This is a genomic window from Nocardia sp. NPDC003999 (genome assembly GCF_053604885.1).
Map to the genome: position 1 here is coordinate 685,948 of NZ_JBSGIB010000002.1, position 56,083 is coordinate 742,030.

At 68.8% G+C, this 56,083-nt stretch carries 58 protein-coding genes and 1 pseudogene (2 of these 59 running past the window's edge); 23 read left to right on the forward strand and 36 right to left on the reverse strand.

All coding sequences use genetic code 11. From position 1 onward, the window contains the following. The 5 genes and pseudogenes from ACWESM_RS07020 to ACWESM_RS07040 form a co-directional block, all read left to right on the forward strand. A protein-coding gene (locus ACWESM_RS07020) for a metal ABC transporter solute-binding protein, Zn/Mn family (RefSeq protein ID WP_355076745.1) crosses the window boundary here: on the forward strand, positions 1-37 show its 3' portion. Its footprint begins 845 nt before the window's first position; only the last 37 of its 882 coding nucleotides appear in the window; its start codon lies beyond the left edge, outside the window; it ends in the stop codon at positions 35-37. A gap of 4 nt (positions 38-41) precedes the next feature. After that, a pseudogene (locus ACWESM_RS07025) lies at positions 42-899 on the forward strand (metal ABC transporter ATP-binding protein); the annotation flags it as partial. Positions 900-1,594: 695 nt separating this feature from the next. After that, a complete protein-coding gene (locus tag ACWESM_RS07030) occupies positions 1,595-2,464 on the forward strand; it encodes a metal ABC transporter permease (protein WP_355076743.1) in 870 nt (289 codons plus the stop codon). Positions 2,465-2,717: 253 nt separating this feature from the next. Further along, positions 2,718-3,890: an acyl-CoA dehydrogenase family protein gene (locus ACWESM_RS07035; RefSeq protein ID WP_452491100.1), complete on the forward strand. Its 1,173-nt coding sequence runs from the start codon at positions 2,718-2,720 to the stop codon at positions 3,888-3,890. Positions 3,891-3,945: 55 nt separating this feature from the next. Further along, positions 3,946-4,752 (forward strand): enoyl-CoA hydratase/isomerase family protein, encoded by an 807-nt coding sequence (locus ACWESM_RS07040; protein WP_355076739.1) that lies wholly within the window; start codon positions 3,946-3,948, stop codon positions 4,750-4,752. A gap of 88 nt (positions 4,753-4,840) precedes the next feature. Here ACWESM_RS07040 and ACWESM_RS07045 read toward each other — a convergent pair whose 3' ends face one another. The 6 genes from ACWESM_RS07045 to carD all read right to left on the reverse strand — a co-directional run bounded on the left by ACWESM_RS07045 (position 4,841) and on the right by carD (position 9,513). After that, complete coding sequence (locus tag ACWESM_RS07045; protein ID WP_356963572.1) at positions 4,841-5,119, reverse strand: DUF4190 domain-containing protein; 279 nt, start codon at positions 5,117-5,119, stop codon at positions 4,841-4,843. A 259-nt stretch (positions 5,120-5,378) separates the two neighbouring features. Then, the gene (gene rlmB, locus ACWESM_RS07050) at positions 5,379-6,356 is read right to left on the reverse strand and encodes a 23S rRNA (guanosine(2251)-2'-O)-methyltransferase RlmB (protein ID WP_452491101.1); all 978 of its coding nucleotides are present in this window, start codon (positions 6,354-6,356) and stop codon (positions 5,379-5,381) included. Continuing rightward, positions 6,356-7,762, reverse strand: a complete 1,407-nt coding sequence (gene cysS / locus ACWESM_RS07055; protein ID WP_356963570.1) for a cysteine--tRNA ligase — start codon at positions 7,760-7,762, stop codon at positions 6,356-6,358. The genes rlmB and cysS overlap by 1 nt, the downstream gene beginning before the upstream one ends. A gap of 64 nt (positions 7,763-7,826) precedes the next feature. After that, on the reverse strand, positions 7,827-8,294 hold the full coding sequence (gene ispF, locus ACWESM_RS07060) for a 2-C-methyl-D-erythritol 2,4-cyclodiphosphate synthase (protein WP_062968866.1): 468 nt from the start codon (positions 8,292-8,294) through the stop codon (positions 7,827-7,829). 2 nt (positions 8,295-8,296) lie between these two features. Then, positions 8,297-9,022, reverse strand: coding sequence for a 2-C-methyl-D-erythritol 4-phosphate cytidylyltransferase (gene ispD, locus ACWESM_RS07065; protein ID WP_355076732.1), 726 nt, complete (start codon positions 9,020-9,022; stop codon positions 8,297-8,299). A 2-nt stretch (positions 9,023-9,024) separates the two neighbouring features. Continuing rightward, positions 9,025-9,513 carry an RNA polymerase-binding transcription factor CarD gene (gene carD, locus ACWESM_RS07070; protein WP_011206964.1) on the reverse strand — a complete coding sequence of 163 codons (489 nt, stop codon included), beginning with the start codon at positions 9,511-9,513 and terminating at the stop codon, positions 9,025-9,027. Positions 9,514-9,912: 399 nt separating this feature from the next. On the opposite strand from carD, the gene ACWESM_RS07075 reads away from it, so the two are divergent. Together ACWESM_RS07075 and radA are read left to right on the forward strand one after the other, a co-directional pair. Further along, positions 9,913-10,653: a hypothetical protein gene (locus ACWESM_RS07075; RefSeq protein ID WP_355076730.1), complete on the forward strand. Its 741-nt coding sequence runs from the start codon at positions 9,913-9,915 to the stop codon at positions 10,651-10,653. 95 nt (positions 10,654-10,748) lie between these two features. Further along, a complete protein-coding gene (gene radA, locus ACWESM_RS07080; RefSeq protein WP_452491102.1) occupies positions 10,749-12,146 on the forward strand; it encodes a DNA repair protein RadA in 1,398 nt (465 codons plus the stop codon). Between the two features lie 9 nt (positions 12,147-12,155). On the opposite strand, the gene ACWESM_RS07085 is transcribed toward radA, so the two are convergent. Continuing rightward, complete coding sequence (locus tag ACWESM_RS07085; RefSeq protein ID WP_356963566.1) at positions 12,156-12,803, reverse strand: hypothetical protein; 648 nt, start codon at positions 12,801-12,803, stop codon at positions 12,156-12,158. A gap of 124 nt (positions 12,804-12,927) precedes the next feature. Further along, positions 12,928-13,551: a carbonic anhydrase gene (locus ACWESM_RS07090; RefSeq protein WP_355076724.1), complete on the reverse strand. Its 624-nt coding sequence runs from the start codon at positions 13,549-13,551 to the stop codon at positions 12,928-12,930. A gap of 88 nt (positions 13,552-13,639) precedes the next feature. Here ACWESM_RS07090 and ACWESM_RS07095 point away from each other — a divergent pair, with 88 nt between their 5' ends. Beyond that, on the forward strand, positions 13,640-14,584 hold the full coding sequence (locus ACWESM_RS07095; protein ID WP_452491103.1) for an A/G-specific adenine glycosylase: 945 nt from the start codon (positions 13,640-13,642) through the stop codon (positions 14,582-14,584). Here ACWESM_RS07095 and ACWESM_RS07100 read toward each other — a convergent pair. Beyond that, on the reverse strand, positions 14,581-15,327 hold the full coding sequence (locus ACWESM_RS07100; RefSeq protein ID WP_355076721.1) for an alpha/beta fold hydrolase: 747 nt from the start codon (positions 15,325-15,327) through the stop codon (positions 14,581-14,583). The genes ACWESM_RS07095 and ACWESM_RS07100 overlap by 4 nt on opposite strands. A 58-nt stretch (positions 15,328-15,385) precedes the next feature. On the opposite strand from ACWESM_RS07100, the gene mhuD reads away from it, so the two are divergent. The 4 genes from mhuD to ACWESM_RS07120 all read left to right on the forward strand — a co-directional run bounded on the left by mhuD (position 15,386) and on the right by ACWESM_RS07120 (position 17,472). After that, positions 15,386-15,700, forward strand: coding sequence for a mycobilin-forming heme oxygenase MhuD (gene mhuD, locus ACWESM_RS07105; protein ID WP_355076719.1), 315 nt, complete (start codon positions 15,386-15,388; stop codon positions 15,698-15,700). Between the two features lie 262 nt (positions 15,701-15,962). After that, the gene (locus tag ACWESM_RS07110; RefSeq protein ID WP_039794710.1) at positions 15,963-16,157 is read left to right on the forward strand and encodes a CbtB domain-containing protein; all 195 of its coding nucleotides are present in this window, start codon (positions 15,963-15,965) and stop codon (positions 16,155-16,157) included. Next, on the forward strand, positions 16,148-16,954 hold the full coding sequence (locus ACWESM_RS07115) for a CbtA family protein (RefSeq protein WP_364436088.1): 807 nt from the start codon (positions 16,148-16,150) through the stop codon (positions 16,952-16,954). The genes ACWESM_RS07110 and ACWESM_RS07115 overlap by 10 nt, the downstream gene beginning before the upstream one ends. Positions 16,955-16,989: 35 nt before the next feature. Continuing rightward, complete coding sequence (locus ACWESM_RS07120) at positions 16,990-17,472, forward strand: hypothetical protein (RefSeq protein WP_379250269.1); 483 nt, start codon at positions 16,990-16,992, stop codon at positions 17,470-17,472. Between the two features lie 62 nt (positions 17,473-17,534). On the opposite strand, the gene ACWESM_RS07125 is transcribed toward ACWESM_RS07120, so the two are convergent. The 3 genes from ACWESM_RS07125 to ACWESM_RS07135 all read right to left on the reverse strand — a co-directional run bounded on the left by ACWESM_RS07125 (position 17,535) and on the right by ACWESM_RS07135 (position 19,103). Next, positions 17,535-17,975 carry an OsmC family peroxiredoxin gene (locus ACWESM_RS07125; protein WP_355076714.1) on the reverse strand — a complete coding sequence of 147 codons (441 nt, stop codon included), beginning with the start codon at positions 17,973-17,975 and terminating at the stop codon, positions 17,535-17,537. A 158-nt stretch (positions 17,976-18,133) separates the two neighbouring features. Beyond that, on the reverse strand, positions 18,134-18,454 hold the full coding sequence (locus ACWESM_RS07130) for a DMT family transporter (protein WP_355081674.1): 321 nt from the start codon (positions 18,452-18,454) through the stop codon (positions 18,134-18,136). A gap of 1 nt (position 18,455) precedes the next feature. Further along, complete coding sequence (locus ACWESM_RS07135) at positions 18,456-19,103, reverse strand: FMN-dependent NADH-azoreductase (protein WP_355081672.1); 648 nt, start codon at positions 19,101-19,103, stop codon at positions 18,456-18,458. Between the two features lie 109 nt (positions 19,104-19,212). On the opposite strand from ACWESM_RS07135, the gene ACWESM_RS07140 reads away from it, so the two are divergent. Next, complete coding sequence (locus ACWESM_RS07140; RefSeq protein ID WP_364436077.1) at positions 19,213-19,824, forward strand: TetR/AcrR family transcriptional regulator; 612 nt, start codon at positions 19,213-19,215, stop codon at positions 19,822-19,824. 57 nt (positions 19,825-19,881) lie between these two features. On the opposite strand, the gene ACWESM_RS07145 is transcribed toward ACWESM_RS07140, so the two are convergent. Next, on the reverse strand, positions 19,882-20,745 hold the full coding sequence (locus tag ACWESM_RS07145; protein ID WP_355079122.1) for an ABC transporter permease: 864 nt from the start codon (positions 20,743-20,745) through the stop codon (positions 19,882-19,884). Continuing rightward, positions 20,742-21,644, reverse strand: a complete 903-nt coding sequence (locus ACWESM_RS07150) for an ABC transporter ATP-binding protein (protein ID WP_364436073.1) — start codon at positions 21,642-21,644, stop codon at positions 20,742-20,744. Before ACWESM_RS07150 ends, ACWESM_RS07145 begins: the two co-directional genes overlap by 4 nt. A gap of 229 nt (positions 21,645-21,873) precedes the next feature. Between ACWESM_RS07150 and ACWESM_RS07155 the strand changes: the two genes are divergently transcribed. The 4 genes from ACWESM_RS07155 to ACWESM_RS07170 all read left to right on the forward strand — a co-directional run bounded on the left by ACWESM_RS07155 (position 21,874) and on the right by ACWESM_RS07170 (position 25,769). Continuing rightward, entirely contained in the window at positions 21,874-23,448 is a 1,575-nt protein-coding gene (locus tag ACWESM_RS07155) for a histidine kinase (RefSeq protein WP_364436070.1), read from the forward strand. Between the two features lie 32 nt (positions 23,449-23,480). Further along, positions 23,481-24,185, forward strand: coding sequence for a response regulator transcription factor (locus ACWESM_RS07160; protein ID WP_355079128.1), 705 nt, complete (start codon positions 23,481-23,483; stop codon positions 24,183-24,185). Between the two features lie 502 nt (positions 24,186-24,687). Continuing rightward, positions 24,688-24,930, forward strand: coding sequence for a hypothetical protein (locus ACWESM_RS07165; RefSeq protein WP_452491104.1), 243 nt, complete (start codon positions 24,688-24,690; stop codon positions 24,928-24,930). Between the two features lie 32 nt (positions 24,931-24,962). After that, on the forward strand, positions 24,963-25,769 hold the full coding sequence (locus ACWESM_RS07170) for an LLM class flavin-dependent oxidoreductase (protein WP_364436063.1): 807 nt from the start codon (positions 24,963-24,965) through the stop codon (positions 25,767-25,769). Positions 25,770-25,842: 73 nt separating this feature from the next. Here the strand turns inward: ACWESM_RS07170 and ACWESM_RS07175 are convergent, their stop codons facing one another. The 19 genes from ACWESM_RS07175 to ftsH all read right to left on the reverse strand — a co-directional run bounded on the left by ACWESM_RS07175 (position 25,843) and on the right by ftsH (position 44,628). Beyond that, on the reverse strand, positions 25,843-28,398 hold the full coding sequence (locus ACWESM_RS07175; protein ID WP_355079133.1) for an ATP-dependent Clp protease ATP-binding subunit: 2,556 nt from the start codon (positions 28,396-28,398) through the stop codon (positions 25,843-25,845). A gap of 290 nt (positions 28,399-28,688) precedes the next feature. Further along, positions 28,689-29,630 carry an esterase/lipase family protein gene (locus ACWESM_RS07180; protein ID WP_397275264.1) on the reverse strand — a complete coding sequence of 314 codons (942 nt, stop codon included), beginning with the start codon at positions 29,628-29,630 and terminating at the stop codon, positions 28,689-28,691. A gap of 87 nt (positions 29,631-29,717) precedes the next feature. Continuing rightward, positions 29,718-30,308, reverse strand: coding sequence for an anthrone oxygenase family protein (locus ACWESM_RS07185; RefSeq protein WP_364436058.1), 591 nt, complete (start codon positions 30,306-30,308; stop codon positions 29,718-29,720). A 131-nt stretch (positions 30,309-30,439) separates the two neighbouring features. Then, the gene (locus ACWESM_RS07190) at positions 30,440-31,039 is read right to left on the reverse strand and encodes an FHA domain-containing protein (protein ID WP_355079137.1); all 600 of its coding nucleotides are present in this window, start codon (positions 31,037-31,039) and stop codon (positions 30,440-30,442) included. Positions 31,040-31,268: 229 nt separating this feature from the next. Then, the gene (locus tag ACWESM_RS07195) at positions 31,269-31,628 is read right to left on the reverse strand and encodes a histone-like nucleoid-structuring protein Lsr2 (protein WP_039794672.1); all 360 of its coding nucleotides are present in this window, start codon (positions 31,626-31,628) and stop codon (positions 31,269-31,271) included. 115 nt (positions 31,629-31,743) lie between these two features. Next, positions 31,744-33,243, reverse strand: a complete 1,500-nt coding sequence (gene lysS / locus ACWESM_RS07200) for a lysine--tRNA ligase (RefSeq protein ID WP_355079258.1) — start codon at positions 33,241-33,243, stop codon at positions 31,744-31,746. A 262-nt stretch (positions 33,244-33,505) separates the two neighbouring features. Then, complete coding sequence (locus ACWESM_RS07205; RefSeq protein ID WP_355079260.1) at positions 33,506-33,928, reverse strand: rhodanese-like domain-containing protein; 423 nt, start codon at positions 33,926-33,928, stop codon at positions 33,506-33,508. Between the two features lie 8 nt (positions 33,929-33,936). Then, entirely contained in the window at positions 33,937-34,545 is a 609-nt protein-coding gene (locus ACWESM_RS07210) for a cysteine dioxygenase (protein ID WP_356963552.1), read from the reverse strand. A gap of 181 nt (positions 34,546-34,726) precedes the next feature. Beyond that, positions 34,727-35,524 carry a type III pantothenate kinase gene (locus tag ACWESM_RS07215; RefSeq protein WP_379250245.1) on the reverse strand — a complete coding sequence of 266 codons (798 nt, stop codon included), beginning with the start codon at positions 35,522-35,524 and terminating at the stop codon, positions 34,727-34,729. A gap of 16 nt (positions 35,525-35,540) precedes the next feature. Then, on the reverse strand, positions 35,541-35,960 hold the full coding sequence (gene panD / locus ACWESM_RS07220; RefSeq protein ID WP_355079144.1) for an aspartate 1-decarboxylase: 420 nt from the start codon (positions 35,958-35,960) through the stop codon (positions 35,541-35,543). A gap of 13 nt (positions 35,961-35,973) precedes the next feature. Continuing rightward, positions 35,974-36,951, reverse strand: coding sequence for a pantoate--beta-alanine ligase (gene panC, locus ACWESM_RS07225; RefSeq protein WP_356963551.1), 978 nt, complete (start codon positions 36,949-36,951; stop codon positions 35,974-35,976). Next, the gene (locus tag ACWESM_RS07230) at positions 36,951-37,895 is read right to left on the reverse strand and encodes a Rossmann-like and DUF2520 domain-containing protein (RefSeq protein ID WP_452491105.1); all 945 of its coding nucleotides are present in this window, start codon (positions 37,893-37,895) and stop codon (positions 36,951-36,953) included. Before ACWESM_RS07230 ends, panC begins: the two co-directional genes overlap by 1 nt. Before the next feature lie 140 nt (positions 37,896-38,035). Next, positions 38,036-38,983 carry a DUF6779 domain-containing protein gene (locus tag ACWESM_RS07235; RefSeq protein WP_364436043.1) on the reverse strand — a complete coding sequence of 316 codons (948 nt, stop codon included), beginning with the start codon at positions 38,981-38,983 and terminating at the stop codon, positions 38,036-38,038. Between the two features lie 70 nt (positions 38,984-39,053). Then, positions 39,054-39,524, reverse strand: a complete 471-nt coding sequence (locus ACWESM_RS07240; RefSeq protein WP_355079262.1) for a DUF3180 domain-containing protein — start codon at positions 39,522-39,524, stop codon at positions 39,054-39,056. Between the two features lie 2 nt (positions 39,525-39,526). Continuing rightward, complete coding sequence (gene folK, locus ACWESM_RS07245) at positions 39,527-40,063, reverse strand: 2-amino-4-hydroxy-6-hydroxymethyldihydropteridine diphosphokinase (RefSeq protein ID WP_364436040.1); 537 nt, start codon at positions 40,061-40,063, stop codon at positions 39,527-39,529. A 58-nt stretch (positions 40,064-40,121) separates the two neighbouring features. Next, complete coding sequence (gene folB / locus ACWESM_RS07250; RefSeq protein ID WP_452491106.1) at positions 40,122-40,562, reverse strand: dihydroneopterin aldolase; 441 nt, start codon at positions 40,560-40,562, stop codon at positions 40,122-40,124. Beyond that, a complete protein-coding gene (folP, locus tag ACWESM_RS07255) occupies positions 40,559-41,413 on the reverse strand; it encodes a dihydropteroate synthase (RefSeq protein WP_397275339.1) in 855 nt (284 codons plus the stop codon). Before folP ends, folB begins: the two co-directional genes overlap by 4 nt. 71 nt (positions 41,414-41,484) lie before the next feature. Continuing rightward, a complete protein-coding gene (gene folE, locus ACWESM_RS07260) occupies positions 41,485-42,126 on the reverse strand; it encodes a GTP cyclohydrolase I FolE (protein WP_379250824.1) in 642 nt (213 codons plus the stop codon). Between the two features lie 117 nt (positions 42,127-42,243). Then, positions 42,244-44,628, reverse strand: a complete 2,385-nt coding sequence (ftsH, locus tag ACWESM_RS07265) for an ATP-dependent zinc metalloprotease FtsH (RefSeq protein WP_355079156.1) — start codon at positions 44,626-44,628, stop codon at positions 42,244-42,246. Between the two features lie 360 nt (positions 44,629-44,988). Here ftsH and ACWESM_RS07270 point away from each other — a divergent pair, with 360 nt between their 5' ends. Continuing rightward, complete coding sequence (locus ACWESM_RS07270) at positions 44,989-45,933, forward strand: hypothetical protein (RefSeq protein WP_452491107.1); 945 nt, start codon at positions 44,989-44,991, stop codon at positions 45,931-45,933. On the opposite strand, the gene ACWESM_RS07275 is transcribed toward ACWESM_RS07270, so the two are convergent. Next, the gene (locus ACWESM_RS07275; RefSeq protein ID WP_355079160.1) at positions 45,913-46,746 is read right to left on the reverse strand and encodes a DUF1266 domain-containing protein; all 834 of its coding nucleotides are present in this window, start codon (positions 46,744-46,746) and stop codon (positions 45,913-45,915) included. The genes ACWESM_RS07270 and ACWESM_RS07275 overlap by 21 nt on opposite strands. Positions 46,747-46,911: 165 nt before the next feature. Between ACWESM_RS07275 and ACWESM_RS07280 the strand changes: the two genes are divergently transcribed. After that, entirely contained in the window at positions 46,912-47,178 is a 267-nt protein-coding gene (locus ACWESM_RS07280; RefSeq protein ID WP_067794607.1) for a DUF2277 domain-containing protein, read from the forward strand. Positions 47,179-47,191: 13 nt separating this feature from the next. On the opposite strand, the gene ACWESM_RS07285 is transcribed toward ACWESM_RS07280, so the two are convergent. After that, the gene (locus ACWESM_RS07285; RefSeq protein WP_355079163.1) at positions 47,192-48,505 is read right to left on the reverse strand and encodes a PucR family transcriptional regulator; all 1,314 of its coding nucleotides are present in this window, start codon (positions 48,503-48,505) and stop codon (positions 47,192-47,194) included. A 185-nt stretch (positions 48,506-48,690) separates the two neighbouring features. On the opposite strand from ACWESM_RS07285, the gene ACWESM_RS07290 reads away from it, so the two are divergent. The 3 genes from ACWESM_RS07290 (at position 48,691) to ACWESM_RS07300 (ending at position 52,443) form a co-directional block, all read left to right on the forward strand. Continuing rightward, positions 48,691-50,295: an aldehyde dehydrogenase family protein gene (locus ACWESM_RS07290; protein ID WP_452491108.1), complete on the forward strand. Its 1,605-nt coding sequence runs from the start codon at positions 48,691-48,693 to the stop codon at positions 50,293-50,295. Continuing rightward, complete coding sequence (locus ACWESM_RS07295) at positions 50,292-51,128, forward strand: SDR family oxidoreductase (RefSeq protein ID WP_364436023.1); 837 nt, start codon at positions 50,292-50,294, stop codon at positions 51,126-51,128. The genes ACWESM_RS07290 and ACWESM_RS07295 overlap by 4 nt, the downstream gene beginning before the upstream one ends. Positions 51,129-51,555: 427 nt before the next feature. Further along, positions 51,556-52,443 carry a LysR family transcriptional regulator gene (locus ACWESM_RS07300; protein ID WP_355079169.1) on the forward strand — a complete coding sequence of 296 codons (888 nt, stop codon included), beginning with the start codon at positions 51,556-51,558 and terminating at the stop codon, positions 52,441-52,443. Here the strand turns inward: ACWESM_RS07300 and ACWESM_RS07305 are convergent. Further along, positions 52,433-53,926 carry an amidase gene (locus ACWESM_RS07305; protein WP_452491109.1) on the reverse strand — a complete coding sequence of 498 codons (1,494 nt, stop codon included), beginning with the start codon at positions 53,924-53,926 and terminating at the stop codon, positions 52,433-52,435. The genes ACWESM_RS07300 and ACWESM_RS07305 overlap by 11 nt on opposite strands. Before the next feature lie 178 nt (positions 53,927-54,104). Here ACWESM_RS07305 and ACWESM_RS07310 point away from each other — a divergent pair, with 178 nt between their 5' ends. After that, positions 54,105-56,083, forward strand: the 5' portion of a protein-coding gene (locus ACWESM_RS07310) for a serine/threonine-protein kinase (protein WP_397275280.1). 571 nt of this gene lie beyond the right edge of the window; only the first 1,979 of its 2,550 coding nucleotides appear in the window; the start codon lies at positions 54,105-54,107; the stop codon falls past the right edge of the window.

Here is a 56,083-nt window from a genome sequence, read left to right on the forward strand (position 1 = left end):
GAAGAACGCGCAGGCGCTCGCCGCCGCGCTGGGCTGAGCAGATGAACAAGGGAGCCGCGCTGACCGCACACGCCGACGAGGTGGAACGGCGCTCGACCATCGGCGAATCGGCCGCGGTGCGACTGGAGGCCGCCCGCTTGTCGTTCGGAGACCGAACCCTTTGGGAGGGGCTGGATCTCACTGTCGCGCCGGGTGAATTCGTCGCGGTCCTCGGGCCGAACGGTTCGGGCAAGACCTCGCTGCTGAAGGTGCTGTTGGGTCAGGTCGGCCTGAGTTCGGGCGCGGCTCGGATCGCGGGCTCTCCCGCGCGCACCGGCAATCACGACATCGGCTACATACCGCAACAGAAGACGATCGACGCCGGGGTGCAGTTGCGCGGCGTCGATCTCGTCGGCCTCGGCGTCGACGGGCATCGCTGGGGGCTCGGGCTGCGCTCCCGCGCCGAACGCAGGCGGAAGGTGGCCGCGGCCATCGCCGACGTGGGCGCCGAGCGATTCGCCCACGCGCCACTGGAATCCATGTCCGGCGGCGAACAGCAGCGACTGCGGGTGGCGCAGGCGCTGGTCGGCGATCCGAAGGTGCTGCTGTGCGACGAACCGTTGCTCAGCCTCGACCTGGCGAATCAGCGACTGGTCGCCGAGCTCATCGATCGCCGCAGGCGCACTCACGACACCGCGGTGCTCTTCGTGACGCACGAGATCAACCCGATCCTGCCCCTGGTGGACCGGGTGCTGTACCTGGTCGACGGCAGGTTCCGGATCGGGACGCCGGAAGAGGTGATGACCTCGGCGGTGCTGTCGGAGTTGTACCGCACCCAGGTGGACGTACTACGGGTACGCGGGCGTCTGGTGGTCGTCGGCACCGGCGACACCATGGACGCGCTCGGCACCGCGGGCGGCCACTGCCACGGCCCGGCCGGCGACGAGTTCGCCCACGGCGATTCCGCCGGAAGCCCCGCACCGGACGATGACGCCACCTCGACCACGGGATCCGTCGAAGAGCCGGTCCCCTCAGCACCGACCTCAGCGCATGCCGCCGTCGCCGCTACCTCGACCGACACGGAAACCGGCACACGAACCAGCCGCTCGGCAATCAACGGCAGCGCCCCGGCCGAACGAACACCGGCAGTCCCGACGACCGCCGCCCCGACTTCAGGCCGATCGCCGACCACCGACGAGGCACGCGTCGCCGCTACCTCGACCGACACGGGAACCGGCACACGAGCCGGCCACGCGGCGACCCGCGGCACCGCTCCGGCCGAACGAACACCGGCAGTCCCGACGACCGCCGTGCGCCCGAACTCGGGCCCACCCTCGACCATCGATGTGACGAGTGGTGGCTCGACGCCGATCGACCCGAAGACCAACGAACCGGCGGTGAGCAGTGCGCCGATGACCGAACCGACATCGAGCAACCTGGCATCCGCGGTCGACACATCGCCCAGCCCGGCGAACGGCAACGCGGCAACGGGCGACGTGGCGTCCGGACACCCGATCCACGGCAACGGTTCGACGGCGGCCCACGCTTCGGCGGAGCGTATCCAAGGCGACGGCGACCGTCCGACGGCGGATCCCGAGCAGAGCGGAGTGCGTTCGTGACCGACAAGCTCTCCAGCGTCCTCGGCAAGATGCTCGACTTCGGCACCACGGCGAACCTGCTGTCCTACGGTTTCGTCCAGCAGGCGCTGCTCGCGGCGGCCCTGCTGGGGCTGCTGTCCGGCGTGATCGGTCCGCTGATCATCAGCAGGCAGATGTCGTTCGCAGTGCACGGCACCAGCGAGCTTTCGTTGACCGGAGCCGCCGCCGCGCTGCTGGCCGGTGTCGGCGTCGGTCTGGGGGCCATCGCGGGGTCGGTGGTCGCGGCGGTGTTGTTCGGCCTGCTCGGCGCGCGGGCGCGGGAACGCGATTCGGTGATCGCCGTGGTGCTCTCGTTCGGGCTCGGACTCTCGGTGCTGTTCCTGTGGTTGGGCCCCGATCGCGCGGGATCGAAATTCTCCCTGCTGACCGGCCAAGTGGTCAGCGTCGGCAACAACGGGCTCGGCCTGCTCGCCGTCTGCACCGCCGGAGTGATCGCGGTGCTGGCCTTCGTCTACCGGCCGCTACTGTTCGCCAGTTCCGACCCGGAAGTGGCCGTGGCGCGCGGTGTCCCGGTGCGGGCGCTGTCCATCGTGTTCGCGGTCCTGCTGGGCATCACGGCGGCGTTCGGGGTGCAGATCGTCGGCGCGCTGCTGGTCCTCGCCCTGCTGATCACCCCGGCCGCCGCGGCCGCCCAGCTCACCGCGGACCCGGTTCGAGCGACCGTGCTCGCCGTGGTGTTCGCTGAGATCGCCGCCGTTGGCGGCATCCTGCTGTCGCTCGCGCCTGGCGTCCCCGTCTCGACCTTCGTCACCACGATCTCGTTCCTGATCTACCTGGCCTGCCGCCTGCTCGGCACCCGTGACCGCAGACTCGCGCACGCCCGCTGAAGGCGTCGTGCGCCGGTCTACTGACGCCGCACCGGCATGTCGAGAAGTTCTCGCGATCGACGTCCGGGTGATGGCGGTGACCTCATGGCGAGCGCAACGCCGAGCGGTGCCGCGACCGCCAGTCCAGCGGCTATCAGTGCTGATCAGCGCCTAGCTCGGAAACCGGACCAACTTGATGGCAGCCGCCTTCAGTCGTTGGCGAATGCTTTCGTATGCTCGACTCATCGCGCCCCCGAACGAATGGTGACCAACGATGATCGACTTCGCGATTCCCGCCGACCTCGCCGCCGAACGCGACCGAGTGCGCCGCTTCGTCATCGACAAGATCGTCCCCTACGAGCGCGACCCGCGCCTGACCGCGCACGGGCCGACCGACGAGCTGCGGCAGGAACTCGTCGAACTCGCCCGCGCCGAGAAGCTGCTCACCGTGCAGGCGCCCGATTCGCTCGGCGGACGCGGACTGACCCACATCGAGCAGGCGGTGATCTACGAGGCGGCGGGCTGGTCCACGCTCGGCCCGGTCGCGATGAACTGCGCGGCGCCCGACGAGGGCAACATGTTCCTGCTGTCCAAGGTGGCCGATCCCGGCCAGGTCCAGCGTTACCTGGCCCCCGTGGTCGCGGGACACCAGCGTTCGGTCTTCGCCATGACCGAGCCCGACGGGGCCGGCTCCGACCCGGCCCAGCTGGCCACCAGCGCCGCCTTCGACGGCGAGAACTTCACCATCAACGGCCGCAAATGGCTGATCACCGGGGCGAACGGCGCGAAGACCTGGATCATCATGGCCCGCCTCGCCGCCAACCCGCATCTGCCCGAGGGCCCAACGCTGTTCCTGGCCGACGGCGCGGAACCCGGCATCGTCATCGAACGCACGATGAACACGATGGACCGCAACTACGTCGCCGGGCACGGTGTGGTCCGCTTCGACAACCTGACTCTGCCCAGGGAAGCGCTGCTCGGCGAGGCGGGCCAGGCGCTGCGCTACGCCCAGCTCCGGCTCGCCCCGGCCCGCCTGACCCATTGCATGCGGTGGCTCGGCGCGGCCGAACGCGCCCAGAGCATCGCCGTAGAGCACGCGCGCACCCGCACCGCGTTCGGCAAGCCGATCGGCGAACACGAGGGCGTGTCGTTCATGCTCGCCGACAACGAGATCGCCCTGCACCAGTGCAGGCTGACCATCTGGCACGCGTGCTGGCTGATGGACAACGGCGAGAAGGCACGGCACGAGAGTTCGATCGCCAAATCGTTCGTGTCCGAGGAGTTGTTCAAGGTCGCCGACCGCTGCGTGCAGGTGCTCGGCGGCATCGGCATCAGCGACGAGACAGTCGTCGAGATGATCTTCCGGGACATGCGCGCCTTCCGCCTCTACGACGGGCCCACCGAGGTGCACAAGTACGCCATCGGGCGCAAGGTGCTGCGCGGATAGCCGAGGACTTTCGGCCCCGGGTCAGCTGCGCGCGCGTCGGCTAACATCCTGTGGCATGAGTTCGGAACTGCACGTCGACGTCTCCCGGGGCGTCGCCGTGCTCACGCTCAACCGGCCCGCCCAGCAGAATGCCTTCACCCCCACGATGGCCGCCGAGTTGGGCGCCGCGTTGCAGCGCTGCGATTCGGAAGACGCCATCCGTGCCGTGATCATCACCGGCACCCCGCCCGCGTTCTGCGCGGGCGCGGACCTGTCCAATCGGGTGGGCGAGGTCAGCGCCACCATCGATCCGCCGCCGTGGCGGGTGCGCAAACCGGTGATCGCGGCCGTCAACGGCCACGCGGTCGGCATCGGCTTGGCCCTGGCCTTGCAGTGCGATCTGCGGTACATGGCACGCGACGCGGTGTACGGGCTGAATCAGGTCCGCCGCGGCGTGCTGGCCGACGGCTACGCCCACTGGACGCTACCCAGGCTGGTCGGCATGGCCAACGCCGCCGACATCATGCTGACGGGGCGCACCTTCGACGGCGACGAGGCGAAGGCGATGGGCGTGGCCAACAGCTCGCTGCCCGCGGGCGAGGTGCTACCGACGGCGCTGGCCGTCGCGCACGACATCGCGAACGGCTCGGCGCCACTACCGGTGGCACTGTCCAAGCGGCTGCTCTGGGAGGGGCTCGGGATGAACCCGGCCATGGTCGGTCAACTGGAAACCGATCTCAACCAGCACGCGACCAAGAGCATCGACGGCGGCGAGGCCATGGCCGCGTTCCGGGATCGCAGGCAGCCCAGCTGGTCGGGCAGCGTCAGCACGGAATGGCCCGCCTGGGACACCGCCGGGCGCGAACGGCCCAGTCTGGACTAGGCGGCTCGCCCGGCTGAGTGCGATGCCGCGGAATGTCACCGCCGGCGGTAGCGCCCCTCCGCCCCACGCGGGACTCGGTCAGCGCCGCTCAAGCATTACCGCCGAGCACGATGAACAGGAACAGCAGCGCGAAGACGATCATCAGGACGGTGCCGATGACGCCGAGGACGTAGCCGACCAGCACCTGAGCGCGACCACCGTACGCGCCGCCGGATTCCTCGATCTGGTCGAGCGCGCGCCGTCCCAGCGCCCACGCCACCGGCCCCAGCACTCCGCAGCAGAGGACGCTCGCCGCGCCGAGAAACAACACCGCCGTCGCATTCGGATGCTCGACCGGCGCGCCAATGGGCTGATTGGGTATCACCACCAGCCGAATTCTACTGGGCTCCTCGGCGTCTCCGGGTTTTTAGGCCGTATGGATCGGGAGCCGCGAGATTCGGGGGCAGGTCCTGCGTTCAGTGGTACTCGGGTTCTGGGCGTGCCCGGTGAGCTACCCATGTTCTGGCTAGATCAGTTGTTGCGCTGCGTTTTTCGTCGCGAACTACGAGCCGTCCGCAGCTCGGAGCGTGCCAGTGCGACGTGGGACACCCGGAGCCGGGCAACGGGAGTCCAGCACGGGAACGTGCTCAGGCGCGGCGTTGGCGGGCGACTTCGGACAGCACCACACCGGCGGCGACCGACGCGTTCAACGATTCCACCGGGCCCGCCATCGGAATCGACAAGATCGAGTCACAGGACTCCCGCACCAGGCGGGACAGTCCTTTGCCCTCCGAGCCGACCACGATCACGGTCGGCTCGCGACCGTCGAAATCGTCCAGCGTGGTATCGCCACCGGCGTCCAAGCCGACGACCTGAACGCCCTGAGCCGCCCAATCCTTCAGCGTGCGAGTGAGATTGGTCGCGCGGGCGACCGGAAGCCGAGCGGCGGCGCCCGCGCTGGTGCGCCAGGCCACCGCGGTGACGCTCGCGCTGCGTCGCTGCGGGATCAGGACGCCGTGGCCACCGAAAGCCGCCACGGAACGCACCACCGCGCCCAGATTGCGCGGATCGGAGATGTTGTCCAGCGCCACCAGCAACGCGGGCTCGGCGGCGTTGCGCACCCGGTCGAGCAGATCGTCCGGGTGGGCGTAGCGATACGGCGGCACTTGGAGCGCGACACCCTGGTGCAAACCGTTGGCGCTCAACCGATCCAAGTCGGTGCGCGGCACCTCCAGGATGGAGATACCGGTGTCGGCGGCCAGCCGCACGCTCTCGGTCAGCCGGTCGTCGTTCTCGGTGCCGACCGCGACGTACAGTGCCGTCGCGGGCACGCCGGCACGCAAGCACTCGACCACCGGGTTGCGCCCGAGCACCAACTCCGGCCCGTCCTCGGTCTTGCGTCCGGCGGGCCGTGCCGCCGCGCCACGAGCGGACGGACGGCCCTGCGCGGCTTTGGTTTTCGCGGCCGCGCGCTTGGCGGCAGGATGCTTGGTGCGCATCTCGGCGGGCGGGGTGGCGCCACGCCCCTCCAGTCCGCGCCTGCGCTTGCCGCCGGAGCCGACCACGGCGCCCTTCTTGCTGCCGCTCTTGCGGACCGCGCCGCGGCGCTGCGAATTGCCTGCCATCACTTGGCCTTTCCGGGTTGCGGCGCACCGAGCGCCCATTCGGGACCGCCGGCCGTGTCGGTGACCTCGATCCCCGCGGACTGCAGACGATCGCGCACGGCGTCGGCGGCCGCCCAGTCCTTCGCGGCCCGCGCCTCCTGACGGCGGTCGAGTTCCGCACGCACCAGCACGTCCAGCGCGCCCAGCGCGGCCGAGGAATCGCTCGGTGTGTACCAGTGCGGATCGAGCGGGTCGACACCGAGAATGGCGAGCATGGCACGCACCTGGCTCGCCAGGTCGCGCGCGGAGTCGATCGCGCCGACCTCCAGCGCCTTGTTGCCCTCGTGCACCGCGCGATGGATCTCCGCCAGCGCCTTCGGCACCGCGAGATCGTCGTCGAGCGCGGCGGCGAACGCGTCGGTCCACTTGCCCACCGGGATCTCACCGGCCCGGTCCACCACCCGGTTCACGAACGCCTCGATGCGCTGATAGGACTGCGCCGCGTCGTGCAGCGCCTTGTCCGAGTACTCCAGCATCGAGCGGTAGTGCGCGCTGCCCAGGTAGAACCGCAGTTCGACGGCCCGCACCTGCTTCAGCACGTTCGGCACGGAGAGCACGTTGCCCAGCGACTTGGACATCTTCTCCCCGCCCATGGTCACCCAGCCGTTGTGCAGCCAGTACCTGGCGAAGCCGTCACCGGCGCCCTTCGACTGGGCGATCTCGTTCTCGTGGTGCGGGAACACCAGATCCATTCCGCCGCAATGGATGTCGAATTCCGCACCGAGATAGAACTCGGCCATCGCGGAGCACTCCAGGTGCCAGCCGGGGCGGCCGGGGCCCCACGGGGACGGCCAGGTCGGCTCGCCCGGCTTGGCCGCCTTCCACAAGGTGAAGTCACGCGGATCGCGTTTGCCTTCGCCCGCGCTCTCGCCTTGATGCACGTCGTCGAGCTTGTGGCCGGACAGCTTGCCGTAATCGGGGTAACTGACCACGTCGAAGTAGACGTTGCCCTCCGAAGCGTAGGCGTGACCGCGATCGATCAGCCGCTGCATCATCTCGACCATCTGCGTGATGTGGCCGGTGGCCCTGGGCTCCGCGGACGGCGGCAGCACACCGAGCCGTTCGTAGGCGCGATCGAAGGCGCGCTCGTGCGTGGCAGCCCACTCCCACCACGGCCTGCCCGCCTCGGCGGCCTTGGTGAGGATCTTGTCCTCGATATCGGTGACGTTGCGGATGAAGAAGACGTCGATGTCATGCGCGAGCAGCCAGCGTCGCAGCACGTCGAACGCGACTCCGCTACGCACATGGCCGATGTGCGGCTCGCCCTGCACGGTAGCGCCACAGAGGTACACCGAAGCACGGCCGGGGACCAAGGGCGCGAAATCGCGCACGGTCCGCGTGTCGGTGTCAAAGAGGCGCAGCGTCACGGCAGTCGATCCTAGCTGGTGTATAAGGTCGTTCACGGACCGGCTCGGGTCCGTCGGAGCTGGATCAACGACAGGCTTGCAGCAAGGCCGTCGCCACGGCGGCGACGCCCTCGCCGCGACCGGTCAGGCCGAGCCCGTCGGTGGTGGTGCCGGACACCGAGACCGGGGCGTCGAGCAGCTCGCCGAGTACCTGTTGCGCCTCGGCGCGCCGAGGCCCGATCTTGGGGCGATTGCCGATCACCTGCACCGCGGCGTTGACCACCTCGAAGCCCGCCTCGTCCAGCAGGCGGCGCACTTCCTTCAGCATGGCCGCGCCGGAGACGCCCGCCCATTCGGGGCGTCCGGTGCCGAATACCGCGCCGACATCGCCGAGGCCCGCCGCGGACAGCAGCGCGTCGCAGAGGGCGTGCGCGGCGACGTCGCCGTCCGAGTGGCCCGCGCAGCCGTCGTCGCCGTCGAACAGGAGACCGGCCATCCAGCAGGGCCTGCCCGCTTCGATCGGATGGACGTCGCTGCCGATGCCGACGCGCATGGTCACGGCGTCACCGCCCGTCCGATGCCCGCGCCGTCGAGCACCGCGTCGGCGAGCCGGAGGTCGAGTGGAGTGGTGATCTTGAAGGCGAGCGGATCGCCGGGAATGGTGTGGACCGCGACGCCCAGCCGCTCGACCAGGCCCGCGTCATCGGTCGCCTGGATGCCCTCGGGCGCGTAGGCGGAGCGCAGCAAGTCGGCCGCGAAACCCTGCGGCGTCTGGATCGCGCGCAACCGGGCGCGGTCGGGCGTGCCGGTCACCGCGCCGACCGCGTCGACGGACTTGATGGTGTCGGCCACCGGGAGCCCGGGGACCACGGCGGGACGGCCAGCCCGCAGTTCCGCCGCGACCCGGGCGATGAGCTCGGGCGGCGTGAGCGCCCGGGCGGCGTCGTGCACCAGAAAGTAGGCGGCGTCGGGCGCCGCGGCGATACCCGCCCGCACCGAGTCGATGCGTTCGGCGCCGCCGACGACCACCTGGACCGAATTCGTGGGCGGCAGCAGGGCAACGGCGCTGTCGACGAGTTCGGCGGGAACCATCACGATGATCCGCTCGACCGCGCCGGAGGCGATCAAGCCTTCGACGGCGAGCCGGACCATGGGTGTGCCGCCGACCGGGACGAACGCCTTGGGTGCGGATTCACCCAGACGCACGCCACGACCGGCGGCAGGCACCAGAGCAACGACGGGTCCGTCGGTGGAACGGACACCGTTGTCAGGTGTGTTCACGGTCAGGAAGCCGCTGCGAGGACCTCATCGAGCAGGGTCTCAGCCTTGCCGTCATCGGTGCCTTCGGCCAGCGCGAGCTCACCGACAAGAATCTGCCGAGCCTTGGCGAGCATGCGCTTCTCACCCGCGGACAGGCCGCGGTCCTGCTCCCGGCGCCACAGATCGCGGACGACCTCGGCCACCTTGTTCACATCGCCGGAAGCGAGCTTCTCGAGGTTGGCCTTGTAGCGGCGGGACCAGTTGGTCGGCTCCTCCGTATGCGGCGCGCGAAGCACCTGGAAGACCCGATCGAGACCCTCCTGACCCACGACGTCACGCACGCCGACGTATTCGGCGTTCTCCGCGGGAACCCGAACAGTGAGATCGCCTTGGGCGACCTTCAGGACCAGATACTCTTTTTGCTCACCCTTTATGGTGCGAGTCTCGATTGCTTCGATCAGCGCCGCTCCGTGGTGGGGGTAAACGACGGTGTCTCCGACCTTAAAAATCATGTGTCCCGTGCCCCTTTCGATGTTCACAGTTTAACATGCGACTCGATAACGGCGCGATCAACTGTGCAGGTCAGGGCCACAACGAGGCAACCGTGGGGCTTGACAGATGCCAGGCTGTGTGCATTACGTTGTGCCAGAACGGGTTATCTCCCGGCTGGAGTCGGCGCCGCTCGCCGCCCACGCGTCGGCACCTTCGTGGCAACCTCCGAAGTTCGATCGAACCGTTATCGACACGCCGGGTGTCGGCGCGGACGCCCCCGTGGCCCCGTCGCATGCGCCCGGGCCGAACCCCGAGTTCGACCCGGCCCCCGCGCCCGGGCTCTCGAGGGAACTACTACGCTGCCTAGTTACTACGCTCCCGCGCGGAGCCAGAGCCCGGTCGACATGGAGGGACAACCCGTGACTGCCCTGAAAGCTGTGACCGCCCCGAAGGGGGCGCGACGTCGCATGGTGACGGTTGCCGCACTCGCCGCCGGAGCGGCGATCGCGCTGTCCGGCTGCGGCGCGGGCCAGATCGCGCAGACCGCCGAACAGGTCGCCGCCGTGAACGGCAACCACGCCGACGTGGGCCGCATCGCGCTGCGCAACGTGCACATCGTGTACCCGTCCGAGGGCACCGCGTACAACAACGCCAAGGGCGGCAAGGCGCTCATCGCGCTGTCCATCATCAACAACGGCGAGTCCGTCCCCGACGAGCTGACCAGCATCACGACCGACCTCGGCACCGTCAAGATCACCCCCGCCTCCGGCAAGTCGGTCGTCGAACTCGCCCCGCAGCAGACCGTCGTCGCGGCGAGCCAGCCGGTCAAGCGCGAGGCCGCGTCGACCACCACCAGCGCCGCGCCGACCACGAGCGCCGGTGCGCCCACCTCAGCGCCGCGCTCCGCCGCGCCGACCACCACCGCCGAGTCGCACGGCTCCCCGGCCGCCGCCGAGGACCCGGAGGCCAACCCGATCCTGATCGAGATCACCGGCCTGACCAAGGACATCGCCCCCGGCCTGACCTACAACGTCTCGTTCAACTTCAAGCAGAACGGCACCGTCCAGGTCCAGGTCCCGGTCGACGCGGGCCAGCACACCGAGCGCCACGAGTCCGACAAGTCGGGCCCGGCCGAAGCCGAGCACACCGGCGGTCACTGAGGCTGTGTCTGATTCGCAGCGCCTGCGGCGCTGCGTGTTCGCGGCGCAGGCGCTGGAAATCAAACACTGTCGGCCCTGGTGCGTATGGTGCCGGTGTGGCAAAGACCAAGCCGACCTTCCGCTGCTCCGCCTGTTCGCATGAAGTCGCCAAATGGGTGGGCAAGTGCCCCGAATGCGGGGCTTGGGGCACCGTCGACGAAGTAGTCGCCGCGGCAGGTGCGGTCGGGTCTCCTGGGCGCAAGGCGATGTTGCCGAGCACCGCGGCCGCGCCGATTTCGCAGATCGATTCCAAGGTCACCAGAGCGCGGCCGACGGGCGTCACCGAGTTGGACCGCGTGCTCGGCGGCGGGGTGGTGCCGGGATCGGTGGTGTTGCTGTCCGGCGAGCCGGGGGTGGGCAAGTCGACGCTGCTGCTCGAGGTGGCGCATCGCTGGGCGGCTCAGCGCGACGAGAAGTCGCTGTACGTCACCGCCGAGGAGTCGGCGGGGCAGGTCCGGCTGCGGGCCGATCGCACCGGCGCGGTGCACGACCGGGTCTATCTGGCGGCGGAATCGGACCTGTCGATCGTGCTGGGACACGTCGAGCAGGTGCGGCCGACGCTTCTGGTGGTCGACTCGGTGCAGACCATGCTCGCCCCGGAGGTGGACGGCGTGATCGGCGGCGTCACCCAGGTGCGCGAGGTGACCGCCGCGCTGACCTCGCTGGCCAAGGCGAGCGGGATCGCGGTGCTGCTGGTCGGGCACGTCACCAAGGACGGCAACGTCGCGGGCCCGCGCACGCTCGAGCACCTGGTCGACGTCGTGCTCCAGTTCGAAGGCGACAAGAACTCCACGCTGCGCATGGTGCGCGGCATCAAGAACCGCTTCGGCAGCGCCGACGAGGTGGGCTGCTTCGAGTTGCACGAGGACGGCATCGCCTGTGTCGACGACCCGTCCGGCCTGTTCCTGCACCATCGAACGGATTCCGTGCCGGGCACGGCGGTGACCGTCTCGATGGACGGCAAGCGTCCGCTGGTCGGCGAGGTGCAGGGCCTGACCGTGAAGACCGAGATTCCGCAGCCGCGCCGCGCGGTGAGCGGTCTGGACTACAACCGGGTCGCCATGGTGCTGGCCGTCCTGCAGAGCCGCGGCCGGGTGTTCCTCGGCAAGAGCGACGTCTACGCCGCGACGGTCGGCGGCATGCGCCTGGTCGAGCCGTCCGCCGACCTGGCCATCGCGCTCGCCATCGCCAGCGCCGAGTCCGACGTCCCGATCCCCCCGGGCTGGGTGATCCTCGGTGAGGTCGGACTGGCCGGTGAGGTCCGCAAGGTAACCGGCCTCAACCGCAGACTGGCCGAAGCCGAACGCCTCGGCTTCACCACCGCCCTGGTACCCCCCGGCCTCGCCCCGGTGAAAAGCACCATGAAGATTCACGAGGTCACCGACCTCCGCTCCGCCATCCGCATAGCGGGCCTGCGCAAACTACGCGCCGCCCCTGAGGAGGCCGCCAGCTGACCTACCCTCTCAAGCGATGTTGAACGGCTCGGCCATGCTGCGTACCGAACCCAATTGCGCGACAACGCTGTACGCACCCGGTGGGACTTGGACGCGTTCGCCCGCGCAGTTGGGCTGGGATGTGGTGCCCGACCAGGTCACCGTGAACGCGGCCTGCTCGCCGCGGCTCATCGTGCGGACGTCGGGCTGGCCGTCCGGGTAGCAGTCGGTGCTCGACCACAGGCGCCGCTGGCCGTCGAGCGTGTGCACCGACACCTGTTGCAGACCGGAACCCATATCGCGGGTGCAGGCCATCGCCGAGATGTTGGTGATGACGATCCCGAACACCGGCTGCTCGCCCGTCTTGTAGGTGGGCTGCTCGACGGTCACCTTGATCGCCAGCGATTGGTCCGGGCACGGGCCTGCCGCGACGCTGGTTGCCGCCGCGGAGGACTTCGGCGCGCCGGACTCGCCCGACGGCTTGGCCGCCGCGTCGGCGGACTTGGTCACGACCGAGCTGGTCCCGGCGGCCGCGGTGTCACCGGGCGAGTCGCCGCCACGCGCGACCGCGAGCACGACCCAGATCACCAGCGCCAGGGCCACCACCAGGATCCCGATGGCGAACACGCGTCGACGCCAGTAGATCTCCGGTGGCAGCGGTCCATTCGGTTCCAGCACGCCTCAACGGTAAGGGCACCATCGGGCGCATCGTCTCAGGGGCACGGCGTGTCGGCCGCCCGCACCCGAGGGCGACGAGTACATTCCGCCGGCACGCTGGGGCGATGGCGGGCGCGCGGCAGCCTCAGACCACCTCGCCGATGTTGCCGACAACCCGGTGCAACTGCACTTTGCCCTCGGCCAGTTTGTAGGTCACGCAGGCGATGGCGCACTCACCGGTCGCGACCCGCTGCGAGATGATCATCGACCGCTGCATGAGCAGGCGGCTGGTCTCCACCACGTGCCTGGCCTCCATCTCGTCGACGGTGGACAGGCCTTCGCGCCGTCCGACCAGGATGGACGGCGCGACCCGCTCGACCACGCTGCGGATGAATCCGCCGGGCACCTCGCCGCCGTCGAGCGCGTCGATAGTGGCCTTCACGGCTCCGCAGCTGTCGTGCCCGAGCACTACGATGAGCGGCACGTTGAGCACCTGCACCCCGTACTCGATCGAGCCGAGCACCGAGCTGTCGACCACATGGCCCGCGGTACGCACCACGAACATGTCGCCGAGGCCCTGGTCGAAGATCAATTCGGCGGCGACCCTGGAGTCACCGCAACCGAACAGGATCGCGTGCGGGTGCTGGCCGCTGACGAGTTTGGCCCGGTCTGCGGCGCCCTGGCTAGGATGCAGCAGCGCACCGCTGACGAAGCGCTCGTTGCCTTCGCGCAGGGACTTCCAGGCACTGATCGGGTTGGAATCCGGCATACCGACCATTGTGCAGGACAGTTACGGTTACCAGCGAGTTCGGCCGGTTACAGGCGGGCAAATACCGTCTGGCGGCAGTAGTACGGGGATGGTGAGGACAGTGCGGAACGGCGCACCGAACGGCATCGACGCCGACACGTTGCTGGACTGGTACCAGGAGACCGCCCGGGATCTGCCGTGGCGCCGCCCCGGCGTCACGGCGTGGCAGATCCTGATGAGCGAGATCATGCTTCAGCAAACGCCCGTGGTCCGGGTCGAGCCGATCTGGCGGGAATGGGTGGCGCGCTGGCCGGTCCCTTCGGCGATGGCCGCCTCGTCGCAGGCGGAAGTGCTGCGTGCCTGGGGCAAGCTCGGGTACCCGCGCCGTGCGCTGCGGCTGCACGAGTGCGCGAGGGTGCTGGCGAGCGAGCACGGCGACGAGGTGCCCGCCGACGTGGAGGTACTGCTCGGGCTACCCGGCATCGGCGCGTACACCGCGCGCGCCGTCGCCTGTTTCGCCTACGGACAACGCGTTCCGGTGGTGGACACGAACGTCCGCCGGGTGGTTGCCAGGGCGGTGCACGGGCGCGCGGAAGCGGGCAACCCGTCGTCGCGCGATCTCCCCGAGACCGAGGCGCTGCTGCCGCTGCGGATCGATCGGGCCGCGGTGTTCTCCGCCGCCCTCATGGAACTGGGTGCGACCGTGTGCACCGCCCGCACCCCCGATTGCTCGCGCTGCCCGCTGCCGAGCTGCGCGTGGGTCACCGCCGGGCGACCGGTGAGCGAAGTGGTCCGCCGCACGCAGAAGTACGAGGGCACCGATCGCCAAGCGCGCGGTCGGCTGTTGGACGTGCTGCGCGCCGCGAGCGGCCCGGTGGAGCGGGTGCGCCTGGATCTGGCCTGGACTCGCGACCCGGGCCAGCGCGACCGCGCGTTGGACTCGCTGCTGGTGGACGGACTGATCGAACAAACACCCGGCGGGTTGTTCGCATTGGCGGGCGAGGGCGGGACTCTGGGGCCGACAGCTGAACGCCGAGATGGACTCCTGCCCTAGCTGCCAAGGACCCGCCGCAGGAAGCGCTCGACCTCCGCTCGGTAGCGCTCCGGTTGGTCGTCGTGCACGAGGTGTCCCGCACCGGGCACCAAGACATAGTCGGCGCCCGGATGGTCGGCGGCCATCTGCCGCATCTGCCCCGGCGGTGTGATGCTGTGCTCGCCTTCCAGCAGCAGGGCGGGCACTCGCACCGCATGCCAGTGCTGCCAGAAATCCCGCGTCCCCCACTCCTCGGAGATATCGCGGAAAGTGGTGACCGACCCGTGCAGCCGGTATCCCTCCGGCCCGCGTTCGAAAGAGTTCAGGAAATATCGCCCGGCGACCGGCCCGAAGAAGGACAGTACGGCTTCGTCGTCAGGGAATGGCTGCGGCCAGGCCTCGATCATCGCCGCCCAGTGCGTCGCGGTGCGGCCGGTGAAATCCGGCGCGATGTCCTCGATCACCAGCGCCCGCACCCGGTCGGGGTGAGTCGCCGCGAACACCCAGCCGTGCAGCGCACCCATCGAATGCCCGATCACCACCATCGGTTCCGCGATCGCGGCGGTGCCCGTGGCGAGGTCCGCGATGAAGGCCTCGGTCGTCAATTTCTCGGGTGCGGGCCTGCCGTGCCCGGCGGCGTCGAAGGTGTAGACGTGGCCGTGCTCGCGCAGCCAGTCCAGCTGATCGCGCCAGGTGCGCGCGCTGCCCATCAGGCCGTGCAACAGCAGGATCGGCGCGCCTGCTCCGCCTTCGTCGTGCAACATCGGTTCGACAATACGAGGCACCGAGCATCTGCTCGGCATCAGCCGCTAGCTTGGACACATGGCTGTTGTGAAGATCAACGCGATCGAGGTTCCCGAGGGCGCGGGCCCCGAGCTGGAGAAGCGGTTCGCCCACCGTGCGCACGCGGTCGAGAACTCCCCCGGCTTCCTCGGCTTCCAGCTGCTGCGCCCGGTGGCCGGAGAGAAGCGGTATTTCGTGGTCACCCAATGGGATTCGGAAGAGTCCTTCGCGGCCTGGCGGGACGGACCTGCGCGCGAGGCGCACGCGGGCGAGCGGCAGAAGCCGGTCTCGACCGGTGCGTCGCTGCTCGAGTTCGAGGTCGTGCTCGACGTGGACGCGAAGCCCGCCGACTGAGTCCGAGGCCCACCGCCGGGCAGGCCCGCCTGCCCGGCGACTCGCCCGACGCCGTGGTACGCCCGTGCCGGACCCGGTTGACGCCGGGGGTGTGCGGGTGTCACAGTTCGAAGGACAAACGCGAGGGTGACGCGGTAATTCCGGTGCGATTCCGGAGCGGTCGCGCCACTGTGTTCCACGCACCGAGTCCGGTGCCGGAAAGCCAGACACCGGCACCGTCGCGCCACCACCCTACGGGACGCGTATCCCAAGGAGGACTCGAATGGCCATCGCGCATTCACCCAGCCGGGCAACCGATTCCCTGGCCACCGTGCTCGTCACGGTCGGTGTCGTTCTTCTCGCACTGCTCACGCTGTACCTGGTCGGTTTCGACCAGGGCGTCATCTCGCGCAGCGGGATGTATCTGCATGAGCTGATGCACGACGGACGCCACCTGCTGGGGCTTCCGTGCCACTGATCGGTTCACTCCGAACACTGCTGTTGCGCGGCCTGCTGGCCGGTCTGATCGCCGGGCTGCTGGCCGCCACAGTCGGTTATTTCGTCGGCGAACCCAAGGTGGAAGCGGCCATCGCCATCGAGGAAGCGCACAGCGAACACGCCGGAGCCGCTGACGGGCACTCTCACGGCGAGCACGCCGAATCTCCTGGCGGGCATTCCCACGGTGACGAGGAAGAACCGCTGGTGAGCCGCGGCGGCCAGAAGTTCGGACAGTTTCTCGCCCTGGGGTTGGCCGGTCTCGCTCTCGGCGCCATCTACGCCTCGGTCGCGCATTTCGCGCGGCGCCACACCACGCTGTCCGGGCCGCGGCTCGCGCTGACGCTCGGTGTGGCCGGTTGGGCCGCGATCGTCGCGGTGCCTTTCTTCAAGTACCCGGCCAACCCACCGGCGGTGGGCGACCCGGACACCATCAACGAACGCACCCTGCTGTGGGTGGCGGCCGTCGTGCTCGGCATCGTGGCGGTCGGTGCGGCGGTGGCGGCGTTCACCGCGCTGCGCGCGCAATTGCCCACTTTCCGGCTGATCGGTGGCGTCGCCGCGTTCGTACTGGTCACCACCCTCGGCTACGTCCTGCTGCCCGGCGTGAACGAGGTGAGCGCGGATTTCCCGGCCACCCTGCTGTGGCAGTTCCGGGTGGCGTCGCTGGCCGAGACCGCGACCCTGTGGGCCTGCCTTGCTCTCGGTTTCGCGGCGCTCACCGAGTTCGCGACGCGTACCGATACCCGGGTACCGGTAGCCGCCGCTACCGGGGATTGATTCGCGTCCGGAAACCTTCAGGCAGTGTCGGTCCCATGACCGGCACTGCCTTTTCCGTCTGGCCCGCTTCGCCGCGTGTCCACCCGGGTGGACCGCCGCGCGCCGTCCGCGTCGCGTTCGTCGCGCTGGTCGTCGCGTTGGTCGCGGGTGGCGCCGAGGCGATCACGCGAGCCGTCCGCGCCTTCTCGACTGCCGACCCGGCGAGCCTCGCGACGGGGCTGGGGTTCCGCGCGGCGCTCTACCTTCTGGTGCTGGCCGTCGCGGTGCGCATGACCTACGGCGACCGCTGGGCACGCCTGCTGATCACCGTCGGCATCGGCGTGTTCGGCCTGCTGTCCCTGATCATCGAGCCGCTGGCCGCGGCCATGTCCGCGAACCAATTGCGCGATCTGGTCCGGGACGCCGCACCCGCGTCCTTGCTGCTCGCGACGTTCCGCACCGTGCACGTCACAGCCGTGCTGATCGCCATCCCGGCTCTCTACACCCGCCACGCCCGGCGCTACTTCCGCAAACGCTGACTGCCCCCAACGGTTTCGTGCCCCGCACCTTGTCACGGTGCGGGGCACGAAGCCTGCGCGGACTACGCGAGTGCGGCGTCGAGGGTGATGTGGTCGACGCCGGCGAGGGCCTTGCTGACGGGGCAGCCCGCCTTGGCGGCTTCGGCGGCGGCCTGGAAGGCGTCGGCGTCGATGCCGGAGACGCGACCGCGAACGGTCAGCTTGATCCCGGTGATCCGAAAGCCGCCCGCCGGATCGGGGCCGAGGGTCACGTCGGCGGTGACGTCCAGGCTGTCCGGGGTGCCGCCCGCGTTGCCGATCTGCGCCGACAGCGCCATCGCGTAGCACGAGGAGTGCGCGGCCGCGATCAGTTCCTCCGGGCTGGTGGTGCCGTCGGCCTCCTCGGCGGAGCGCTTGGGGAACGACACGTCGTACTTACCGACCCCCGAACTGGCCAGTTCGACCTGCCCCGAACCCTCCTGCAGGGTGCCGGTCCAGGCGGTACGCGCGGTACGTGTGGGCATCACGGTCCTTTCGCCGATGATCGTTTCACGATTCAGCACGAACCTACCCCGGCCGATTCGTCCCGGCCCACCTGTTCGCCGATCGGGTTCGCCCGACGCCCCGGGCACGCGCGCCCCGCGGTAAAGCAGCGGCGCGCCAAACGAATCCGCGCGGAGTTCTACTCCGGGTTCGTGATCCTCGCCAGCACGATGCCGCCGAGGATCAACGCCAGGGCCAGCAAGCGCCCCGCACCGAGGGGGTCCTTGTGGACGACGATGCCGAGGGTGATCGCGCCGAGCGCGCCGATGCCGGTGAACACGGCGTAGGCGGTGCCCACCGGCAACGTCTGCATGGCGCGCGACAGCAGATACACGGCGGTGACGCCGAGAACGAAGCAGATCAGGGTCGGGACGAGCCTGGTGAAGTTCTCGGTCGGTTTGATGCTCTGCGACCAGACGATCTCCACCACTCCGGCGGCGGCGAGGACTACCCAGTTCACGTCAGTGCTCCCCGGCCAGAGCGCGCGCGGCGGCCAGAGCGCGGACGTAGGACGTGTCGTGCTCGGCACGCAGGTGTGCCAGCGCTGGGTCCTGGCGGGAATTGGCTAGTTCCGCGTGCACGAAAACGGTGTCGGAAACCGCGAAATGGCCCGCGAAGAAGTCGCGCAGGAAGCGCTCTTGATAGTCGTAGGCCGCTTTCGGAGCGCCGGGCGAGTACGCGCCGCCGCGTGCGCTGGTCACGACGAACTTTCGGTGGCCGAGCGACATTCGCGGAAATGTCACCTGGTCCAGCCAGGCCTTGAGCGAAGCCGGAATCGAGTAGTTGTACATCGGGGTGCCGATCAGGATCACATCCGCCGCAAGCAACTCGGCCAGCAGGGGCTCGACGATCTCCCACGCGGCGGCATGTTCGGGAGTGCGCACCAATTCACCGATTCGTTCTACGTCCGTGTTCGGCAGGGTGAGCACAGCGTCGCACAGCTGAGTCCACCCCTCCCCGATGAACGGCACCGGGTCGGCCGCGAGGTCACGGTAGTGGTAGCCGCCGTCCGGGTGCCGTGCGCGCCACGCGTCCGCGAAGGCGGCGCTCAATTCCCGGCTGATCGACCGTCGCCGGGCGCTGGCATCCAGATGCAACAAGGTTCTCATGACCGACCTCCGATTAAGTGGACATAGCGTCCGATTCCTTCCGAGATCGACGATACGGTGAATGTGGACATATTGTCCACTTATCGCCGAATCGGCTACAGTCACGGGCATGGAACCCCGATCCGACCTGCTCGCCGGTCACGGGCCGGGCCGGTCGGCGACCCCGCCGGAACGCGCGGACGCCGCACGCAACCGGGCCAAAGTGCTCGCCGCCGCCGCGGAGTTGTTCGCCGCCCGAGATCCCCGCACGGTGACGATGGACGACATCGCGAAGGCCGCCCGCGTCGGCCGAGGCACCCTCTACCGGCGTTATCCGGACACCAACTCGGTGGCGGTGGCCCTACTGGACGAACACGAACGAGCGTTGCAAGAGAAACTGCTTTCCGGTCCTCCGCCGCTCGGCCCCGGAGCTCCCCCCGCACAGCGGCTGGCCGCGTTCTACGCCGCGATGGTCGAATTGCTCGACACACACGCGCATCTGGTGCTGGGCGCCGAGATCGGCGGCGCACGCTTCACGACCGGTGCTTACGGCTTCTGGTACGCGCATGTACGAGGACTGCTGGTCGCGGCGGGCATGCACGAACCGGACGCATTGGTCGACCCGCTGCTCGCGCCGCTGGCAGCGGAGGTCTACCGGCAACAACGTGAGCGCGGCTTGACCCCCGGACAGATCGCCCACGCGCTGCGAATGATCGCCGAAACCGTTCTCGGTGCCGGGTGATCTAACCGAAAACGAAACCGGCGGTGGACAACCACCGGTTTCGATACCCCTCGTCGCTCACACCAGATCGCGTCTGCGCATCAGCCAAACCGTGCCGACCGCGAACAGCACCGAATAGACGGCCAGCACGACCAGCGATTCCGTCGGCGAAAGAATCTGCAGCACACCGGGCGTGGCGGGACCGTCCACGGTGCGCATCGCTCCGGCCAGCGACCCGGCCGCCGTGCCGGGCAGATGATCGGTGACCACCTCGATCGGCGCGAAGATCCCGGCCACGCCGCGCAACAGGTTCTCCACCACCAGCACCCAGACCAGGCCGAGGCCCACCGCGAGCGCGGGCCCACGGGCGATCGCGCCGATCAGCGCCCCCGCCAACGTCCACATACCGAGGATGGCCACGCCGGTGGAAATTCCGAGGAGCGACCGATCCAGTGCGGGCATGGTGAGCGCCTGCGACTGGGACGCCGCGATCAGCGCGGCGACCGCGATGTCGACGACGAATGCCGCACACACCAGCGCCACCACCACGGTCGCGAGACTCACCACCACCGCGGCGACCGCTTGCACGCGCGAAGGCCCTTGGGTGTAAACGGTTTTCCAGGTCCCCCAGCCGTATCCGCTACCCACGGTCAGCGCGCCGAGGACGAGCATCAGCGCGCCGCCGAACATGGCCATGCCTTGGGTGAATACTTCGGGAACCGCCGCGGGCAGCATCTGTCGCAGCAATGCTTCGCGCGGCAGCCCGTTGGACATCCGGCTCGATCCCCCGGAGGTGTAGGCAAGATAGTTGAACAGATACGCGAACGTGAGGTTCAGCAGAATCCAGGTTCCGAGAACGATCCAGAATGCCGGCCACTTTCGCAGCCGCAGCATCTCGGCATTCGTGCTCGCGATCAGGTCCCGGATCGCCATGCCGTTCATCGCGCCGCCTCCCATCGCGTCATCTCGAAGAACACTTCTTCCAGGGACTTCTCCTCGACCCGCAACTCCAGTAGGTCCGCGCCCGCCGCCACGACCGCACGCGCCACGGCGGGCGCGGTGACGGTGTCCGACTCGATCCGGATGCCGCTCGCGGTCAACAGCGCCGAACGTCCACCCACCAGCCCGCGCACCGCGGGCAGGGCCACCTCCACCGGCTCGGCCCGCACCACCAGCGACGAGTTGCCGCGCAACTGCGCGACCGTCGCTTCGGTGCGCAGCGTGCCCTGCGAGATCACGCCGACCCGGTCGCAGATCGCCTGGACTTCGCTGAGCATGTGACTCGACAGCAGCACCGTGCGCCCCTCTGCGGCCAAAGCGGTGATCAGCTCCCGCATTTCGGCCATACCGGCGGGGTCGAGGCCGTTGGTCGGCTCGTCCAGGATGAGCAGGTCGGGGTTGCCCAGCAATGCCGCGCCCACGCCGAGGCGCTGTTTCATGCCCAGTGAGTAGGTCCGGTACTTGTCCTCGGCGCGGCCCGCCAGCCCGACTCGCTCGAGCGCGTCCTCCACCTCCGGGCGCCCGAGCCCGCGATATTCGGCGAGCACGCGCAGGTTGTCCCGGCCGGAAAGGTAGGGATAGAACCCGGGACCCTCGATGAGCACGCCGATCCGGCGCACCACCGCTGGATCGCCGGGCCGATGCCCCGCGACGGTGGCCGTACCCTCGCTCGGACGGATCAGCCCGGCCAGCATCCGCAGGGTGGTGGTCTTGCCCGCACCGTTCGGGCCGAGGAAGCCATAGATCTCGCCGTACGCGACGCTCATGCTCACGTCATCGACAGCGGTGTGCTCCCCGTAGCGTTTGGTCAGCCCTCGGGTGACCACGATCGAATCTGCCATGCACCGAGAATCCGCCGCCGACCCCCTGCGGACATCCGTCGCCGGGCGACGATCCGCATACGTAGCTGGAACGACGGATCGATCCGTGGCCAGTGTCGGATCAGCTGGTGCGGAACCGCTTACATGGTCTGCGAACACCCGAATCGGTGCAATTTCCGCGAAATACGTTTCCAGGCGGACGTCGAATCACGACCGAGCCGCATAGGCTACGTGGGTGCGGGTGGCAGGGATGACAGATCGGAGTTCGGTCGGCTGGGATTGGGGCGTCGCGCTCGTCGTCGCCGCGGTTCAGTTGGTCGGAGGCACTTTCGCGAACATGCGGCAGACCGGAGTGCACTCCCTCGACGCGCTCGGTTACCTGCTGTTGCTCGCCGGCCCGGTGGCGCTGATCCGGCGCCGCGCGCAGCCGCTGCCCGTGCTGATCGTCGTGCTCGCCGTGTGCCTGGCGTACTTCCTGCGAGGCTACGGATACGGCCCGATCTTCGTCTCATTGGTCGTCGCCTTCTTGACCGCCGCGAGCAGCGGATCACGATGGTGGACTTATCCGCTCGTCCCGCTCGGGTACCTGGCGCTGGTCTGGCCGCTGCCCGCACTGCTCGACCGCCCCGCGAACCTGTGGCAGGTGTTCGCGCTGATGGCGTGGCTGGCCGTGCTGCTGCTGGTGGCCGAGGGCATCCGGCAGCGCAAGGCCGTGCTAGTCGCGCGCGGGCAGCGCGCCGAGGCCGCGCGCCGGGACGAGGAAGCGCAGCGTGAGCGGCGGGCCAGCGAAGAGCGGCTCGCCATCGCCCGCGAGCTGCACGACGTGCTGGCGCACAGTCTGTCGATGATCAACGTGCAGTCCTCGGTGGCGCTGGAACTGCTCGACAAGCGCCCGGAGCAAGCGGAGACGGCGCTCACGGCGATCAAGAACGCCAGTCGCGACGCCCTCGCCGAGGTGCACGCGCTCCTGCACACGATTCGGTCCGGAAGCGCACCCGCGACGCCCAGCGAGCAATCGCCCACAGAAGAGGCGAACGCCGAGGAGACCGGCCGCACAACCGAGGCCGAGCCGCCACCCGCCCCGCGTACCCCCGCGCCGAGCATCGGCGATTTGGACGACCTGTTGCAGCGCCCGCGCAGCACCGGATTGACCGTCACCACGCGAGTGCTCGGCACCCCACAGCAATTGCCCAGCGTCATCGACGTGGCAGCGGCGCGAATCATCCAGGAGTCGCTGACCAACGTGCTCCGGCACGCACCCGGCGCCGACGCAACGGTGACCGTGCGCTACACCCCGGACTCGGTCGACATCACCGTCGACAACAGCCGCCCGACCAGTGCCCCGTCGCGCTCCGGCAACGGCGGCGGCAACGGCATCATCGGCATGCGCGAGCGCACGCACGCCCTCGGCGGCGCCCTCACCGCGGGCCCGCGCCCCAGCGGCGGGTTCCGGGTCGCCGCCCGGCTGCCCACGCGAACACCCGGACCCGACGCGGCCACGGCGTCACCGGGAGTGCGAGGCGCCGGGGCGGCGGCAACGAGCCGGAACAACGCGGCAGCGCAAGCACCGGATCAGGACACCGCGACGACGAGTACGCCGAGACGCGGCGTCGCGGCCGCGACGAAAACCGAACAAAGCGGCACGACATCAGACGCACCCGAATCGAGCGCCGCGGGATCGAAGCCTGCCGGGAGATCGCGCTCGACGACCACGGCCACATCGAGCACGACCGGCCCGAGCGAGAGCGAGTCGCGTGCCACACCGGACCGACCCGCTGATACGGCCGAACGACCGAGCACCTCGGCCGGTCGCGCGCAGCGCTGACGGGATCGCCGGCCGACGGCAGAGGAGATCCGATGCACGACCACCACGATTCGGTCCCGGCCCACGCTCCATCCGGCGGCATCCGGGTGCTGGTGGCCGACGACCAGGCGTTGGTGCGTGGCGGGTTCGTGGCGTTGCTGGATGCCCAGGACGGCATCGAGGTGGTCGGCGAGGCGGACAACGGGGAGCAGGCCGTGCGCATGACCCGCGATCTGCGTCCCGACGTGGTGCTGATGGACATCCGCATGCCCGTCCTGGACGGCTTGGCCGCCACCCGCGTGATCGCCGAGGACCCCCTGCTGGCCGCGGTGCGCGTGGTCGTGCTGACCACCTTCGAACTCGACGAGTACGTCTTCGAGGCGATGCGCTCCGGCGCGACCGGGTTCCTGGTGAAGCACACCGAACCGGCCGATCTGGTTCGTGCCGTCCGGGTGGTCGCTGCCGGCGACGCGCTGCTGTCCCCCGGCGTAACCCGCACGCTGATCGCGGAATTCTCCACACGCGCGAAAACGCCGCCGACGGCCACGCTCGCCGAACTCACCGACCGCGAACGCGAGGTGATGACGCTGGTCGCCGAGGGTCTCACCAACGCCGAGATCGGCGAACGGCTCTACATGAGCCCGGCGACCGCCCGTACCCATGTCAGCCGCATTCTCACCAAACTGCACGCCAGAGACCGCACTCAACTGGTGGTCATGGCCTACGAATCCGGACTCGTCCGCCCAGGCTGGCAGTGAGCCGCCGATCGTTGCCCAGGAGCCGGACTGCTTCGCCGCACTGCCATGGGAACCGGAATCAAACGACCCAGGCACCCATCCTCCGAATAAAGACGCAGGACGGCAACCAGTCAGTGGGCAAACCCGCGCCGAATTCCGCGATTCGCGGTCGGACCATCCGGCAGAGTGAGCGTCCCGCCCCTTCTTGCGCGTTCTTCGGCGCGCGACTACGGCCAGGACCAGGCACAGCCGTAGCCCAGCCCGAGATTCTTCCTCCTCGCGCGGCGCGCCGGCGCAGTGCGACACGGTCCGACTTCTCCCGGCATCAGCCAATAGCAATTTCTCAGCGAACATTAATTGTCCGGCCTGCTGCCGATTAGCAAATAACTGGTAAATCACCGCGGGCAGAGCCTTCGGGCTCTGGGCGTACGTATCCAGGCGTATTCCGAGTGCCGACGCGCGACCGATGCCCCCGGCATGCCCTTCGGCGCAGTCTTTCGTCATGAATATTTTCACTCGACCCGTGGCCGTGAGTTTTCTGGCCGACCACTACGACGGCGGATGGCACCCCTGGCCGTTCTTCTGGATTTTCCCGCTGTTGTTCTGGCTGACCGTCGTCACAGTGCTGGTCTTCGCCCGGAGGCGGTTCATCGGACGTGTGAGCGGTATCGGCGCGCTGCGCACCGCGTTCGCCCGGGGGGAGATCACCGAGGAGCAGTACCGCAGCAGGCTCGCCGTCCTGAGCGAACCGCGACACAAGCCCTGACCGGCCCGCCTGCACGATCGGGAGATCCCATCATGAGCATGACCTTCGGCATCGTTCTCACTCCGCGTTCGGGAGCGGACTGGGCGCGCGAGGCAGCCGCCGTCGAACAGCAGGGCTACCGGACCATCCTGTTGCCGGACACCCGGTTCACCCCCTCGCCGTTTCCGGCCCTCGCCGCGGCGGCCGCCGTCACCACCACCATTCGGCTGCGCCCGAACGTACTCGCCGCACCGCTGCGCACACCGGCCGCCACGGTCAGGGAGACCGCGGCATTGCAGCTGCTGTCGGACGGACGTTTCGAACTCGGAATCGGCTCGGGACGCCCGGACGCCGCCGCCGAAGCACAGTGGCTCGGCACGTCCTGGGGTTCGCCCGCGCAACGGCGCGCGCAGCTGGTCGCCACCATCGCCGCCGTGCGGGCTGGAGTGAACCCCACCCCACCGGTCGTGGTCGCCGCCAACGGACCCAGAATGCTGGCGACGGCGGCGGAATTCGCCGACCGCATCCTGCTGGCCGCGGCACCCGGGGCCACCGAGTCGGAGCTGGCCGAGCTGGTCCGCACCGCACGGGACGGTACCGACCGCACCCTGCGCTTCACCCATCAGGTGGTCGGCATCGGGCAGCGGCTACCGATCTGGACCGCGACGAGGCTCGGCCTGACCGCCGCCGCCCTCGCGGACGCGGGCGCAGCGGGCATGATTCCCGCGGAACCGTCCGCCGCCGCCGAAATCCTCGAGCGACGCCGGGAAAAGTACGGCATCGACGAGGTGATCGTGCCCGCTGAACTCGCCGCTGACTTCGCACCGATCCTCGCCTACTTCGCCGACCACGATTCCTGACCCGGCGCAGCGGGCGACGCCGAATACGAAAAAGCCCGTGCCCACAGGTGGGCACGGGCTTTTCGGTTGCGGCTTACTCGCCCGAGGCGGCCTCGGTGGAGCCTTCCGTCGCGCCCGTCAGCACGACTTCGGGCTTCTCCTCGCTCGCGGCCTTGGTCAGTTTCGCCTTACCGGTGAAGGTGAACTTCGCGTCTTCGCCGGAGCCCTCGCCGTCCCAGCCCTCGACGTCGACCTCGATGGTCTGGCCCGGACCGATCTCGCCGAAGAGGATCTTCTCCGACAGCTGGTCCTCGATCTCGCGCTGGATGGTGCGGCGCAGCGGCCGGGCACCGAGCACGGGATCGAAGCCACGCTTGGCCAGCAGGTTCTTGGCGTTCGGGGTGAGCTCGATCGCCATGTCCTTGTTCTTCAGCTGCGTGGCGACGCGGCCGATCATCAGGTCCACCATCTCGACGATCTGCTCGTTGGTGAGCTGGTGGAAGACGATCACGTCGTCGATGCGGTTGAGGAACTCCGGCCGGAAGTGCTTCTTCAGCTCGTCGTTGACCTTGAGCTTCATCCGCTCGTAGTTCGAGCCCTCGTTGTTCGACTGGGTGAAGCCGAGACCGACGGCCTTCGAGATGTCCGAGGTGCCGAGGTTCGAGGTGAAGATCAGCACCGTGTTCTTGAAGTCCACGGTACGGCCCTGGCCATCGGTCAGGCGGCCGTCCTCCAGGACCTGCAACAGGGTGTTGTAGATCTCCTGGTGGGCCTTCTCGATCTCGTCGAACAGCACGACCGAGAACGGCTTGCGGCGCACCTTCTCGGTGAGCTGGCCGCCCTCTTCGTAGCCGACGTAGCCCGGAGGGGCACCGAACAGCCGCGAAGCGGTGAAGCGGTCGTGGAACTCGCCCATGTCGATCTGGATGAGCGCGTCGTCGTCGCCGAACAGGAAGTTCGCCAGCGCCTTGGACAGCTCGGTCTTACCGACGCCGGACGGGCCGGCGAAGATGAACGAGCCGGACGGACGCTTCGGATCCTTCAGGCCGGCACGAGTGCGGCGGATGGCCTTGGAGACGGCCTTGACCGCGTCCTCCTGGCCGATGATCCGCTTGTGCAGCTCGTCCTCCATACGGAGCAGACGGGTGGTCTCCTCCTCGGTGAGCTTGAACACCGGAATACCGGTCCAGTTCGCCAGCACCTCGGCGATCTGCTCGTCGTCGACCTCGGCCACGACGTCCAGATCACCCGAACGCCACTGCTTCTCCCGCTCTGCCCGCTTGGCGACGAGCTGCTTCTCCTTGTCGCGCAGCCGCGCGGCCTTCTCGAAGTCCTGCGCGTCGATCGCGGACTCCTTCTCCCGGCGCGCCTCGGCGATCTTGTCGTCGAACTCGCGCAGGTCCGGCGGAGCGGTCATGCGACGGATGCGCATCCGCGCGCCCGCCTCGTCGATCAGGTCGATCGCCTTGTCCGGCAGGAACCGGTCGTTGATGTAGCGGTCGGCCAGGGTGGCGGCGGCCACCAACGCGCCGTCGGTGATGGAGACCCGGTGGTGCGCCTCGTAGCGGTCGCGCAGACCCTTGAGGATGTTGATGGTGTGCTCGACGGTCGGCTCGCCCACCTGCACCGGCTGGAACCGGCGCTCCAGGGCGGCGTCCTTCTCGATGTACTTGCGGTACTCGTCGAGGGTGGTCGCGCCGATGGTCTGCAGCTCGCCGCGGGCCAGCTTCGGCTTCAGGATCGAGGCCGCGTCGATGGCGCCCTCGGCGGCGCCCGCACCGACCAGCGTGTGCAGCTCGTCGATGAACAGGATGATGTCGCCGCGGGTGTTGATCTCCTTGAGCACCTTCTTCAGGCGCTCTTCGAAGTCACCGCGGTAGCGGCTGCCCGCGACCAGGGAGCCCAGGTCGAGGGTGTAGAGCTGCTTGTCCTTCAGCGTCTCGGGGACCTCGCCGTTGACGATGGCCTGCGCGAGCCCTTCGACAACGGCGGTCTTGCCGACGCCGGGCTCGCCGATCAGCACCGGGTTGTTCTTGGTACGGCGGCTGAGCACCTGCATGACCCGCTCGATCTCCTTCGAGCGGCCGATGACCGGATCGAGCTTGCCCTCGAGCGCGGCCTGGGTCAGGTTGCGACCGAACTGGTCGAGCACGAGCGAGGTCGACGGTGTGCCCGCCTCGCCGCGCGAACCGGATTCGACCGGCTCCTTGCCCTGATATCCCGACAGCAACTGGATGACCTGCTGGCGCACACGGTTGAGATCGGCGCCCAGCTTCACCAGCACCTGCGCCGCCACGCCCTCGCCCTCACGGATGAGGCCGAGCAGGATGTGCTCGGTGCCGATGTAGTTGTGGCCGAGCTGCAGCGCTTCGCGAAGGCTCAGCTCCAGCACCTTCTTGGCGCGCGGGGTGAACGGGATGTGACCGGACGGGGCCTGCTGGCCCTGGCCGATGATCTCCTCCACCTGGCTACGCACGCCTTCCAGCGAAATGCCGAGCGACTCCAGCGACTTGGCCGCGACGCCCTCACCCTCGTGAATCAGCCCCAGCAGGATGTGCTCGGTGCCGATGTAGTTGTGGTTGAGCATCCGGGCCTCTTCCTGGGCCAGGACAACGACACGCCTCGCGCGGTCGGTGAACCTCTCGAACATCGCTCCCTCACTCTCCTGCTCCGACATTCTGGCAACAGACGCCGCAGTGTGCTGTGTACAACAACCGTGGGCGTCAGCCTGCCATGAAGCCCGGGGGTTGCGGCCCCCGCCTCCACTCTAGTTGGCGGGGGATGCCACCGCCGCCGGTCCACCCTATTGCCGACCGGCGACAGCACGGTCATTCACTCATAACGTGGGCGTCGCGGGATTCGTTTCCGGCCGGGTTTTGCCCTCAGCGAACAAACCGTCCGCCGACCGGATCTGCGCCGCACACGTACGACATCGGCCGCCTACCCCGTGTACGGGTCGACGAAACCGCAGGGCACCGGGCGTTGATGAGCGGGATCGAGCGCGTTGAGCACGTAGGTCGCGGCCCTCTTGCTGCCCGCTATGCCCGTATGCCCAGAGTAGTCCGTCGCGCAGCCGTCCTGAACCACGATGTTGGTCACATGGGGGCCGGTGACCAGGCCGGAGGTGTACGGCACCACCAGTTCGTCCAGCTGGGTCGCGATATTGGTGTAGGTCACGTCGGGGTGGTAGACGCCGTCCGCGTTGAGTTCGCGCACGAACTCCGACCCTTGCAACACCTGCCTGCAGGCATTGCACGGCGATCCGGCCACGGCGTCGAACAGCGGACCGAGGCCGAGGCGTGTGCCGAACGCGTTCAGGTCCGCCATGCCGTACGCGTTCGAGCCTTGCCACGGCGGGGCCAGACCGACCATCTTGTCCACCTTGCCCGCGCCCGCGAGCCGTTTGACGAAGTAGTTGCCGATGAAGTTGCCCTGGGAATGGCCGATGAGGTCGACCTTGCGCGCACCGGTCGCGGAGCGCACCCGGTCTACGAAGGCGGCGAGCTGGGCCGCGCTCTGCTCGATCGGGAGCATGCCCCCGATGGCCGACGCGGGCCACGGCAGGTCGTAGGCGCCGAACGTGGCCGAGTACACGCAGTAGCCCTCGTTGGCCAGCAGCGGCGCGTACACGCCCCAATTCGTCTGTGCGCCACCGCCCGTGCCGTGCACGAGGACCACGGGGTTCGGATGCTCGGAGTTCGGCCGGCACGACCAGTCGTTGGTGCCGGGCAGCGAACCACCCGGATTGGACAGTTCGGCGGGAATGCCCGCGAAGAAGTTGAACTCGACCGGATATCGCTCCTGCGCGTGCGCAGCGCCCGCGGTGGCGCACACCGCGGCGAGCAGAACGATGAACAACGAAAAGCCTGGGACACGCCGCACGATAGCCTCCCGGTCCGGATCGTCTCCGGGGAAGCTACCGCACGGAGTGGCCCAGACGGCGCAGATTCCGGCGGGTCGTTGCGGAAACTAGCTCTGACCGAAGGCCGACGCGCCGGACGGGTACGGCGCCGCGTACTCGCCTGCGGCGATCCGGCCCGGCGCCGCCGCGGCGGATGCCTTCCCCTGCTGGATTCCCGCGACGAACAGCGCACCGCAGAGCACCAGGAAGGCCAGCGTGTGGAAGACGCCACGCACGATGTTCCAACGCACCCAGGCGGATTCGAAATCGGCGCGCACCGCCGCCGGGTCGGCGATCGACGCCGGGTCGCCCGCGGCGGCCAGTTGGTCGTTGAGCGGAACATTCAGCCCGGAGGTCACCGCGAAGGCGATCACGTTGAGCACCAGAGCCAGGCCGATCCAGATCAGCGTGCTCCGGTGCTCACGTCCCAGATGCAGCGCCGCGGCCAGGATGGTGAACCCCACCGTGCCGAGGAAGCCGATCATGAACCAGGGATTGATGATCACCACGTTGATCTTCTGCATCGCGTCGATCATCGCGCGATCGTCGGTGCGGGCCAGCGCGGGCATCACCGAATTGGCGTACGCGTAGAAAAGGCCCGCGACCAGGCCCGTAGCCAGTGTGGCGAGCACCAGTGCGGCGAGACGTGTGGCGGTCATGACTTCCTCCTGCTTCGGAAACCGGCCGGAGCCATCGCCCCGGTCGCTCGTCTCCGAGTCAAGCCGTCGCCGCCGTGACTCTCCATGGTCGAGAAGCTCGATCGGATGAGCGAGCGTCTACGGTGGACGTCTCACAGGTCCCGATCGGAAATGAGCCCACTCTGCATGGCCAGTCCAGCCAGCCGCACCCGCTTCTGGTTCTGCGGCAGATCCTCCACCCCGAACTTGGCGAACAACGCGCGTAGATGGGTCTTGATCGCGTCGACGCTGAGGAACAACTCCTCGGCGATCTGCTGATTCGAGGCGGGAGTGGCGAAACCCGCGCCGTGCTTGTACGGGCGGCACAGCGCGACCAGGACCGAGCGCTGCGTTTCGGTGAGCGACCGCGCGGTGGGTATCGAGCCGGTGGAGGTGCGGGTGATGTCGTCGGATACGCCGCCGAAGTCGTGAAAGGACACCCGAGACGTACCGACCCGGATGACGTCGCCCGCCATCAGTCTGCGGCGGCCGACCAGCCGGTCCCCGTTGACGAAAGTGCCGTTGCGGGAGAGGCCGTCGTCCACGATGGTCCAGTGCGCACCCAGGTATTCGACCGCCGCGTGCAGCCGGGACACCTCCGCGTCCCAGCTCAGGGCGAGATCGGCATGCGGGGAGCGACCGATGGTGACGCGGCCGCGGTCGGGCGTGAGCGTGAGCTCCTGCTGCCGACCGGCGTCATCGGTGAACCGCAAGAATGATCCGACGAATCCTGTCACTGCGCCGATACCTCACCTCTCCATACCGCCAGTGACCTTCGCACGCTTCCATGGTGCCGCTTCCCGGTACCACGAGCAAGATCGATTCATCCGCCGTGACGGGCCACCGTGCGAACCGGTCTCGCTGCTATATCGAAGCCCTATCACAAACAAGACCGCCGTCCCGACGTCGCACGATTCGCCGGGACGGCGGCCGGAAAAAGAACTATCCCTTCGCGGCCTTGTTGTACGCGTCGGTGATGTCGGCGGAGATGCGGCCCCGCGCGGACACCTTGTGTCCATTACGGCGCGCCCACTCACGAATTGCGGCGCTTTGTTCCCGATCGATCGAGACCCGGCTCTTCGGAGTGCCCGTTGCGGCCGCGGCGGCCTTGACCCGGCGCCGGCCGCTGACCCGGCGCGCATTCGAAACCCACTCCTCCAAACCGTCGCGCAGCTTCGCCGCATTTGCCGACGACAGGTCGATCTCGTACGACACACCGTCGATCGCAAACTCGATGGTCTCGTCTGCGATGGACTCACCGTCGACATCGTCGATCAGGCTAACGGTGACCTTCTTTGCCATGAGATGAACGTCCTCTCGAAATCGTGCGACCCGCATACTAGGCCGATTACCCGAGGCAAGAATACCTCGAATTCCGGAAATTCCAAGACGGAGCCGCTGCTTTGCAATCCAGTGGTCACCTGGTGACCGGACGCACAATTGGGAACAGTATCGTTTCTCGGATTCCCAAACCCGTCAACGCCATCAACAACCGATCGATTCCCATACCCGTTCCGGTCGTCGGCGGCATGCCGTGCTCCATCGCGGCGAGGAAGTCCTCGTCCAGCACCATCGCCTCGTCGTCGCCCTGCGCGGCCAACCTGGCCTGGTCGACGAACCGCTCCCGCTGGATCACCGGGTCGACCAACTCCGAATAGCCCGTGGCCAACTCGAAGCCGCGCACATAGAGGTCCCACTTCTCCGTGACGCCGGCGGTGCTGCGATGCTGCCTGGTCAACGGGGATGTCTCCACCGGGAAGTCGCGCACGAAAGTCGGTGCGTACAGCTTGTCACCATACTGGTGTTCCCAAAGTTCCTCGACGAGTTTCCCGTGACCGTAGCCCTTGCCCTCCGGAATTTCCAGACCGACCCGATCCGCGAGTGCGCGCAATTCGGCGACCGATGTTTCCGGAGTGACCTGCACACCCAGCGCATCGGACAGCGACGGGTACATCTCGACGGTGGCCCACTCGCCACGGAGATCGTATTCGGTGCCGTCGGCCAGGGTCACCACCTGCGTGCCGAACGCCTCCTGCGCCACTTCCTGCACCAATTCCCGGGTCATCACCGCCGAGTCGTCATAGGTGCCGTAAGCCTGGTAGGTCTCCAGCATCGCGAACTCGGGGGAATGCGTGGAGTCCGCCCCCTCGTTGCGGAAGTTCCGGTTGATCTCGAAGACCCGCTCCAAGCCGCCGACCACGCAGCGCTTCAGGAACAACTCGGGCGCGATGCGCAGGAAGAGGTCCATGTCGAGGGCATTGGAATGGGTGACGAACGGCCGGGCCGCGGCGCCGCCGTGCAGCGTCTGCAGCATCGGCGTCTCCACCTCGAGAAAGCCCCTGCGCTCGAGCGCGTTGCGCAGCGCGCGCACCACGGCGATGCGGGTACGGGCCATCTCCCTGGCCTCAGGGCGCACGATCAAGTCGACATAACGCTGCCGGACCCGCGACTCCTCGTTCATCTCCTTGTGCGCCACCGGCAGCGGCCGCAGGGCCTTCGCCGCCATGAACCACGAATCGGCCATGACGCTCAGTTCCCCGGTTCGCGAAGAGATGACCTCACCGTGCACGAAAACGAAGTCACCGAGGTCGACGTCCGCCTTCCAGGCGGCAAGCGCGTCCGCGCCGACCCCGTTCAGACTGATCATCGCCTGCAGCTTGGTGCCGTCGCCTTCCTGCAGTGTCGCGAAACACAACTTGCCGGTATTACGCAGGAATATGACGCGCCCGGCGACGCCCACCTCTTGTCCGGTGGAGGTGTCGGCGGCCAGGTCCGGATATGCGGCCCGAATTTCCGCCAGGGTATGCGTACGCGGCACGACGACGGGATACGCCTCGCCACCGGCCGCGAGCAGCCGCTCCCGCTTCTCCCGGCGAATCCGTATCTGCTCCGGGGCATCGTCGGCGGCGGGCGCCACAGCGGGCCGCGAATCCGATGTCGATGCGGTCGAAGAGGCAGAGTTCGGGGTGCTCACATCGAACAACCCTAGCGTGCACCGGAAATCGTTTTGCGCGCCGCCCGGACTCCGACCCGGAGTAACGAAACGGTATCGCTGCGGCGCACCGTCCGGGACGTCCCGGTCCACGTCCCGGAGACGCGAAATAGCCGGTGCGCATCATAGTGTGTGCGAAAACACCTGCGCGCCCGGCTATTTCGAGATGGAAGTGTTGGCGGGGAAATTACAGCGAGGCGAGCGCCTCGGCCTCACGCACGAAGTGCGACGCCCCGACGGCGACGTTCAACAGCCCGGCCGCCTTCAACGCCTGGTAACCGCCCACCAGATCGGTCGCCCGGTGCAGCCCGAGTTGCTGCAGGGCGGCGGCGGCCAAGCTGGAGGTATAGCCCTCGGAGCAGACCACGATCCATTCCACGTCGTGATCAGCGGCCAGCGCCAACCGGGCCGAACTGGTGGGGTCCAGCCGCCATTCCAGGACATTGCGCTCGATCACCAAGGCGCCGGGCAAGGTGCCCTCGCGTCCGCGTTGCGCCTGCGGCCGGATATCCACCAGAATGGCGCCCCGCTCGATGGCTTCCGGCAATTCGAAGGCATAGATCCGGTCGAGTTGCGCCCGTGCGTTCTCGAGCATCTGATCGATGGTCAAACGGGTCATCACATGTCACCTTCGGGCTGGTCGGTGAGGACGGTTCGGGTGCGCCGCAGGGTGCCGTGGCCGGTCACCTCGTAATACGACATGGCGGTGAGCGGCGGGGAATAGGCGTGCACGCTGAGCGTCGGATCGAGCGGGCCCGCGGATTCGACGGCGCCGGGCACGTCGGCGGGCGCCCGCATGACGTCGTGCACCCAGCCGATCGGGAACGAGGCCTGGTCACCCGCCGCGAGCGTGCGGCAACGCAATTCCGTCCCGTTCCAGCGGTATTCGGATAACGCGCCGCTGAGCACGGTGAGCGCGCCGAGCGACCCGGCATGGTCGTGCAACTCGGTCGACTTGCCCGGCGTCCAGCTGATCAACCAGACGTCGACCTCGTCGTCGGAGAGCAGCCTGGTCGCCCAGCGCTCGTCGTGCGGCCATGTCCCGTCAGCTGGAAGCAGGTGGTCATAGCGACCGGCGAGCACGTCCTCGGCGCCCTCGTCGGTCAGCCGCAGCAGATCGGCCGGGCGCAGCCGAGTGGGCAGAGCGGGTGCCACCGAGCGTTCCACCGGCGGAGTAGCCGACAGCGCCGTACGCGCGGAAGAAAGGGAAAGAACAGAAGAACGCATGAGCGAATCTCCAGGAGGAAGGTAACGGTCGAGGGCAGGAACTCAGCCTCGATCGGTCGAGGCACGTCAGCCTCGACAACACTCCTGGGCGCTCACGAAGAAAGTCACGAGAGGGAGTTTAACAGCATGCGACGCGGTGTCGACAAGTCCCTGGCCTGCGACGAATCCAACACCGCGCATATCAGACATTTCCCTTGCGCCGCTGGTTGCGTTCGTATACGAGCCGCAGGCCGGTCAACGTGAGATGCGGATCGTGGTCGTCGATCGTTTCCGATTCCGGGACGATCAGCGGCGCGGTCGCGCCGGTCGCCACCACCGCCACATCGTCGCCGGCAAAGGCGTCGAACTCGTCGCGAATCCGATCGATCAGGCCGTCGACCAGTCCGGCGAAACCGAATACCGCGCCGGACTGCATGCATTCCATGCTGTTCTTCCCCAGCACCGACCGCGGCCTGGTCAACTCCGCCCGCCGCAGCGCACTGCGTTCTACCAGGGCTTCCGTGGAGATCTCCACACCGGGTGCGATGATCCCGCCGAGAAACTCGCCCTTCTTCGACACCAGATCGACGCAGATCGCCGTGCCGAAATCGACGACGATCGCGGGCCCGGAATACCGCTGGTAGGCGGCCAGGCAATTGACGATGCGGTCGGCGCCGACTTCTTTCGGATTGTCCACCAGCAGCGGAATCCCGGTGCGCACACCGGGTTCCACCAACACGTGCGGAACATGAGCCCAGTATTGACCGAGCATGCCGCGCAGTTCGCGCAGCACGGGCGGCACCGTCGAAAGCGCCGAGACGCCGATCACCTCGTCCAGTTGCGCGCCGACCAACCCGCGCACCTGCATGGCGAATTCGTCGGCGGTCAGCAACGGATTGGTGTGGATACGCCAGTGGCGCACCAGTTTCGAATGCTCTCCGGAACCGGAGAACAAGCCGAGTTCGATACTCGTATTGCGGACATCGATGGTCAGCAACATGTCCGGTCGCCGCTGTTCAGACGAACGACAGCGAGCGCGGCGAGGTCAGGCCCGAGCCCTCCGGTGCGTGCGCCGGGTCCGAACCGAGCTCGACCGGGCGGTTGCGCTCGTCGACGAAGACGACCTTGGGGTCGTATTCCTTCAGCTCCTGCTCGTTCAGCTGGCCGTAGGCGATCAGGATGACGAGGTCGCCGGGATGCACCAGGTGGGCCGCGGCGCCGTTGATCCCGATCACCCCCGAACCCCGCTCACCGGCGATCACGTAGGTCTCCAGGCGGGCGCCGTTGTCGATGTCGACGATGCAGACCTGCTCGCCTTCCAGCAGATCGGCGGCGTCGAGCAGGTCCTGGTCCACGGTGACCGAACCGACGTAGTGCAGGTCGGCGTGCGTCACGGTGGCACGGTGGATCTTCGACTTCATCATGGTGCGCAGCATTGCGTCGACCTTTCTAGTTCGCGGGAGGAAGCGGGGCGGGATTCGACACCGCCGGAACGGACCGGGGGTCCACGGCGGGCCGCGAACCGGAGACGTTGGGATGGCCGTCGATCGGAGCGCCGAGCGTGACGGCGATGTTGTCGATGAGCCGGGTAGTGCCCACCCTGGCCGCGATCAGCAACCTGGCGTTGCCCGCGGCCGGGGCGGGGCCCAGGGTGGCCGAGCGCAATTCCAGGTAGTCGACGTCCACGCCGGGCACGGCGTCGAGCACCTGACGGGCGGCCGCGAGCACCGCGTCGCCGCCGAGTCCGCCCGCGTGCTTGCCCGCCGACAGGGCGGCCGACAAGGCGAGCGCCGATTCGCGCTGCACGGGGTCGAGATAACGGTTCCGTGAGGACATGGCCAGGCCGTCGGCCTCACGGACGGTGACCACCGGCGTGATCTTCACGTCGAAGTTCAGATCGCGGACCATCTGCCGGATCAACGTGAGCTGCTGGTAGTCCTTCTCGCCGAAGAACGCCTCGGTCGGCCGCGCGATCTGCAGGAGCTTGGCGACCACGGTGAGCATGCCCGCGAAATGGGTCGGGCGGCTCGCCCCTTCCAGCTCCGCGCCGAGCGGGCCTGGCTGCACCGTGGTACGCGGGCCGTCCGGATACATGTCGGACGCGCTGGGCGCGAACACCAGCTCGACACCCTCCGCGCGCAACAACTCGACGTCGGCGTCCAGCGTGCGTGGGTACTTGTCCAGGTCTTCGTTCGCCCCGAACTGCAACGGGTTGACGAAGATCGAGACGATGACCACCTGGTTGGTCCGCTTGGCCAGCCGCACGATCTCCAGGTGGCCCTCGTGCAGCGCACCCATGGTCGGCACCAGCGCGACGGTACGGCCGACGCCGCGCAGCGCGGCGGACACCGCGCCGAGCACGGCGGGATCGTGGTGGACGGTCAGCGCACCGGGCCGGTAGGCGCCGCGCAGTTTCGGGTCCAACATCAGCGTCCTTCCAGCAGTTCGATGACGGCGGGGGCGGTGCCCGCGCGTTCCGCCGTGCGCAGCGACAGCGCGCGATACGCCTCGGCCAGCCTGGCGTCGACCGACGCCAACGCGGTCAGATGCGCGGCCACCGCGTCCGCGTCACCACGGGCGACCGGGCCGGTCAGCGCGGACTGGCCGCGCCGCAAGGCGTTGTCCAGCGCCGCCGATGCCAGGGGCGCGAGCAGACGCTCGGCCAGGCCGTTGGGCGACTCGTCCACCAGCTGCTGGCCCATCAGTCCGGGGCCGGCCAGGGCGGCGCGCAACGCGGCCACCGCGTCGACGATCACCGTGACCAGGTGATTGCTGCCATGCGCGAGCGCGGCGTGGTATAGCGGCCGGTTCTCCTCCGGCACCCGCACCGGCTCGCCGCCCATCTCGATCACCAGCGACTGCGCGATGGCGTAGCCGACCTCATCGGCGGCGGTGATGCCGAAGCACGCGTTGCCGAGGCGGTTCACGTCCTCGTCGTGTCCGGTGAAGGTCATGGCCGGGTGGATGGCCAGCGGAAGCGCGCCGATCTCGGCCAGGGGCGCGAGTACGCCGACGCCGTTCGCGCCGGACGTGTGCGCGACGATGGTGCCGGGACGGACGACTTCCGCGCCGGCCAGACCGCGAACCAGGCCGGGAAGCTCGGCGTCGGGCACGGCCAGCAACAGCAGCTCGCTGCGGGCGGCCACCTGTTCGATCGGCAGGATCTCCGAATCGGGCAGCCGGGTCCTGGCACGCCGCACCGACGCGTCGGAGATCGCGCAGACGCCGAACACGACGTGTCCGGCGCGCTCGAGTGCGACGCCCAATGCCGAGCCCACGCGTCCCGCCGAGACGATTCCCACCGTCAGGCGTGCGGGCGCGGGGTCGTAGCCCGAATCAGCGTTGTCGGAATTCACGCTTCTCGAGGTCAACGTTGTCCTCTCGATGTCGTTCCAGTCCCGCCATGCGGGTACCGGACGGTACGCCAAGAGGATATCTACAGGTGCTTCGCCGCCGCCACGGGGTGTCCGCGTGATCTAGGCCGCAGTGCCGGGCCGGGCCCCGGCTCCACTCACCGGCGGTCCCGCTCCTCCGATTGCAGGTTGGCCATGATCTCCGCGACCGAGAGACGACGCGACGGCGTCTCGTCGTCGCTTTCCGCCCGGCGGCGCCTGCGCGCGCTCGGCGTGCCCATGGCGGGTGCTGAGGCCGACCGAGAGGCCGGTTCCGGCGTCGGCTGGGGTCGTGCGGCGGGCTGGGTGGGTGGCTCGTCCAGCGGCTCCTCGTCCACCGTCTCGGTGAAGGCGTCGGCCCAGCCGCGCGGCTCGGCGTAGCGCGCCCGCTCCGCGTCGGCCTGGTCGGTGTCGTCGAGGGAGACGACGGCGGTCTCCGCGGTGACCGGATCATCGAAGGGGCTGGCGAAGACCGGTGGCTCGGGATGGTCGGGCTCGAAGATCGGCGTCATACTGCTACGCGGTTGCTGGTCGGCGAACATCGACCACATCCCGGCATTCGCGGAGCTATTGTTCCCCGATTCCGTGCCGGAGCTGGTCAGCTCCTGGATCCTGGTCGCGTCGGCGCGCAACGCGGGGCGATCCATCGGCAGATCGCCGTCGAACAGCCGCTGCAGGCTCTGCCGCAGCACGGTGAGCTCCGCGCGCAAGGCCGCGAGTTCGGTCGCGTCGGCGCCCACCTCCTCGCGGACCCGCGCCTCCACACCGAGCTCGTACTCGCGGCGCGCGGTGACCTCACGCTCCAGCTGCAACGCGTAGACGGTTTGCAGATCGCGGACCTTCGCCTTGTCGATCGTCGCCTCTTTGCGGTACTTCGTCGCAGCAAGAGCCCCGATCGCCGCGGCCCACAGGGCCGCGACCAGACCTACCCGTACGAACTCGACACTGTTGCTGAAGATCAGGAAAACACTGGCAACCAGACCGAGCACGATCAGGACGCCGACGAATAATTTTCCCGCCTCGTCCCGCCGTCCACGGGAAGTGCTGCTACGGGAGGGTGAAACCATGCCAGCCAGGGTAGCCAATTGCTTCGGCCACGCCCAGATTCCGGTTTTGTGATTAAGTTCGTGAAACTAGCTATGTAGTTGCCGCATCGTCGGTGGGATCCTCCGGCGCCCGGCAGCAGTACTCCAGCCAGAGGGCCGCAGCAACCAAAGCGAAGCCCGCCAGCATCCCGACGATCGCGCCGGGGCTGTCGGCCGCGGCCGCGCGCAAGGTGCCGCGCTGCGGGAGGACCCAGCACAGGAATCCGAGCCAGATACCCGCGGCGATCGAACCGACCTGCGCCGACGCCTTGGCCAACGCGACGGCGCGGGCCGCCGTGATCGGATGCAACTGGTGACGTCCATCGCCGATCTGGTGGTCGTTGACCCGCGCCCGGATGACGAAAGCGAGCACCGCTTCGATCGCGGCCACCGGATACAGCGAGGCGCCCGCGAAGATCGAGATCGGCGGGAAGCTGTCATAGGCCACCCGGGTGGCGATCCACGCGACGATCGCGGCGATCAGCACGTTCGCCACGAGGTCGAGTATGCGAGTCGGCTTCAGTTTCACGACGGCGCGCCCGTCAGCGAGAACTCGGTGCGACGCACCCCGGCGCGTTCCTCCGGATCGAGCCCGGCCAGCAGATCCGCGACAGCGTGCGGCACGCCGTCGACCTCGAGCACCGCGTCCGGCATCACGTCCAGCCACGGCGCCAGCACGAAGGCGCGCCGATGCGCCTGCGGGTGCGGCAGGATGAGATCCGGGTCGGCGCTACGGCACGCGACCGGCTCACCGCCGCGCAGTTCGGCGCACCACACCACGTCCACGTCGAGTGTGCGTGCGCCCCAGCGCACTTCACGCACCCGTCCCGAGGCCTGCTCCAGCTCCTGCCCGCGACGCAGCCAGTCGGCGCAGCCGAAGGCCGGATCCTCTACCAGCACAGCGGCATTGAGATAGTCGCCCTGCGGGACACCACCCCAGGGCGCGGTCGAATACACGGCGGAGACCGCCAGCACGCGATGGCCGAACCCGTCCAGGACGCTGCGCAGATGCGCGAGCCGATCACCCAGATTCGAACCGATGGACAGCACGGCACGGGTCATCGGCGCACCTCCGCGGCGCCCGGCACGGTGAAAAACACCGCGCCGCAGTTCCGCTCGCTCATCCGACGGGCTCCCCCCGGTGACGCGAGGTGATCACCCGCACATCGGCGAACGTGTGCGGGATCGGCGCGGACGGCTTGTGCAACACCACCTCGACCGACCGTATCCGCGGATCGGTCATGACATCGTCGGCGATCTCCGAGACCACCGTCTCGATGAGATTGCGCGGCGGACCCTGGACGATGCGCACCGCGCGTTCGGCCAACGCGCCGTAGTCCACGGTGGCCGCCAGGTCGTCGGACGCCGCGGCCACGTCGAAGTCCACCCATACCGTCAGGTCGACCAGGAACTCCTGGCCGTCGCGGCGCTCGTGCTCGAACACGCCGTGGTGCCCGTAGGCGCGCAGGCCGCGCAACTCGATGCGGTCGGCGCCGCGCCGGATCGCCGAATCACCCGGCGGCGCCTCGTCTTCGGCGTGGATCGGGGACCGGCTCATCATCGAGCTCCTTGCGCACTGGATCGGGCGGTGTCGTGCTGTTCGGCGCGCTGCCGTGCGGCATTCTGCCACGCGTCGGTGACCGTGATGGCGTCCAGCGAGGCGCGCACGTCGTGCACCCGCACACCCCACGCGCCGTGCACCGCGGCCAGCGCCGAGATGGTCGCGGTTGCCGTCTCCCTGCCGTCCGGTGGACGCGGCCCCGCCTCGTCGGCGAGCAGGGAGCCGAGAAAACGCTTGCGAGACGCCCCGATCAGGACCGGGAGCCCCTGCGCGACCAATTCCGGCAGCGCGCCGAGCAGAGCCCAGTTGTGTTCGGCGTTCTTCGCGAAGCCCAAGCCGGGGTCGAGAATCAGCCGGGACGACTCCACGCCCGCGGCGACGGCCGAGTCCACCTGCGCGGTCAACTCGGCGAGCACCTCCGCGACCACGTCGTCGTAGTGGTCCGCCGGTCCGGTGTGCCGGTAGTCGGCGCCCGCCCGCCAGTGCATGAGGATCCACGGGACCCGCGCGGAGGCGACCACGCGCACCATGTCGGCATCGGCGCGGCCGCCGGAGACGTCGTTCACCACCGACACCCCGGCTTCGATCGCGGCTTCGGCGACGGCGGCGCGCATGGTGTCCACGCTGGTCGGCACACCCGCCGCGACCAGTCCGCGGATGACCGGTGTCACCCGTGCGGTCTCGGTCGCCGCGTCGACGCGGACCGCGCCCGGCCTGGTCGACTCGCCGCCGACGTCGATGACGTCCGCACCCGCGGCGTGCAGCCGAACGCCGTGCGCGATGGCCAGCTCGGGATCGAGGTATCGCCCGCCGTCGGAGAACGAATCGCTGGTGACGTTCACCACACCCATCACCACACAGGAGCGCCCGTCGCGGGCGGCGAGGCTCTCGAAGCGCCTCGGTTCGGACACCGTGGGCCCGCTCACTTCCGCAGGATCAGATCGAGCGCCTCGGCGCGCGAGGCGGCGTTGGACTGCAGCAGTCCACGCACCGCGGAGGTGGTCGTGCTCGCGCCCGGCTTGCGGATGCCGCGCATCGCCATGCAGAGGTGCTCGGCCTCGACCACGACGATCGCTCCCCTCGGGTCCAGCTTGCGCATCACCGCGTCGGCGATCTGGCTGGTCAGCCGCTCCTGCACCTGCGGGCGCTTGGCGTACAGGTCGACCAGGCGGGCGAGTTTGGACAGGCCGGTGACCCGGCCGTGCGGACCGGGGATGTACCCGACATGGGCGACACCGTGGAAGGACACCAAGTGGTGCTCACAGGTGGAGTACATCGGAATGTCCCTGACCAGTACGAGTTCCTGATGGCCCTCGTCGAACGTGGTGTTGAGCACCGAATCCGGTTCCACATAGAGCCCGGCGAACGTCTCCCGGTAGGCCCGCGCGACCCGGGCGGGCGTGTCGAGCAGGCCGGGCCGGTCCGGGTCCTCACCGACGGCGATCAGCAACTCCCGTACCGCCGCTTCGGCTCGCGCCTGATCGAACGACCTGCCCGTTTCCAGTGCCACGAGGCCCGGCTCCGACAGGCCGATGTCGATGCCGTTGTGCTCCGCACTGTCCAGTTCGGCGACGGTGTGACCACCGCCATACTCGTTGGCCGACAATCGAGGACACCTCCAAACTCCCCGGGCGCCGGCAATCTCTCGGCACCCCAGATGGTCGAGCCTAATCGTCACAGGTCAGTGACGACCGTTCGGTCCATCCCAATCACCGTCGCCCTCGCCGTTCGGATTCGTCCGGCGCGGCTCGTCGTAACCGCCGTGGTCGCCGTACCCGTCCCTGTCATAGCCGCCTTCGGGCGAACCCTGCGGACCCCACGGCTGATAGCCGTGCCGCGGCTGCTGCGGGTCGCCCCAGCCGGGCTGACCCTGCTGCGGCTCGTCGCGCGGCGGCCAGCCGGGAGCGGACCAGCCCGCCGGAGCGCCGTAGTCCGGCCGCGAACCGTGCGTGCCCTGGCGCGGATAGGCCGGAGCGGGCGCCTGCGGCAGCGGGTAGCCGGGCGCGGACGGGCGGGGGTACTGCGGCGGAGCGCCGTAACCGCTCTCATGCGGCGGATACCCGTTGGCGGGCTGCGGCTCGCGCTGCGCGGACGCGGCCACCGGCTTCACCACCGGCTCCGGCGGCCACGACTCGCCGCGCTCGGCGGCCAGCTCGCCCGGGGTCTTCACCGGCGGCTTGTCCGAGGGGACGCGCTCGCCGAAATCGTTGAACGCGGTGATCCGCGGGCGCTTCTGCACGGAGGCGAGGATCTGCTCGAGATCCTTGCGGTGCAGCGTCTCCCGCTCCAACAGCGCGGTGGCCAGGTCGTCGAGCACGTCGCGGTACTCGTTCAGGATCGCCCACGCCTCGGTGTGCGCGGCCTCGATCAGGTTGCGCACCTCCACGTCGATCGCGCCCGCCACCTCGTGCGAATACTCCGAACCCATGCCCATCGAGCGGCCGAGGAACGGGTCGCCCTGCTCCTGGCCGTAGCGGACCGCGCCGAGCCGGGCGCTCATGCCGTACTCGGTGACCATCGCCCGGGCGATCTTGGTTGCCTGGTCGATATCGGAGGACGCGCCGGTGGTCGGCTCGTGGAACACCAGTTCCTCGGCCGCGCGGCCGCCCATCGCCATGACCAGGCGGGCGATCATCTCCGAGCGGGTCATCAGGCCCTTGTCGTCCTCGGGCACCGTCATGGCGTGGCCGCCGGTGCGACCGCGCGCCAGGATGGTGACCTTGTAGACCGGCTCGATGTCCGGCATCGCCCAGGCGGCCAAGGTGTGGCCGCCCTCGTGATAGGCGGTGATCTTCTTCTCGTGCTCGCTGATGATCCGGCTCTTGCGGCGCGGGCCGCCGATCACGCGGTCGACCGACTCCTCCAGCGATTCGCCGGTGATCACCGCGCCGTGCTCGCGGGCGGTGAGCAGCGCGGCCTCGTTGATGACGTTGGCGAGGTCCGCGCCGGACATGCCGACGGTGCGCTTGGCCAGGCCGTCCAGATCGGCATCCGGGGAGATCGGCTTGCCCTGCGAGTGCACCCGCAGGATGGCGCGGCGACCGGCGAGGTCCGGATTGCCGACCGGGATCTGCCGGTCGAAGCGGCCGGGACGCAGCAGCGCCGGGTCGAGGATGTCGGGGCGGTTGGTGGCGGCGATCAGGATGATGCCGGTGCGGTCGCCGAAGCCGTCCATCTCCACCAGCAGCTGGTTGAGGGTCTGCTCGCGCTCGTCGTGACCGCCGCCGAGGCCAGCGCCGCGCTGGCGGCCGACCGCGTCGATCTCGTCGACGAAGATGATGCAGGGGCTGTTCTGCTTGGCCTGCTCGAACAGGTCGCGCACGCGGGAGGCGCCGACGCCGACGAACATCTCTACGAAGTCCGAACCGGAGATGGTGAAGAACGGCACGCCTGCCTCGCCCGCGACGGCACGGGCCAGCAGGGTCTTACCGGTGCCGGGCGGACCGTAGAGCAGGACGCCCTTGGGGATCTTGGCGCCGAGGGCCTGGTAGCGGACCGGGTTCTGCAGGAAGTCCTTGATCTCGTAGAGTTCCTCGACCGCCTCGTCGGCTCCGGCCACGTCGGCGAACGTGGTCTTGGGCATGTCCTTGGACAGCTGCTTGGCCTTCGACTTGCCGAAGCCCATCATGCCGCCGCGGCCGCCGCCCTGCATGCGGGCCATCACGAAGATGAACAGGCCGAGCAGGATGACCATCGGCAGCACGAACAGCAGGATCTGGGTGAACCAGCTCTCCTGCTTGACCACGGTGTTGTACGGGGCGCCGGAGTTCTTCACGGCCGAGAAGATCTGGGCGGAGGTCTCGCTACCGCCCGGATACTTCGCGATGATCTTGTTCTGTCCGCCGGTGGCGTCGTTGCCGTCCTTCAGCTCGATGCGCAGCTGCTGCTCGCGATCATCGATCTGGACGTTCTGGACGTTGCTCTTGTTCTCGAGCTGGCTCAGGGCAACCGATGTATCGACGCTCTTCCAGCCCCGCGTGTCGTTGCCGAAGTAGCTGAACGCATAGATCACGAGCAAGATGCCCGAGACTATGGCCAGGGTGCGAAACACTGTCTTGCGGTTCATAGAGCGTCGGCCGGGGCGGCCAGTCCTTTCCGGTGTCTCCGGTTCTTGCCTAGCGATGCGTCTGGCGCGTCCGGTTCCGCAGGGGTTCGGATGCGGACAAGCCACGTTACCGCGTACGGTCTACTCGATACATCGCGTAGTTCGGCTGCAGGTGCAGTTAAAGAGGTAAACGGCCGGGGATCGACGGTGGTTCCCGATGTCTCCGGTTCGGCTTCCTCCAAGTGGCAACAATCATGGCATGTTCGGCCTATCGTGAGCGACGACACAACATCGCGGCGCGAGCGACGGGCACGTAGGCGGTAGCTCGCACACCACGAAAGGCCCCGGGAGCGCCGCAGACCAGACACGAGCGCAGGGGGTATGGACATAGTCGAGTTACGAACACCCACAGCGATACTGCGTCACGGCCGCGGCAGGTTGATCGTCTTGCGGCCCGGGTCCGACGGCGAGCGCGTGCTCGATGTCCCGGTCTCCGACCTGCTCAAGGTCCGGCTGAACCGGCGCGCGGACGACGCGGTGGTGATCGAGATCTATCTGCGCTACCCGACGCCCGTGCTCACCGGCGTCCCCGCGGACCGCACGCCACTTCCGGTGATCATCGCCGAGCACGACGTTCCCGCGGCCACCGAAATCGTCGACCGCATCAACGCGCACATCCTCGCCACCCAGCGCATCGACGTGGCGGCGCCGGACCTGCGCCCGCCTCCCCCCACCTGGGGACGTAGCGGCCCCACCCGCGCGGACGTGGAACGGGCGACGCGCAGGATGTCGCCGCGCCGTGAGGCGAAGCATGCGATAGCGGCTCTGCATCGTTACGTGACGCCGGACGAGTACGTCCTGGAGACCGCCGTCGCGGTCGCGCACCCTCCGGCGGGCAGCGGCTCCGGCCTGCTCGCCGCCACGACGACGCGGCTGCTGTTCATCGCGATCGGCGACAGCCGGTACGCGTACGAACTCCCGATTCCCGTGGTCGTATGGGCTCGCGTGACCGATACCCCCACCGCGGGGCGCGGCGAGATCGGCCCCGGACGCGGCGCGACCGGCGCCGAGGTACACGACGGCAGCCGCACGCTGCAATTCGCGGGCGTCGACCGCGCCGACACCGATCGGGTCATCTGCGCGGTGAACTTCGCGGTACGCCGGGAGTCCGCCGACGGCGCCGCTGGCCCCGCGGATCCCGGTGTGGCGCAGTTGTATTCGGAGTGGGAACTGCTGGTCGAGCGACACTCCCTCGGCATGGTCGACGACGCGCAGTTCCAACGTTACGGCCGCGGAATCCTGCGTTCACTCCCCGACGGGAGCTGAGTTCAGCGCGATCCGCCGCCACGGGCTGGTCGGACGCAGCCACAGCCGCAGCAGCTCCTTGCGGCGGTCGACGCCGCCGTTCTTCAGCTCGGCCAAGTCCTCGCAGGCCTGCCAATAGGTCCAGCCGGTGAGGTAGGCGTCGCCGAACTGGCGCCAGTTGCGGTACTTGCTCTGGGCCAGCGGCAGGGCGCGCGCCAGATAACTCCAGGCCACGTCAGCGTCGAGGTACCCGGCCGTGTAGGCCATCCTGGCCACCGCGACGACCCTGGCCAGATCCCAGGCGTGGATGTCACCCGGCAGCGGCCGGGCCAGATGGTCGGTGAATCCGATCTTGATCGCCTGCGACCAGATGTCGTAGTCGCGGACCAGCGCCTCGGGATTGTCCATCCCCCGGAACGCTCCGACCTGCCGCAGGAACGCCCGGTGCCGGTCGGCGCGCTCACCGAAGCGATCGCGCTCACTGGCGTTGATCGAGGCCGTCACCAGCGGGTGCACCAGCGCGTAGAGCGGGGCGTGCATGCCGTCGAGCAACTGCTCCATCGACGCCTGCGCCTCGGTGCCATCGGTGATGCCCCACGCGCCGGTGAGTGTGTCGATGGCCAGTTCACGCCGGTCACCGAGCGGATGCGCGCGTTCCGGGCCGAGCAGCAGCGCGTCATGGAAGGCGTCCCAGCGCGCGGAATAGAAGGCGCCGAGGGCCAGCGCCCGCAATTCGTCGTCGGATACCGCGGCGCCGGACCAGTGGTCTTCCTCCCGCTCGTCCAGCTCCGCGTACGGAAAGGTCGTCAAGGTGGGTACGCCGCGCGAAGACATGCCCCGATTGTTCCCTATCCCGCGCGGGGTACGCGCGGGATTCGCGGACGGCCACCTCTGTCGGTCGCGACGCCGGACCGCGGGCGCGTCCGCAGGGCGAATCGATTTCGGACTCCGTTGGTTCTTGCGCTGACGCATGTCGTGATCTGGGGCTAGTGTGCTCGCATGTGTAGAAACATCACCGTCCTGCGTGGTCTGGAGCCTGCCGCAACCGAGCAGGAAATCTATGCCGCCGCACTGCAGTACGTGCGCAAGGTCGGTGGCGTGTCCGGCCTGAGCTCGACCACCAAACCGGCCGTCGACAAGGCCGTCGCGGCCATCGCAAACGCGACCACCACCTTGCTCGCCGAGTTACCCGACCGCAGGGTGGCCCCGACCACCGAACCGCCGCTGCGCCGGATCGCCGCACGGGAGGCCGCGGCGGGAGAGTAGACAGGCGGCCGGTTCAGGGCAGTGCGTCGGCGCCGTAGACGGCGACGCACACCAGCGCGATCTCCAGCGGCAGACCGCGTTCTTCGATCGGATATCCCAAAAGCTGTTCGATCCGCTGCACGCGGTAGCGGACCGTGTTCTTGTGTACGCCGAGCACCTTCGCGGTGGCCTCCGGGCTGCGTTGGCTGCGCAGATAGGCGTGCAGCGTCTCGCGCAGCCGTGCGGCGTTCCCGTCGCGCGCCGCCAGCGCGCCCAGTTCCCGCTCGACCAGTCCTCGCATGGCCGCTTCGTCCGCACCGGCCAGATAGGCGATCTCCACCGTTCGATACCCGGTGACGCGCCGCCCGCCCGCGGGTGCGCGCTCCGCGACCTGCCGCGCGGCGACCGCTTCCCGATGACTGCGACGGAAACCGGCGATCCCCGCGGCGGGCACACCGAACGCCACCCGTACCGGCGCATCGACCTGCGCCGCGGTCAGCCGCTCCGCTTCGCCCGGCACCGCGAGTTCGGCGCCGTGTTCCCCGTCGTCCGATCCGGCCCACGCCCACATCGCGCTGGCGCCGGATGGAACGGTGAGCAGCCGCGCGCTGCCCAGCGCCGCGGCCAGCCGCGCCGCGACCCGATCCAGCAGTCCGGTCGCCTCCGCCTCCGCGCCTGCGGGTTCTCCGGTCGGCTCGTCGGTCCACAGCACGAAGGCCAGGTGCCGCTGGGAGAGCCGGTAGCCGAGCCGCACCGATGCCTGATCGACGTCCACGTGCTCGCCGTCCAGCAGCGCTCGGACGGTCTCGGCGCGACGGTTGAAGGCGGCGCGCAGCACCTGCTCGCGCTCCTCCATGTAGGTGTCGGTGAGCAACTCGACCGACGTGCTGATCCACTTGGTGGCCCGCTCGAACAGCCGCAGCAGCACCATGCGTTCGAGTTCCGGCGTCGCCCGCCGCTGCTCGACGACCTCGGTCATGTAGTCCAGCACCGCCTCCATGCCCACGTGATAGACCCGCAGCAGCAACCGCAGCTCGAAACCACGCCTGGCCACGCTGCGCGCGAACGCGTGCGCCTCCTCCGGGAGCGAGAACTCGAAGGTATCGCTGGCCAGGCGGCTGAGCACGATCCTGGCGTGCGCCCTGGTGCTGGCCGCGAGGTCGCGGCGCATATCGCGATCGGCTAGTTCGGGGATGCGCGCGATGATCACGTCGTCGAGCCGGGTGACGATGCGTTCGAGCACTTCGGCGCGCGTCGTCTCGTAGACGTACTCCGCGAGCCAGTCGCGCACTTCGTCGGGTGCGGGGCTCGGCCTGGCCGCGGCGCCCGGCGAAGGCCCAACGGTCATCGCCCTCTCCTCCGGCTCGGCGGATACCGAACCACCGCTTGTCTCACGGACACAAAATCACCCGTTTTCCTTGATGATCTGGGCCAAGAAAGTCTGTTTGGATTGTGTCACGATCATAGTTCAGTGGCCTGTCTCACAGCAGTCAGCAGACCGCGGTTCAACACGACGTCAGTGGGAGAACAGCAGTGACCAACACCGAACCAGCGCCCGCGACCGAGAAGGCGCGGGCACGCGAAACGACCGCGAAGAAGGACGGTCCCGCCCTCATCGAAGTGCGCAATCCCGGCACGGGCGAGGTCGTCGGCACGGTGCCGGACGAGACCGCGGACGCGGTCGCGGCCAAGGTCCGCGAACTGCGGCTGTACCAGCCGGAGTGGGAGGCGATCGGCCCCGAAGGGCGCAAGGTCTGGCTGCTGAAGTTCCAGGACTGGTTGATCGACAACACCGACCGCCTTGCCGCCGTGCTGCAGTCGGAGACCGCCAAGCCCCGGGTGGACGCCCTGATCGATCCGGGTTTCGCGACCGATCTGATCGGCTACTACGCCCGCCGCGCGGCGAAGTTCCTCGCCGACGACCACCCGTCACCGCACAGCCCGCTGGCCCGCGTCAAACGCTTGACCACGGTCTACCGGCCCTATCCGGTGGTCGGCGTCATCACGCCGTGGAACTTCCCGCTGGCCATGCCGGTGATGGACGTGATCCCGGCGCTCGCGGCCGGGGCGGCCGTCATCCTCAAGCCCTCCGAGGTGACCCCGCTCTCCGCGATCGAACTGGCCAAAGGCTGGGCGGAGATCGGCGCGCCGCCGATCTTCGCGGTGGTCACCGGCGCGGGCGCGACCGGAGCGGCCGTGGTGGGCAACGCCGACTACATCCAGTTCACCGGTTCCACCGCGACCGGCCGCAAGATCGCCGCCGCGTGCGTGGAACGGATGGTGCCCTACAGCCTGGAACTCGGCGGCAAGGATCCGGCGATCGTCCTGGCCGACGCCGACCTGGATCGCGCCGCGCACGGCATCGCCTTCGGTGGCATGTTCAACTCCGGCCAGGTCTGCATCTCCGTGGAGCGGGTGTACGTCGAAGCGCCGGTGTACGACGAGTTCGTCGCCAAACTCACCGCCAATGTGCAGGCGCTACGCCAAGGCCTGGACGGACGCGAGTCGAAATACGACGTGGGAGCGCTGGCCAACGAGAATCAGGCGGCCATCGTGCAGCGCCACGTCGACGAGGCCGTCGCGGCGGGCGCCAAGGTGCTCACCGGGGGCAAGCGGGCCGGATTCGGCACCGCCTTCGAGCCGACCGTGCTGGTCGATGTCGACCACACCATGTCCTGCGTCACCGAGGAGACCTTCGGCCCGACGCTGCCGGTGATGAAGGTGGCCGACGAGTCCGAGGCGATCCGGCTGGCCAACGACTCGGTGTACGGCCTGTCGGCCTCGGTGTGGACCGGCGACAAAGAGCGCGGCGAACGGATCGCACGGCAGCTGAACGCGGGCGCGGTCAACATCAACGACGTCTTCGCCAACCTGTTCAGTTACGCCCTGCCCATGGGCGGCTGGGGGCTGTCCGGCGTCGGCGCCCGCTGGGGCGGCGCGAACGGCGTGCGCAAGTACTGCCGCCAGCAGGCGATCACCACGCCGATCCTGCCGACGCAGCAGAAGGAACTGTTCTGGTACCCCTACTCGATGCCGAAGCTGCTGTTCGCGCTCGGCGCCATGCGCGCGGCAGGCGCCCGCGGGCTGCGCCGCCTCGACCTTCCGGCCCTGCTGAAGCTCAAAAGGGGCGACAAGTGACCCAACAAGCGAAGCAGATCCGCGGCAAGGTCGTGGTGATCACCGGTGGGGCACGCGGCATCGGACTCGCCACCGCGACCGCGCTACAGGCTCTCGGCGCGCAGATCGCGATCGGCGATATCGACGAGACCACGGTCAAGGAGTCGGGCACGGCACGCGGTTTCGAGCTCTACGGCAAGCTCGACGTTACCGATCAGGAGTCGTTCGACGGCTTCCTCGACGAGGTGGAGCGGACCCTCGGCCCGATCGACGTGCTGATCAACAACGCGGGCATCATGCCGACCGGCAAGCTGGTGGACGAGCCGGACCCGCTGACCCGCCGGATCCTGGACATCAACGTCTACGGCGTGATCCTGGGCTGCAAGCTGGCGCTGCGCCGGATGCTGCCGCGCGGCGGCGGGCACATCATCAACATCGCCTCACTGGCCGGCGAGACCCATATCCCCGGCCTGGCCACCTACAACGCCAGCAAGCACGCGGTGCTCGGCTTCACCGACACGCTGCGGGAGGAGTACCGCGGCACCGGCGTGCGCTTCTCCTCGGTACTGCCCACGCTGACCAACACCGAGCTCGGATCCGGCGTCACCGCGCCCAAGCTGCTGCGCGCCGCGGAGCCGGAGGAGATCGCCGACGCCGTCGCGAAGCTGATCGTCGCGCCGAAGTCGAAGGTCAGGGTGACCGCGGTGGCCGGGTTCATCGCCCAGTTCGTCGGCCTGCTGCCGGAATCGCTCGGTGACGGCATCGGCCGCGCGCTCGGATCCGGCCGCGCCTTCCTCGACGACGTCGACGCCGAGAAGCGCAAGGCCTACGAGGAGCGCGTGCGCGGCGCGTGAGCGGGTCGGGAAGCAGGGGCGCCGCGGCTGGGATTCGTCTCGGCCGCGGCGCCCCGCCGTGTTCGGGGGCACATCGGGAGCCCCACACACCGACGGCATTGTGAGGAAAATCACGCGCGCACTCGCTGACATCCCGAAGCCGGTCAGCGGCAAATTCTCAGCCGATCCTCGGCGGCCCCAAACGCGTCCACAATCCGCCACAAAGACTCCCGGTTCGCTCTCGTTCATGCTGGTCAACTGCCCAAATCGAAGAACCCGACGGTAAACGGCCACGGCATGCCGAAAATTCGCTATCCGCCTGGTGCGCAGCACCATCGCAGGCAATATGCTGTCCCTAACAAACCTGCCGACTGTTTCGGCGCCAGTATCCGAACTTTTCGGCCTGATAAGGCTGGAAATTCCGGACCGATTCTGATAGCAAGGGGCTATGGACCCGCATTTGCGCGACCTGCGGTATTTCGTCGCCGTCGCTGAGGAACTGCATTTCACCAACGCCGCCCAGCGGCTGCACATCGCTCAACCCACCCTGTCGCGTCAGATCCGGCAGCTGGAACGTCAGCTCGACGTGGTCCTGTTCGACCGCAACCAGCGCAGTGTCGCGTTGACCGTCGCGGGCAAGGAACTGCTCGAAGGCGCACGCAAGATCCTGGAGTTGTGGGAGGTCACCAACGTCTCGCTGCAGGAGGCGGGCGAGGTGTTGCGCGTCGGCATCCAATCCACACTCGGGCGCGGTCTGCTCAGCGATCTGGAGAGCGCGAGCGGACATCGTCTCGCACTGCACGCGGCTTCCTGGACCGATCCCTCCAGCGGCCTGGCGGGTCGGCAGGCCGATCTCGCTCTGGTCTGGCTGCCGTTGCCGGACCAGAGCCGCTACCGGTGGCAGGTGCTGCGCACCGAACCGCGCTGGGTGCTGCTTCCGGAAAACCACCCGCTGGCGATCTCGGAGACCATCGAATTCGCCGATCTGCTCGACGAACCGTTCGTCGCACTGCCCACCGAAGCCGGTGCGGTGCGCGATTTCTGGCTCGGCAACGACGGGCGCGGCGGCCGGCCGCCGAAGATCGGCGCCGAAGCCGCGACCGCGGAGGACAAGCTGGAAGCCGTTAGCCTCGGCCTCGGCGTGTGCCTGCTCGCCGAGAACAACGTGCCGATGTACCGCTGGCCCGGGCTGACCGCGCGTCCCGTGTCGGGGTTGGCGCCGTGCGAGCTCGCCGTGGCCTGGCGGGCCGACGACAACCGGCCGACAATCCTGGAGTTCGCCGGACGAGCCGTCGATGGCGGGTTCGCGGCGCAGCAGTCGCCGGTCAGCGTCTGAACCGGCCCGGCGGGGTCTCGGGGGCGGTGCGCTGCCACGGACGGCGCGTCTCCAATTGCGCGGCCAGCCGTAGCAGGGTGGATTCGCTACCGGGTGGTCCCGCGAGCTGAGCGGCCACCGGCGTACCCGACCAGGAGTGCATGCCCATGGGAACGGAGGCCGCGGGCCAGCCGACCAGATTCCACAGCGGAGTGAAGGGTGCGAACCGCGCGCCGGCGAGCAGAGTGGCCGGACGATTGCGGAAGTGCCAGGCCCGCGCCGTCGGCGGCGGGGCGGCGAGCGTGGGAGTGATCACCACGTCGTAACGCTCGAAGAACTCCAGTAGTCGCGCCTCCACCCGGTCGATCTGGGCGGGACGCGCGAGCCTCAACCGATGCACCGTCCGGCCCAGAGCCACGCGGTGCCGGGCTCTCCGCGGTAGTCGGCCGGGTTGGAGTAGCGCGGGGGCCTCGCGGGCGCCGAGGGCCAGCCAGCGTAGCGAGGCCGCGAGCAGGGCGTTTCCGTACGGTAGCGCGGTCGGTTCCACCGAGTGGCCTGCCGCCGCGGCCACCGAGGCCGCCCTGCGCGCCGCGGCGGTCCAGCGGCGGTCGACGCGCAACAGGCGGGAAGGTGGATCCACCGCCAGCCCGATACGTAGTCGGCCGGGTGGATCCACCTCGGCTAGGTCCGGTCGCGCCGCCAGGACCGACAACGCCAGCGCGGCGTCGTCCACGCTTGTCGCGAGGACACCGTGCTCGACCAGGCTCGACCACGGGCCCGCAGCGGGGACCGTGTACTGCCCGGGCTTGATCCCGAAGATTCCACAGCACGCGGCCGCGACCCGCACCTCCCCCAGGCCGTCGCAGCAGTGCGCCACCGGCACCAGTCCGGCCGCGATCGCGGCTCCGGCCGCGCTACCCGCGTAGCGCGTGGGGTTCCACGGATTGCGGATGACACGCTCGGTGCCCACGCTGGTCACCCACCGACTCGGCTCGGGAGCCGCGACGAGGCCCATGACCACCGCTCCCGCGGCGCGCAGCCTGGCCACCACGGGGTGATCCGCGGCGGCCACCGGCCCCCACGGCATCGGCTCGCCCGCGAGGGGAACACCGTGCTCGACCACGACCGGGACACCGGCCAGGGGCAGCACGTCGAGGTCGTCGCGTTCCATCAGGCCGACCGACTCGGCCGTCGCCTGTTCGGCACGCAGGATGCTGAAGGCATGTCGTTTCCGGTCCGCCGCCGCGATCCGCGTCCCGGCATCCGCGGCCACTTGCCCGGGGTGCAGCAGGCCGTCTCGCACGCACGCCGCGATCGTCGCGGCCGGGCCGCGTTCGAGTGCGGTCTCGGCTTCCGGAGCGCCGTCGGGCCGCGCGTCTGCGACGGCTCCCAGCAGTCGGGCGGGCATCGGCTCGCCGGTCTTCGCGTTCGGAATGGCGGTGTGCGGAGCGGCGTTTCCCGCTGAGATCGAGCCGTCCGCCATGATTGCGGCCTCGTCGGACATGTGCTGGTCATCCCCCGTCGCGTCGTTGTCGAAATCGGGTGATCCACTGTCGAGCCGCAAGTTATCATTTCGAATACGGCACGGGGGATGATGGTGTCGGGTGTGGCGGAAATTTTCGGCACATCGGACAACAACCGGTGCGGATTCCGCGGCGTCCGCCGAGCCACTAGGTCCGAGCATGAGTGCGAACTCTGAGAGAAGGTCCGACCCCGACACGGGTATTTCCACCCGGCCGAGGAGTGGCGACCTGTCGCGTGCCGAATCCGACGCGGTGGCCGCGTTCACAGCGGAGTGGGAATCCACCCGGCGCCCACCGGCGATCGCCGAATATCTACCGGACGCCAGTACCTTGCGACGTGAGGCATTGCTGGAGCTGATCCGCGTCGACCTGCGCCATCGCTGGCTGCTTCGCCGCGGTAAAGGCGCGGGCACCGCGCCGGAACCGGCCGCGCGCATGCGCCTGACAGATTACTGCGCCGAATTCCCCGAACTCGCTTCCGACGATATTCCGGCCGGCTTGGTGTACGAGGAGTTCGTCATCCGCCGCCAGAGCGGCGAGCGGGTCGATCCGCGCGAATGCCTGCGCGAATATCCGCGGCAGGCGGAGCAACTGCGCGAGTTGCTGAACGCCGACGAAATCGACCAGAGCACCCGTCGCGCGACTCCGGAGGATTCCGTCTTGACCGCGGTCGCGCACAGCGACTCCGTTCTCGCCGACACCGTATTGAACCGAACCGCGGGGTCTGCTCGTGATTCCGAGGTGACCAGAACGACCGCCGCCGATCTGACGGGTACGGCCACCGCCGTGCCCACGACGATCGGGACCGGGCCGGGCCGCTCCGACCCGCTCGACCGGATCGAGATCGGTCAGCGGATCGACGACTTCGATCTGCTGACCGGTCTGGGCAGCGGTGCGTTCGCCCGGGTCTTCCTCGCGCGGCAGCGCTCGCTGCAACGGCTGGTCGCGGTGAAGATCTCCAGCGATCACGGCACCGAGCCGCAGACGCTGGCCCAGCTCGACCACGACTACATCGTGCGGGTCTTCGACCAGCGGCTGCTGGACGACGCCGAGGGCGCCGCGCGCCGGCTGCGGCTGCTCTACATGCAGTTCCTGCCCGGAGGCACGCTGCTCGGCGTGCTGCGCTGGGTGCGCGCGACCCCACCCGAGGAGCGCAGCGGCAGGCTTCTGCTGGACGCCGTGGACGCGGCGATGGAGGAGAAGGGCGAGATCCGGCCGACCGACTCCAGCGTGCGCGCCGAGATCGCGGCGCTGAGCTGGCCGGAGACGGTGGCGTGGCTGGGCCGCAGGCTGGCCGAGGCGCTGGACTACGCCTCCTCGCACGGCGTGCTGCACCGCGACGTCAAACCGGCCAATGTCCTGCTCACCGCCGAGGGCGTGCCGAAACTCGCCGACTTCAACATCAGCTTCAGCCGCAACGTGGAGGGCACCAGCCCGGTGGCCTACTTCGGCGGATCACTGGCCTACATGTCACCGGAACAACTGGAGGCCTGCCATCCCAGTTTCGGCCGCAGTGCCGCCGACCTGGATACCCGCGCCGACATCTATTCGCTCGGCGTGGTGTTGTGGGAGCTGCTCACCGGTGCGAAGCCGTTCGACGACCGCACGGCGGGGGCGGGTGACCAAGGCGACGACACCACGCTGGAGGCCATGCTGGAGCGGCGCAGCAGCGGCGTGGACGAGACCGCGCTGCAGCGGGTTCCGGCCGACTGTCCCGCCGCGTTGCGGCGCATCCTTTTGACCTGCCTCGCCCCCGAGCGGGCCGACCGGTGGTCCAGCGGCGCGATCCTGGCCAGGCAGCTGGAGATGTGCCTGGACGAACGCGCGCGAGAATTGGTCGACCCCGCGCCGAACAGCTGGCGGCTGCGGCTGCGCCCCTACATCGTTCCGGTGGCGCTGGTGGCGATGGCGCTGCCGAATGTGCTCGCCTCGCTGTACAACATCCAGCACAACCAGCACCTGATCATCAGCCGGATGACCGAGGAGGCCCAGCAGACCTTCCTCATCATCACCGGCGTGGTGAACGCGATCTTCTTCCCGACCGGCATCGCACTCGTGCTGTATATGGCGAGATACGTGCTGACGGTGCCGCGCGGCCTACGCAAAGGACGAAGATACGATCCGGGAACCCTGCGGCG

Excerpts from the sequence above, each read along its gene's own strand:
- ACWESM_RS07035 (WP_452491100.1), top strand. The coding sequence starts at position 2,718 with ATGATCGACTTCGCGATTCCCGCCGACCTCGCCGCCGAACGCGACCGA.
- ACWESM_RS07040 (WP_355076739.1), top strand. The coding sequence starts at position 3,946 with ATGAGTTCGGAACTGCACGTCGACGTCTCCCGGGGCGTCGCCGTGCTC.
- rlmB (WP_452491101.1), bottom strand. The coding sequence starts at position 6,356 with ATGGCAGGCAATTCGCAGCGCCGCGGCGCGGTCCGCAAGAGCGGCAGC.
- ispF (WP_062968866.1), bottom strand. The coding sequence starts at position 8,294 with ATGCGCGTCGGCATCGGCAGCGACGTCCATCCGATCGAAGCGGGCAGG.
- carD (WP_011206964.1), bottom strand. The coding sequence starts at position 9,513 with ATGATTTTTAAGGTCGGAGACACCGTCGTTTACCCCCACCACGGAGCG.
- ACWESM_RS07090 (WP_355076724.1), bottom strand. The coding sequence starts at position 13,551 with ATGCCGGATTCCAACCCGATCAGTGCCTGGAAGTCCCTGCGCGAAGGC.
- ACWESM_RS07095 (WP_452491103.1), top strand. The coding sequence starts at position 13,640 with ATGGTGAGGACAGTGCGGAACGGCGCACCGAACGGCATCGACGCCGAC.
- ACWESM_RS07100 (WP_355076721.1), bottom strand. The coding sequence starts at position 15,327 with ATGTTGCACGACGAAGGCGGAGCAGGCGCGCCGATCCTGCTGTTGCAC.
- mhuD (WP_355076719.1), top strand. The coding sequence starts at position 15,386 with ATGGCTGTTGTGAAGATCAACGCGATCGAGGTTCCCGAGGGCGCGGGC.
- ACWESM_RS07110 (WP_039794710.1), top strand. The coding sequence starts at position 15,963 with ATGGCCATCGCGCATTCACCCAGCCGGGCAACCGATTCCCTGGCCACC.
- ACWESM_RS07120 (WP_379250269.1), top strand. The coding sequence starts at position 16,990 with ATGACCGGCACTGCCTTTTCCGTCTGGCCCGCTTCGCCGCGTGTCCAC.
- ACWESM_RS07125 (WP_355076714.1), bottom strand. The coding sequence starts at position 17,975 with ATGCCCACACGTACCGCGCGTACCGCCTGGACCGGCACCCTGCAGGAG.
- ACWESM_RS07135 (WP_355081672.1), bottom strand. The coding sequence starts at position 19,103 with ATGAGAACCTTGTTGCATCTGGATGCCAGCGCCCGGCGACGGTCGATC.
- ACWESM_RS07140 (WP_364436077.1), top strand. The coding sequence starts at position 19,213 with ATGGAACCCCGATCCGACCTGCTCGCCGGTCACGGGCCGGGCCGGTCG.
- ACWESM_RS07145 (WP_355079122.1), bottom strand. The coding sequence starts at position 20,745 with ATGAACGGCATGGCGATCCGGGACCTGATCGCGAGCACGAATGCCGAG.
- ACWESM_RS07150 (WP_364436073.1), bottom strand. The coding sequence starts at position 21,644 with ATGGCAGATTCGATCGTGGTCACCCGAGGGCTGACCAAACGCTACGGG.
- ACWESM_RS07155 (WP_364436070.1), top strand. The coding sequence starts at position 21,874 with ATGACAGATCGGAGTTCGGTCGGCTGGGATTGGGGCGTCGCGCTCGTC.
- ACWESM_RS07160 (WP_355079128.1), top strand. The coding sequence starts at position 23,481 with ATGCACGACCACCACGATTCGGTCCCGGCCCACGCTCCATCCGGCGGC.
- ACWESM_RS07170 (WP_364436063.1), top strand. The coding sequence starts at position 24,963 with ATGAGCATGACCTTCGGCATCGTTCTCACTCCGCGTTCGGGAGCGGAC.
- ACWESM_RS07175 (WP_355079133.1), bottom strand. The coding sequence starts at position 28,398 with ATGTTCGAGAGGTTCACCGACCGCGCGAGGCGTGTCGTTGTCCTGGCC.
- ACWESM_RS07185 (WP_364436058.1), bottom strand. The coding sequence starts at position 30,308 with ATGACCGCCACACGTCTCGCCGCACTGGTGCTCGCCACACTGGCTACG.
- ACWESM_RS07195 (WP_039794672.1), bottom strand. The coding sequence starts at position 31,628 with ATGGCAAAGAAGGTCACCGTTAGCCTGATCGACGATGTCGACGGTGAG.
- ACWESM_RS07210 (WP_356963552.1), bottom strand. The coding sequence starts at position 34,545 with ATGCGTTCTTCTGTTCTTTCCCTTTCTTCCGCGCGTACGGCGCTGTCG.
- ACWESM_RS07215 (WP_379250245.1), bottom strand. The coding sequence starts at position 35,524 with ATGTTGCTGACCATCGATGTCCGCAATACGAGTATCGAACTCGGCTTG.
- panD (WP_355079144.1), bottom strand. The coding sequence starts at position 35,960 with ATGCTGCGCACCATGATGAAGTCGAAGATCCACCGTGCCACCGTGACG.
- panC (WP_356963551.1), bottom strand. The coding sequence starts at position 36,951 with ATGTTGGACCCGAAACTGCGCGGCGCCTACCGGCCCGGTGCGCTGACC.
- ACWESM_RS07235 (WP_364436043.1), bottom strand. The coding sequence starts at position 38,983 with ATGGTTTCACCCTCCCGTAGCAGCACTTCCCGTGGACGGCGGGACGAG.
- folK (WP_364436040.1), bottom strand. The coding sequence starts at position 40,063 with ATGACCCGTGCCGTGCTGTCCATCGGTTCGAATCTGGGTGATCGGCTC.
- folB (WP_452491106.1), bottom strand. The coding sequence starts at position 40,562 with ATGATGAGCCGGTCCCCGATCCACGCCGAAGACGAGGCGCCGCCGGGT.
- folP (WP_397275339.1), bottom strand. The coding sequence starts at position 41,413 with ATGGGTGTGGTGAACGTCACCAGCGATTCGTTCTCCGACGGCGGGCGA.
- ftsH (WP_355079156.1), bottom strand. The coding sequence starts at position 44,628 with ATGAACCGCAAGACAGTGTTTCGCACCCTGGCCATAGTCTCGGGCATC.
- ACWESM_RS07270 (WP_452491107.1), top strand. The coding sequence starts at position 44,989 with ATGGACATAGTCGAGTTACGAACACCCACAGCGATACTGCGTCACGGC.
- ACWESM_RS07275 (WP_355079160.1), bottom strand. The coding sequence starts at position 46,746 with ATGTCTTCGCGCGGCGTACCCACCTTGACGACCTTTCCGTACGCGGAG.
- ACWESM_RS07280 (WP_067794607.1), top strand. The coding sequence starts at position 46,912 with ATGTGTAGAAACATCACCGTCCTGCGTGGTCTGGAGCCTGCCGCAACC.
- ACWESM_RS07285 (WP_355079163.1), bottom strand. The coding sequence starts at position 48,505 with ATGACCGTTGGGCCTTCGCCGGGCGCCGCGGCCAGGCCGAGCCCCGCA.
- ACWESM_RS07300 (WP_355079169.1), top strand. The coding sequence starts at position 51,556 with ATGGACCCGCATTTGCGCGACCTGCGGTATTTCGTCGCCGTCGCTGAG.
- ACWESM_RS07305 (WP_452491109.1), bottom strand. The coding sequence starts at position 53,926 with ATGTCCGACGAGGCCGCAATCATGGCGGACGGCTCGATCTCAGCGGGA.